We start from the raw sequence: 55,953 nt of genomic DNA, 5'->3' as shown, positions 1-55,953 counted from the left end.
CGACCGCCTGGGGACTGGCGTGGACGGCGGCCGCGGTCGCCGCATACGGGCAGATGCGCAAGAACCAGGCCTGATTTGGCGCCGGCGAAACTGTCACGTAGCCTGTGAGCTGAAACCCGAAGACCGCTGGTCATGTCTGCATGCCTCTGAAAACGAGACTGTGGACATCGAAGGTCTCGCAGCAATGCGGGCGACCCGCGCAGGGCCGGACAACAGTGTGAACGGCGCCGTCGTGCGCCGCCCTCTCGCTCCGTGCGCCCCTGCGCCGGGGCGTTTTTCATTGCCGTGAAGACCACCAGCAATGAAGCAACGAGAGAGGAGGGACATGGCGGACAAGCCGGTTCGAGACGACAAGGCCAGCTCGGTCGCGGAGCTCACCGAGCACTTCCGTGGGTCCACGGCCACCGTGCTGACCGAGTACCGCGGCCTGACCGTGGCGCAGCTCAAGACCCTGCGCCGCAACCTGGGCCGTGAGACCACGTACGCCGTCGCGAAGAACACGCTCGCGAAGCGTGCCGCGACGGATGCTGGCATCAGCGGCCTCGACGATTTGTTCTCCGGTCCTACCGCGCTCGCTTTCGTCGGCGGCGACCCGGTCGAGGCGGCCAAGAGCCTTCGTGAGTTCGCGAAGGCCCACCCGCTGCTGATCATCAAGGGCGGCGTTTTCGAGGGCCGGGCCATCAGCGCGGACGAGGTCCGCCGCCTGGCCGACCTCGAGTCCCGCGAGGTGCTGCTGGCGAAGCTGGCCGGCGCCATGAAGGCCAACCTGAGCAAGGCCGCGGCCCTGTTCCAGGCCCCGCTGTCGAAGGCCGCCCGGACCGTTCAGGCCCTGGCGGACAAGCGCGCAGAGGAATCCGGCGGCGCGGCCGAGTAATCGGGCCCGTCACCACAGTCAAACTTTCGAAAGGAACCGCCATCATGGCGAAGCTGAGCAACGACGAGCTCCTCGACGCGTTCAAGGAGATGACCCTGATCGAGCTCTCCGAGTTCGTGAAGGAGTTCGAGAAGGTCTTCGAGGTCACCGCGGCCGCCCCGGTTGCGATGATGCAGGGCGGTGGCGGCGCCGCCGCGCCGGCCGAGGAGAAGGAAGAGCAGAGCGAGTTCGACGTCATCCTCGAGGGTGACGGCGGCAAGAAGATCCAGGTCATCAAGGTCGTGCGCGAGCTGACCGGCCTGGGCCTCAAGGAGGCCAAGGACCTGGTCGAGGCCGCTCCGAAGGCCGTCCTCGAGAAGGCCAACAAGGAGAACGCCGACAAGGCCAAGGCGAAGCTCGAGGCCGAGGGCGCCAAGGTCACCCTCAAGTAAGTTCGCGCCTCGCGACGAGGACGGCCGCCGGGTTTCCGGCGGCCGTCTTTTTGTCGGCCACCTGTAAGGACCCAAGATCTAGGGGTCGCCAACACAACACTTAGTGGTCGAGGTGCGAGATATCCGTCACGCCGCCCCGACGCGCGTGGGAACCCTTGACGCGATGACCGGCGGCCAGGCACGCTAATCAGGCACTGCCTTCCGCGGACGCGGCGGCCGAGCGGCCCGACCGATGTGCCCGGTCCTTCTTGGACCTGGTCTGCGCACATCAACAGGAGATTCGCTGGCCACGACCGACGCGAGCGGCTCGGCCGGTGGACAGAAACGATCCTTGCCAAGGGTCGTTGAAAACATCGTGCACGAGGCCGCTGGACAGCGGTGAGCCCTTCGGCTACACTGCTAGTTTGCGCTGTCTTCTGACTTCACCTCTGGCGTGAGGGGCCTCTTCGTGGGCTTCTCCACATCGGGGGTCGTCAGGCTGCACGCGAAACGGCCTGTCTGCAACACCGGTCCTCGGAAGGACGCATCTTGGCAGCTTCCCGCCCTGCGAAGACCAGTTCGAGCGCTTACGCTCCCCGCCGGGTCTCCTTCGGCAGGATCACCGAACACCTTGAGGTTCCCAACCTCCTTGCCATCCAAACCGACTCGTTCGACTGGCTGGTTGGCAACGAGAATTGGCAGAGCCGCTCGGCCGGTGATCAGCACGCCCGTTCCGGGCTCGCGGAGATCCTCGATGAGATCAGTCCTATTGAGGACTTCTCCGGCACGATGTCACTGTCGTTCTCCGCTCCGCGTTTCGACGAGGTCAAGGCCCCGATCGAGGAGTGCAAGGAGAAGGACCTCACCTACTGCGCCCCGCTGTTCGTGACCGCGGAGTTCACCAACCACACCACTGGCGAGATCAAGAGCCAGACGGTGTTCATGGGTGACTTCCCCATGATGACGCCCAAGGGCACGTTCATCATCAACGGCACCGAGCGCGTCGTGGTGAGCCAGCTCGTCCGCTCCCCGGGCGTGTACTTCGACAAGCAGCCGGACAAGACCTCCGACCGCGACCTCACCAGCGTCAAGGTCATCCCGAGCCGGGGTGCCTGGCTGGAGTTCGACATCGACAAGCGCGACACCGTCGGTGTCCGCATCGACCGCAAGCGTCGGCAGGCGGTCTCCGTCCTGCTCAAGGCCATCGGCTGGTCCGCCGAGCGCATCCGTGAGAAGTTCGGCTGGTCCGAGCTCATGATGACCACGCTCGAGAAGGACCACATCGCCGGCCAGGACGAGGCGCTGCTGGACATCTACCGCAAGCTGCGGCCGGGTGAGCCGCCGACGCGGGAGAACGCCCAGAACCTGCTCGACAACCTCTTCTTCAACCCGAAGCGGTACGACGTCGCCAAGGTTGGTCGATACAAGTTCAACAAGAAGCTCGAGCTGGACGTCCCGATCAACCAGGGCGTCCTGACCGAGGAAGACATCGTCGCCACGGTCGAGTACCTCTGCCGCCTGCACACGGGCGAAGAGGGCTACGAGGCCGACGACATCGACCACTTCGGCAACCGGCGCCTGCGCACGGTCGGCGAGCTCATCCAGAACCAGGTCCGCGTGGGCCTGTCCCGGATGGAGCGCGTCGTGCGCGAGCGCATGACGACCCAGGACGTCGAGGCGATCACGCCGCAGACCCTGATCAACATCCGCCCGGTCGTGGCGGCGATCAAGGAGTTCTTCGGCACGTCGCAGCTGTCGCAGTTCATGGACCAGACCAACCCGCTGGCGGGCCTGACCCACCGGCGCCGGCTGAGCGCGCTCGGCCCCGGTGGTCTGTCGCGCGAGCGGGCCGGCTTCGAGGTCCGCGACGTGCACCCGTCCCACTACGGCCGCATGTGCCCGATCGAGACCCCCGAGGGTCCCAACATCGGCCTCATCGGCGCCCTGTCGACGTTCGCGCGGGTCAACCCGTTCGGCTTCGTCGAGACGCCGTACCGCAAGGTCAACGACGGCCGGGTCACCGACCAGATCGACTACCTGACCGCGGACGAGGAGGACCGGTTCGTCAAGGCGCAGGCCAACGCGCCGCTGCGCAGCGACGGCAACTTCGCCGAGGAGCGCGTCCTGGTCCGCCGGAAGGGCGGTGAGGTCGACAACGTCCCGCCGGACCAGGTCGACTACATGGACGTCTCGCCGCGGCAGATGACCTCCGTCGCGACGGCGATGATCCCGTTCCTCGAGCACGACGACGCCAACCGGGCACTGATGGGCGCCAACATGCAGCGCCAGGCCGTGCCGCTGGTCAAGGCGGAGTCGCCGCTGGTCGGCACCGGCATGGAGTACCGTGCCGCGGTCGACGCCGGCGACGTGGTCGTGGCCGAGGTCGGCGGTGTCGTCGAGGACATGTGCGCCGACTACATCACCATCCACCAGGACGACGGCCACCGCCGCACGTACCTGCTGCACAAGTTCCGCCGCTCCAACTCCGGCTCCTGCGTCAACCAGAAGCCGGTGATCTTCGAGGGCGACCGGGTCGAGGCGGGGCAGGTCATCGCCGACGGCCCGTGCACCGACGAGGGCGAGATGGCGCTCGGGCGCAACCTGCTCGTGGCGTTCATGCCCTGGGAGGGGCACAACTACGAAGACGCGATCATCCTGTCCCAGAAGCTGGTGCAGAACGACGTCCTCACCTCGATCCACATCGAGGAGCACGAGGTCGACGCGCGCGACACCAAGCTGGGGCCGGAGGAGATCACCCGCGACATCCCGAACGTCAGCGAGGAGATGCTCGCCGACCTCGACGAGCGGGGGATCATCCGGATCGGCGCCGAGGTCGTCACCGGCGACATCCTGGTCGGCAAGGTCACGCCCAAGGGTGAGACCGAGCTGACCCCGGAGGAGCGGCTGCTGCGCGCAATCTTCGGCGAGAAGGCCCGCGAGGTCCGCGACACCAGCCTGAAGGTGCCGCACGGCGAGACCGGCACGGTCATCGGCGTGCGCACGTTCAGCCGCGAGGACGGCGACGAGCTGTCCCCCGGCGTCAACGAGCTGGTGCGCGTCTACGTGGCCCAGAAGCGGAAGATCCAGGACGGCGACAAGCTCGCCGGCCGCCACGGCAACAAGGGTGTCATCTCCAAGATCCTTCCGGTCGAGGACATGCCGTTCCTCGAGGACGGCACGCCGGTCGACATCGTGCTCAACCCGCTCGGTGTGCCCAGCCGTATGAACATCGGCCAGGTGCTGGAGACCCACCTCGGGTGGGTCGCCAAGACGGGCTGGAAGATCGACGGCGACGACACGGAGTGGAAGCGCGCGCTGAAGTCCATCAACGCGGGGGAGTCCGAGCCGGACACCAACGTGGCGACCCCGGTCTTCGACGGCGCCAAGGAAGAGGAGATCGCCGGCCTGCTCAGCAGCACGCTGCCCAACCGGGACGGCAACCAGCTGATCGGGGCGAGCGGCAAGGCGCGGCTGTTCGACGGCCGCTCCGGCGAGCCGCTGCCGGACCCGATCGCGGTCGGCTACATCTACATCCTGAAGCTCAACCACCTGGTCGACGACAAGATCCACGCTCGCTCCACCGGGCCGTACTCGATGATCACCCAGCAGCCGCTGGGTGGTAAGGCGCAGTTCGGTGGCCAGCGCTTCGGTGAGATGGAGTGCTGGGCCATGCAGGCCTACGGCGCGGCCTACGCGCTGCAGGAGCTGCTGACGATCAAGTCCGACGACGTCCTCGGACGCGTCAAGGTGTACGAGGCGATCGTCAAGGGCGAGAACATCCCGGAGCCGGGCATTCCGGAGTCCTTCAAGGTGCTCCTCAAGGAGCTGCAGTCGCTGTGCCTGAACGTCGAGGTACTCTCCAGCGACGGCGTGGCCCTTGAGATGCGCGAGACGGACGACGAAGTGTTCCGCGCGGCCGAGGAACTGGGTATCGACCTCTCCCGGCGAGAGCCGAGCAGCGTCGAGGAAGTCTGATTCGCGGGCGGCGCCTCTCGGCGAGGGGCGCCGCCGCAGCGACCTAGCAATTACCCGAGCAACTGAATCGTGAGGACATAGACGAAGTGCTCGACGTCAACTACTTCGACGAGCTCCGCATCGGCCTGGCCACGGCCGACGACATCCGGCAGTGGTCGCACGGCGAGGTCAAGAAGCCCGAGACGATCAACTACCGCACCCTGAAGCCGGAAAAGGACGGGCTCTTCTGCGAGAAGATCTTCGGCCCGACCCGGGACTGGGAGTGCTACTGCGGTAAGTACAAGCGGGTCCGCTTCAAGGGCATCATCTGCGAGCGCTGCGGCGTCGAGGTGACCCGGGCGAAGGTCCGCCGCGAGCGCATGGGCCACATCGAGCTCGCCGCGCCGGTCACGCACATCTGGTACTTCAAGGGTGTGCCCAGCCGGCTCGGCTACCTGCTGGACCTGGCTCCGAAGGACCTCGAGAAGATCATTTACTTCGCGTCGTACGTGATCACCAGCGTCGACAAGGAGGCCCGCCACCGCGACCTCGCCACCCTCGAGAACGAGGTGTCGGCGGAGAAGCGGCAGGCGGAGAACGCCCGCGACTCGGAGATCGAGAAGCGCGCCGCGAAGCTGGAGCAGGACCTGGCCGAGCTCGAGGCCGAGGGCGCCAAGGCCGACGTGCGCCGCAAGGTCAAGGAGGCCGGCGAGCGCGAGATGCGCCAGATCCGCGACCGTGCGCAGCGCGAGATCGACCGCCTCGACGAGGTCATGGACACGTTCCGCAAGCTGGAGCGCAAGAACCTCATCACCGACGAGCTGCTCTACCGCGAGCTGCGCGACCGGTTCGGTGAGTACTTCTCCGGCGCCATGGGCGCCGAGGCCATCAAGGCCCTGCTGGAGAACCTGGACCTGGACGACGAGGCCGAGCTGCTGCGCGAGACCATTCGCAGCGGCAAGGGCCAGCGCAAGATCCGTGCGCTCAAGCGTCTCAAGGTCGTCGCGGCGTTCCTCAACACGGCCAACTCGCCGCTGGGCATGGTGCTGGACTGCGTCCCGGTCATCCCGCCGGACCTGCGCCCGATGGTGCAGCTCGACGGTGGCCGCTTCGCCACCAGCGACCTCAACGACCTGTACCGGCGCGTGATCAACCGCAACAACCGGCTCAAGCGCCTGATCGACCTGGGTGCCCCGGAGATCATCGTCAACAACGAGAAGCGGATGCTGCAGGAGGCCGTCGACGCGCTGTTCGACAACGGCCGCCGCGGTCGTCCCGTCACCGGCCCGGGCAACCGGCCGCTGAAGTCGCTGTCCGACATGCTCAAGGGCAAGCAGGGTCGCTTCCGGCAGAACCTGCTCGGCAAGCGCGTCGACTACTCCGGCCGTTCGGTCATCGTCGTCGGCCCGCAGCTCAAGCTGCACCAGTGCGGCCTGCCGAAGCAGATGGCGCTGGAGCTGTTCAAGCCGTTCGTGATGAAGCGCCTGGTGGACCTCAACCACGCGCAGAACATCAAGTCGGCCAAGCGCATGGTCGAGCGTCAGCGGCCGGTCGTGTGGGACGTGCTGGAGGAGGTCATCGCGGAGCACCCGGTGCTGCTCAACCGCGCGCCGACCCTGCACCGCCTGGGCATCCAGGCCTTCGAGCCGCAGCTGGTCGAGGGCAAGGCCATCCAGATCCACCCGCTGGTCTGCACCGCCTTCAACGCCGACTTCGACGGTGACCAGATGGCCGTGCACGTGCCGCTGTCCGCCGAGGCGCAGGCCGAGGCGCGCATCCTCATGCTGTCCAGCAACAACATCCTCAAGCCGGCCGACGGCAAGCCGGTGACCATGCCCACCCAGGACATGATCATCGGTCTGTACCACCTCACCCACATCCAGAAGAACCTGCCGGGTGAGGGTCGGACCTTCAGCTCCGACGCCGAGGCGCGGATGGCGTTCGACCAGGGCGAGCTGCACCTGCAGGCCCCGGTCCGGATCCGCCTGAAGGGCATCGTCGGCGTGGACAACGGCGCGGGGGCCGCGCCGTGGGAGGCGCCGGAGGACTGGCAGCCGGGCGAGACCGTCACGATCGACACGACCCTCGGCCGGGTGCTGTTCAACGAGACGCTGCCCGTGGGGTACCGCTTCGTGAACTACGAGATCCGTAAGGGTCAGCTTTCGGCGATCGTCAACGACCTCGCCGAGCGGTTCCCGAAGGTCTCCCTCGCGGCGACCCTGGACGCGCTCAAGCTGGCCGGCTTCCACTGGGCCACCTGGTCCGGCGTCACCATCGGCATGGAGGACGTCATCCAGCCGCCTCGTAAGCGCGAGATCCTCGAGCGCTACGAGAAGGAGGCGCAGCGGATCGACAAGCAGTACCAGCGTGGTCTCATGACCGCCGAGGAGCGTCGCGGCGAGCTCATCGAGATCTGGACCAAGGCGACCAACGAGGTCGCCAAGGAGATGGAGAGCGCGCTGCCGCGCGAAAACCCGCTGTGGAAGATGATCAACTCGGGTGCTCGCGGTAACCTCCTCCAGCTCCGCCAGATCGCCGCGATCCGTGGCCTGGTGGCCAACCCGAAGGGCGAGATCATCCCGCGGCCGATCAAGGCGTCGTACCGCGAGGGTCTGTCCGTGCTGGAGTACTTCATCTCCACGCACGGTGCCCGCAAGGGTCTGGCCGACACCGCGCTGCGGACCGCCGACTCGGGTTACCTGACCCGTCGTCTGGTCGACGTGTCGCAGGACGTCATCATCCGGGAAGAGGACTGCGGCACCGACCGCGCCATCCCGATGGCGGTCGGCGAGATGGACAACGGCGTGCTGCGCATCCACACCCACGCGGAGACGGGCGTGCACGCGCGCACCCTCGCCGACGACGTGCGGGACAAGGACGGCCGGATGGTCGCCGAGCGCGGCACGGACATCAACTCGATCGTGGTCGACCAGCTGGTCGCCGCGGGCGTGGAGAACGTCCGGGTCCGCAGCGTGCTCACCTGCGAGTCGAAGCTGGGCGTCTGTGGCGCCTGCTACGGCCGGTCGCTGCCCACGGGCAAGACCGTCGACGTCGGCGAGGCGGTCGGCATCATCGCCGCCCAGTCGATCGGCGAGCCGGGCACGCAGCTGACGATGCGTACCTTCCACACCGGTGGCGTCGCGGGTGAGGACATCACCCAGGGTCTGCCCCGTGTGCAGGAGATCTTCGAGGCCCGCGTGCCCAAGGGCAAGGCGCCCATCGCCGACACCCCGGGCCGCGTGCGCATCGAGGACGGCGAGCGGATGCGGAAGATCATCATCGTGCCGGACGACGGCAGCGACGAGATCGTCCACGACAAGCTCAGCCGCCGCGTCAAGCTGCGCATCCAGGACGGCGAGCACGTCGAGGTCGGCGAGAAGCTCACCGAGGGCACGATCGACCCGCACGAGCTGCTGCGCATCATGGGTCCCCGGGCGGTGCAGGTGCACCTGACCTCGGAGGTCCAGGAGGTGTACCGCTCGCAGGGTGTGCTCATCCACGACAAGCACATCGAGATCATCATCCGCCAGATGCTCAAGCGGGTGACGGTCATCGACTCCGGCTCGACCGAGTTCCTGCCGGGCGTGCTCGTGGACCGCGCGATGTTCGAGGCGGAGAACCGCCGGGTCGTCGCCGAGGGCGGCGAGCCCGCGGCCGGCCGTCCGGTGCTCATGGGTATCACCAAGGCGTCGCTGGCGACGGAGTCGTGGCTGTCCGCGGCCTCGTTCCAGGAGACGACCCGGGTGCTCACCGACGCCGCGATCCACGCGCGCAGCGACTCGCTGATCGGTCTCAAGGAGAACGTCATCATCGGTAAGCTCATCCCGGCCGGTACGGGCATCAGCAAGTACCGCAGCATCCGGGTCGAGCCGACCGAGGAGGCGAAGGCCAAGGTCTACTCGATGACCGGCTACCCGGAGGCCGACTACGGCTTCGGGCCGGCCAGCGGCCAGGCCGTCCCGCTGGACGACTTCGACCTGGGGTCGTTCCGCTAAGCCTGCTCATTTCGGTGAGGACGGCGTAAGGGCCTGAAGGGGCGGGGACCATGTGTCTCCGCCCCTTTGCCGTTCACCGGATAGAGTTCATTGCGTGACGTCTGCGACCCGGCACCCGCTCGACCCGGATCCGGTCCGCGCGACCAAAGCCTCGGCCGTGTTCGGGCTGGGCCTGCTCTCCGTGGTCACCGGGCCGTTCCTGGGCGGGGTGATCCCGGCGACGCTGGCCCTGCTGATGGCGCGGGAGTCGCAGCGCGAGCTGGTCGCGGCGGACGGCTTCCTGCTCGGCTCCCGCCGGCTGCGCAGCGGCGTGCGGCTGGCCTGGACCGGCATCGTGCTCGCCATCGCCGGCCTCGTCGTGGTGGCGATCATCGGCCTGCTGCACTACGCCCGGCAGCGCGGCACCGACTTCGACCCGACGGTGAACTGATGGGCTACCCCGGATACCCGCCGCAGCAGCCGCCGCACTCGCCCTACACTCCCGCGCCGCACGGTCAACCGGGCCCGCACGGCCCGGCGCCGTATGGTCAACCGGCCCCGTACGGCCCGGCGCCGTATGGCCAACCGGCCCCGTACGGCCAGCCGCCGCCCTACGGTCACTACGGCCAGCCGCCGGGCTATCCGTCGCCCTACGCCGTACCCGTGCCGCCCCGCCCGCCCATTGCGGCGCCCGCCATGCGCGTCGATGTGGTCCAGGGCACGCCGTTCGGGGTTGCGTACCCCACCTTCCAGGCCGTGCCCAGCGGGCAGGCCACCGGATCGCTGGTCGCCGGCATCGCGTCGGTCCTCGTCGCCCTGTTCGCCATCTGCCTCGGCGTGACCGGCGCCAAGGACGGCTGGGGCCTCGCCGCGAGCGGAGCGTTCACCATCCTGGGGGTCTTTCTCGGCGGCGGCGCCATCGGCCTGGGCCTCTACGGCCTGCGCCGGATCCGCCGCGCCGGCGGCCAGGGCATCACCGGACGGGGGATGGGCATCTCCGGCATCGTGCTCGGCGCCGTCGGCGCCGGCCTGGCCCTTCTTGCCCTGCTCGCGTCGGTTTCCACGGGCTGAGGGCGGCGCCGGAAGCGGCCCGGCGGCGGCGTGGGAGCGGCCTGAGGCCCGTTCTGGAGGCCCCCGGACACGTCGATCCGGGACCAGGTACTCTTGGTGTGAAGAGTGTTCCGTCAGCAGGCCGATTTTGACCAGCGTCCTTACGGTGGGTACTCTTTCCCCTCGTGCCCGGCTTTGCCGGGCAACTCGTGCGTGCGCCCACATCGGTCCCGCTCGGCGGGAGCAGAGGGTGGGTGCGGACCACAACCCCGGGCTGGGATCAAACGGGCCGGGTCGCGGAACTGGCGACACGCCCGACCGCGGGTGCCGGTCACGCCGGGAAAGACAGAAGAGAAGACGTGCGGCCGCGAGGCCGAAGGGAGAGGCAGGCCCAGTGCCTACGATCCAGCAGCTGGTCCGCAAGGGCCGCCAGGCGAAGCTGAGCAAGACGAAGACGCCGGCGCTCAAGGGAAGCCCGCAGCGGCGTGGCGTCTGCACGCGTGTGTACACCACCACGCCGAAGAAGCCCAACTCGGCGCTTCGCAAGGTGGCCCGTGTGCGACTGAGCAACGGCATCGAGGTGACGGCCTACATCCCCGGTGTCGGTCACAACCTTCAGGAGCACTCGATCGTGCTCGTCCGCGGCGGCCGTGTGAAGGACCTCCCCGGCGTGCGTTACAAGATCATCCGTGGCTCGCTGGACACCCAGGGTGTCCGCAACCGCAAGCAGGCTCGCAGCCGTTACGGCGCGAAGAAGGAGAAGAGCTGACATGCCGCGTAAAGGCCCCGCGCCGCGCCGGCCGCTCGTGGCGGACCCGGTCTACAACTCCCTGCTCGTGACCCAGCTGATCAACAAGATCCTGGTCGAGGGCAAGCGCCAGCTGGCCGAGCGCATCGTGTACAGCGCGCTCGAGGGTGCTCGCGAGAAGACCGGCACCGACCCCGTGGTGACGCTCAAGCGCGCCATGGACAACGTGAAGCCGACCCTCGAGGTCCGCAGCCGCCGCGTCGGTGGCGCGACCTACCAGGTTCCGGTCGAGGTCAAGCCGGTCCGCGCCACCACGCTGGGCCTGCGCTGGCTGTGCACCTACTCCCGCGCCCGGCGCGAGAAGACCATGGTCGAGCGGCTCATGAACGAGCTGCTCGACGCCAGCAACGGTCTCGGGGCTTCGGTGAAGCGCCGCGAGGACACCCACAAGATGGCGGAGTCCAACAAGGCCTTCGCGCACTACCGCTGGTAAGCGAACGCTTCCCCAGCTGTGACCAGCACCCGACGAGAGACGAAGTAGGGATTTGTAGTGGCTGCCGCAGACGCCGCCCTCGCCAAGGTCCGCAACATCGGCATCATGGCGCACATCGACGCCGGTAAGACGACGACGACCGAGCGCATCCTCTTCTACACCGGCATCACGTACAAGATCGGCGAGGTCCACGAGGGCGCGGCGGTCATGGACTGGATGGAGCAGGAGCAGGAGCGCGGCATCACCATCACCTCCGCCGCCACCAAGTGCGAGTGGAAGGGCCACACGATCCAGATCATCGACACGCCCGGCCACGTCGACTTCACGGTCGAGGTCGAGCGGTCGCTGCGCGTCCTCGACGGGGCGGTCGCGGTCTACGACGGCGTTGCCGGCGTTGAGCCGCAGACGGAGAACGTGTGGCGGCAGGCGGACAAGTACAACGTCCCGCGCATGTGCTTCGTCAACAAGCTCGACCGCACGGGTGCGGACTTCTTCCGCTGCGTGCAGATGATGGTCGACCGGCTCAACGCCACGCCGCTGGTGCTGCAGATCCCGATCGGGCTCGAGGGCGACCACATCGGCGTCGTGGACCTGCTGGAGATGCGCGCGCTGACCTGGCGCGGCGAGACCCAGAAGGGCGAGGACTACGCCATCGAGGCGATCCCGGACAACCTGGTCGAGCAGGCCAACGAGTACCGGGACAAGCTCCTCGAGACGCTGGCCGAGACGGACGACGACATCATGGTCCGCTACCTCGACGGCGACACGTTCGACGTCAAGGAGCTCAAGGCCGCGATCCGCAAGGCCACGATCGCCGGCAAGCTCAACCCGGTCGTGTGCGGCTCGGCGTTCAAGAACAAGGGCGTGCAGCCCATGCTCGACGCCGTCGTGGACTTCCTGCCCTCCCCGCTGGACATCCCGGCCATCGAGGGCATCGCGACGGACGGCGAGACGCCGCTGCAGCGCAAGCCCTCGGTCGACGAGCCGTTCTCCGGTCTGGCCTTCAAGATCCAGACCGACAAGCACCTCGGCAAGCTCACCTACGTGCGCATCTACTCCGGCACGCTCGACTCCGGCACCCAGGTGGTCAACTCCACCAAGGACCGCAAGGAGCGGATCGGCAAGATCTACCAGATGCACGCGAACAAGCGTGAGGAGCGCAGCAGCGCCGGCGCCGGCGACATCATCGCCGTGCAGGGTCTCAAGCAGACCACCACCGGCGACACGCTGTGCGACCCGGCCAACCCGGTCATCCTCGAGTCGATGACCTTCCCGGAGCCGGTCATCGAGGTGGCGATCGAGCCCAAGACGAAGGCCGACCAGGAGAAGCTGGGCACCGCCATCCAGCGCCTGGCCGAGGAGGACCCGACCTTCCGCGTCAAGAACGACGAGGAGACCGGTCAGACGGTCATCGCCGGCATGGGCGAGCTGCACCTCGACATCCTCGTCGACCGCATGCGGCGCGAGTTCAACGTCGAGGCCAACATCGGCAAGCCGCAGGTGGCCTACCGCGAGACGATCAAGTCGGTCGCGGAGAAGGTCGAGTACACCCACAAGAAGCAGACGGGTGGCTCCGGCCAGTACGCCCGAGTGATCATCAAGCTCGAGCCGCTGGAGACCAGCGCCGACGGCCCCACCTACGAGTTCGTCAACGCGGTCACCGGTGGCCGCATCCCGAAGGAGTTCATCCCTTCGGTCGACGCCGGTGCCCAGGACGCGATGCAGTATGGCGTGCTGGCGGGCTTCCCGCTGGTCGGCATCAAGCTCACGCTGCTGGACGGCCAGTACCACGAGGTCGACTCCTCGGAGATGGCCTTCAAGATCGCCGGCTCGATGGTGCTCAAGGACGCGGCCCGCAGGGCCAACCCCGTGCTGCTCGAGCCCCTGATGGCCGTGGAGGTGACGACGCCGGAGGAAAACATGGGTGACGTCATCGGCGACCTCAACTCCCGGCGTGGCACCATCCAGGCGATGGAGGAGCGCGGCGGTGCCCGCGTCGTCCGCGCCACCGTGCCGTTGTCGGAAATGTTCGGCTACGTCGGCGACCTCCGGTCGAAGACTCAGGGCCGGGCGAGCTACTCGATGCAGTTCGACTCCTACGCCGAGGTTCCCGCGAACGTCGCGAAGGAGATCATCGCGAAGGCGACCGGGGAGTAATCACCCGGTAGTGGCCGCAAGGCTGTGTCAGCGGGGCTGAGGCCTGACTGTTCTGCAGTGAGGTCAGCCAGACCCAAGTCGACAGGGTGCGTCGGCGCTTCCAGCGTCGGCGCACCGCGAACCAAGAAGTCCACAGGAGGACACCAGTGGCGAAGGCGAAGTTCGAGCGGACTAAGCCGCACGTCAACATCGGCACCATCGGTCACATCGACCACGGTAAGACGACGCTGACGGCGGCCATTACCAAGGTGCTGCACGACCGCATGCCGGACGTGAACCCGTACACGCCGTTCGACGAGATCGACAAGGCGCCGGAGGAGAAGGCCCGCGGCATCACGATCTCGATCGCGCACGTCGAGTACCAGACCGAGAACCGGCACTACGCCCACGTGGACTGCCCGGGTCACGCCGACTACATCAAGAACATGATCACCGGTGCCGCGCAGATGGACGGCGCGATCCTGGTGGTGGCGGCGACCGACGGCCCCATGCCGCAGACCCGCGAGCACGTGCTGCTGGCCCGCCAGGTCGGTGTGCCGTACATCGTCGTGGCGCTCAACAAGAGCGACATGGTCGACGACGAGGAGCTCCTCGAGCTGGTTGAGCTCGAGGTCCGCGAGCTGCTGTCGAGCCAGGAGTTCCCGGGCGACGACGCTCCGGTCGTTCGCGTCTCGGCGCTCAAGGCGCTCGAGGGCGACGCGAAGTGGGCCGACGCGCTCATGGAGCTCATGAACGCCGTCGACACCGCGATCCCGCAGCCCGAGCGCGAGACCGAGAAGCCGTTCCTCATGCCCGTTGAGGACGTCTTCACGATCACCGGTCGTGGCACGGTCGTGACCGGTCGCGTCGAGCGCGGCATCCTCAAGCCGAACGAGGAGGTCGAGATCGTTGGCATCAAGGCCAAGTCGATGAAGACCACCTGCACGGCGATCGAGATGTTCCGCAAGATCCTCGACGAGGCGCGCGCCGGCGAGAACGTCGGTCTGCTCCTGCGCGGTATCAAGCGCGAGGACGTCGAGCGCGGCATGGTCGTGGTGAAGCCGGGCAGCAACACCCCGCACACCGAGTTCGAGGCGACGGTCTACATCCTCTCCAAGGAGGAGGGTGGCCGGCACACCCCGTTCTTCCAGAACTACCGTCCGCAGTTCTACTTCCGGACCACGGACGTCACCGGCGTCGTCACGCTGCCCGAGGGCACCGAGATGGTCATGCCGGGCGACAACACCAGCATGTCGGTGCAGCTCATCCAGCCCATCGCGATGGAGGAGAACCTCCGCTTCGCGATTCGCGAGGGTGGCCGTACCGTCGGCGCCGGCCGCGTGACGAAGATCATCAAGTAACACCCAGAGGTACCCCGATTTCACTTTGCCGCAGTACGTGCGGCATAATGGACGGGTTGCGTCGCGGGGCGGTCGAGACTGCTCATTGAGAAGTCTCGACCGCTTCTGCGCGGCGTCGGTCATGTGGCCGGCGCGGATCCCCTCGACTGGGCGTGGCGCGCCCTGGGGTAGGTCTCCACAGCGGAAATCGTCTGCGGCGGAGCCTGGCCCTTGGCCGCGACACGCCCGACCGCGGGGGTCGGACAGACCAATAGGCGGCACCGGACCCTTCGGGGTTTGGCGGGGTTGCAGGGCCCCGCATGAGAGAGGGAACTGAAGCCACCATGGCGGGACAGAAGATCCGCATCCGGCTCAAGGCCTACGACCACGAGGTCGTCGACTCCTCGGCGCGGAAGATCGTCGAGACGGTCACGCGCACCGGGGCCCAGGTCGCGGGCCCGGTGCCGCTGCCCACTGAGATCAACCGCTACTGCGTGATCCGCTCGCCGCACAAGTACAAGGACTCGCGCGAGCACTTCGAGATGCGCACGCACAAGCGTCTGATCGACATCATCGACCCCACCCCGAAGACGGTCGACTCGCTGATGCGGCTCGACCTGCCGGCCGGCGTCGACATCGAGATCAAGCTGTAGGGACTCGGACTTATGGACAGGCAAGTCAAGGGCATCCTGGGTGAGAAGCTCGGCATGACCCAGGTCTGGGACAACGGCAAGGTTGTCCCCGTGACCGTGGTGCAGGCCGGCCCGTGCGTCGTGACCCAGGTGCGCACGCCCGACAACGACGGCTACTCGGCGGTCCAGCTGGCGTGGGGCCAGATCGACCCCCGCAAGGTCAACAAGCCGCGCGCCGGCCACTTCGCCAAGGCGGACGTCGCGCCGCGCCGGCACGTCGTCGAGCTGCGCACCAGCGACGCGGGCGAGTACTCGCTCGGCCAGGAGATCAACGCCGACACGTTCGCCGTCGGGCAGCGCATCGACGTCACCGGCCGCAGCAAGGGCAAGGGCTACGCCGGTGTCATGAAGCGGCACGGCTTCCACGGTCTGCGGGCCAGCCACGGTGTCGAGCGCAAGCACCGCTCGCCCGGCTCGATCGGCGCCTGCGCGACCCCCGGTCGCGTCTTCAAGGGCGTGCGGATGGCCGGTCGCATGGGTGGCGTGCGCTTCACCGTGCAGAACCTGACGATCCAGAAGATCGACGCCGAGGACAACCTGATCCTCGTCAAGGGCGCGATCCCGGGCCCGAAGGGCAGCCTCGTGCTGCTGCGCAGCGCGGCCAAGGTCGAGGCGAAGGCGCAGAAGGGTGGGATCACCAAATGACGACCGTTGACGTTCGCACGGTCTCCGGCGAGACCAACGGCACCGTCGACCTCCCGGACGACATCTTCGACGCGCAGGCCAGCATCCCCCTGATGCACCAGGTCGTCGTGGCCCAGCTCAACGCGGCCCGCCAGGGCACGCACAAGGCCAAGACGCGCGGCGAGGTCGCCGGCGGCGGCAAGAAGCCGTACAAGCAGAAGGGCACCGGTCGCGCCCGCCAGGGCTCGATCCGCGCGCCGCAGTTCACCGGCGGTGGCGTCGTCCACGGCCCGCAGCCGCGGGACTACAGCCAGCGGGTGAACAAGAAGATGAAGGCGGCCGCCCTGCGCGGCGCGCTGTCGGACCGCGCCCGCGAGGGCCGGATCCACGTCGTGGAGACCTTCATCGAGGGCGAGACGCCGAAGACGAAGGGCGCGCTGGCCGTGCTGCGCGGTATCACCGAGGCGCGCCGCGTGCTGGTCGTCCTCGCGCGCGAAGACGAGGCCAACTGGCTGAGCCTGCGCAACGAGCCGTCGGTGCACCTGCTGGTCGCCGACCAGCTCAACACCCACGACGTGCTCCTGTCCGACGAGGTGGTCTTCACGGCCGCGGCGTTGAACGAGTTCCTCGGGGTGCCGGCAGTGCTGTCTGAGAGCGCTGGCGACAGCGACGACGCTGACCGCAACGAGGAGGGCTGAGCAATGGCGACGATCGCCGACCCGCGCGACGTGATCATCCAGCCGGTGGTCTCTGAGAAGAGCTACAGCGAGCTCAACCGCAACTGGTACACGTTCCTGGTGCACCCGGACGCCAACAAGACCGAGATCAAGATCGCGATCCAGCAGATCTTCAACGTCCGCGTCCTGTCGGTCAACACCATCAATCGCGAAGGCAAGCGCAAGCGGACCCGCACGGGTTGGGGCAAGCGCAAGGACACGAAGCGGGCGATGGTGAAGCTCGCCGAGGGTGACCGGATCGAAGCCTTCGGCGGACCGGTCAGCTGAGGGGTATAGACGATGGCTATTCGTAAGTACAAGCCGACGACGCCCGGTCGTCGTGGTTCGAGCGTTGCCGACTTCGCGGAGATCACCCGATCGACGCCGGAGAAGTCGCTGCTCGTCCCGCTGCCGAGCAAGGGCGGCCGCAACGTCCACGGCCGCGTGACCGCGCGCCACCAGGGCGGCGGCCACAAGCGCCAGTACCGGTTGATCGACTTCCGGCGGGCCGACAAGGACGGGATTCCCGCCAAGGTCGCGCACATCGAGTACGACCCCAACCGGACCGCGCGCATCGCCCTGCTGCACTACGCCGACGGCGAGAAGCGCTACATCATCGCCCCGAAGGACCTCAAGCAGGGCGACCAGGTCGAGGCCGGCGCCGGCGCCGACATCAAGCCCGGCAACAACCTGCCGCTGCGCAACATCCCGGTCGGCACCACCGTCCACGCGGTGGAGCTGCGCCCGGGCGGCGGCGCCAAGCTGGCCCGCTCGGCCGGCGTCGGCATCCAGCTGCTGGGCCGCGAGGGTCAGTACGCCACGCTGCGCATGCCCTCGGGCGAGATCCGCCGCGTCGACGTGCACTGCCGCGCGACCGTCGGCGAGATCGGCAACGCCGACCAGTCGAACATCAACTGGGGCAAGGCCGGCCGTATGCGGTGGAAGGGCAAGCGCCCGACCGTCCGTGGTGTCGCGATGAACCCGATCGACCACCCGCACGGTGGTGGTGAGGGTAAGACCTCGGGTGGCCGCCACCCGGTCAACCCGAAGGGCAAGCCGGAGGGCCGCACGCGGCGCAAGGGCCAGCCGAGCGACCGTCTCATCGTCCGTCGGCGTTACGCCACCCGGAAGCGCGGCTAAGGAGCCTGAGCAATGCCTCGCAGCCTGAAGAAGGGCCCGTTCGTTGACGACCACCTGATCAAGAAGGTGGAAGTTCAGAACGCCAAGAACTCCAAGAACGTCATCAAGACCTGGTCGCGCCGCTCGACGATTGTGCCCGAGATGCTCGGCCACACGATCGCCGTCCACGACGGGCGCAAGCACGTTCCCGTTTTCGTGACCGAGGCGATGGTCGGGCACAAGCTCGGCGAGTTCGCGCTGACCCGCACGTTCAAGGGTCACGAGAAGGACGACCGGAAGAGCCGCCGCCGCTAAGGCAGCCGATAAGGAATCAAGAGGATTTCCCGATGCCAACGAAGAGCGAGGCGGCACTGCCCGGTGCGCGGGCGATCGCGCGGCACGTCCGCGTGTCGCCGATGAAGGCGCGCCGCGTGGTGAACCTTGTCCGCGGCCTGCCCGCGCGCGAGGCGCTCACGGTGCTGCAGTTCGCGCCGCAGTCGGCGAGCGAGCCGGTCTACAAGGTGCTCGCCAGCGCCATTGCCAACGCAGAGAACAACGAGCGTCTCGACCCCGATTCGCTCCTGGTCGCCGAGGCCTACGTCGACGAGGGCCCCACGCTCAAGCGGTTCCGGCCGCGGGCGCAGGGCCGGGCGTACCGGATCCGCAAGCGCACCAGCCACATCACGATCGTGGTCGAGAGCGTCCCGGCCGCACAGGCCCGCGCGGCGAAGGCCGGCGTGGCGGCGGCCAAGAAGGCCGCCAAGGCCGTGACGCCCGAGCCGGACGAGACCGACGAGGTCGAGGGTAAGCCCGCGAAGAAGGCCGCCCCCGCCAAGAAGGCTCCGGCAAAGAAGGCGGCAGCCCAGACGGCTGACGCCGAGGAGGAGACCGAGTAATGGGTCAGAAAGTTCACCCGCACGGGTTCCGGCTCGGCATCAGCACCGACTGGAAGTCCCGCTGGTACGCCGACAAGCTCTACAAGGACTACATCGCCGAGGACGTCAAGATCCGTCGGATGATGTCCAAGGGCCTGGAGCGCGCCGGCATCGCCAAGGTCGACATCGAGCGCACCCGCGACCGGGTCCGCGTGGACATCCACACGGCCCGCCCGGGCATCGTCATCGGCCGCAAGGGCGCCGAGGCCGATCGCATCCGCGCCGAGCTCGAGAAGCTCACCGGCAAGCAGGTCCAGCTCAACATCCTCGAGGTGAAGAGCCCCGAGTCGGACGCGCAGCTCGTCGCGCAGGGCGTGGCCGAGCAGCTGTCCAGCCGGGTCAGCTTCCGCCGGGCGATGCGCAAGGCCATGCAGTCGGCGATGAAGAACCCGCTGGTGCGCGGCATCCGGGTCCAGGTCTCGGGCCGCCTCGGCGGCGCCGAGATGAGCCGGACCGAGTTCTACCGCGAGGGTCGCGTGCCGCTGCACTCGCTGCGCGCGAACATCGAGTACGGCTTCTTCGAGGCGCGTACCACCTTCGGCCGCATCGGCGTGAAGGTCTGGATCTACAAGGGCGACGCCGTTCCGGGTCGCGAGGCGCCGGCCGAGGCCGCCGCTCCGCGTGGCCGCCGTGAGCGCGCCGACCGGCCCGAGCGGCCGCGTCGCGGGCGTTCCGGCTCCTCCGGCACGACCGCCGGTGGCACCGAGGCCGGGCGGGCCGCCGCGGCGGCGCACGCCGCCGAGGCCGCCGGCGAGAGCGCCCCGGCTCCGGCCGCCGAGCCGGCCGCCGCTCCGGCAGAGACGCAGCAGGAGGGCTGACGAATGCTGATCCCTCGTAAGCCCCCGAAGGGCTTCCGCAAGCCGCACCACCCGGACCGGCACGGCCCGGCCAAGGGTGGCACCCGCGTGGTCTTCGGCGAGTTCGGTATCCAGGCTCTCGAGCCGGCATACATCACGAACCGTCAGATCGAGGCGGCGCGTATTGCGATGACCCGGCACATCCGCCGTGGTGGCAAGGTCTGGATCACCATCTTCCCGGACCGCTCCATCACCAAGAAGCCGGCCGAGACCCGGATGGGCTCCGGCAAGGGCTCCCCCGAGTGGTGGGTGGCCAACATCAAGCCGGGCCGCATCCTGTTCGAGATGTCCTTCCCGAACGAGCAGATTGCTCGGGAAGCGATGCGCCGCGCGATCCACAAGCTTCCGCTGAAGTGCCGGATCGTCACGCGCGAAGGGGCTGATGTGTGATGGCCGCCGGTATCAAGGCGACCGAGCTGCGTGAGCTGTCCGACGAGGGCCTGGTCGAGAAGCTGCGGGAAGCCAAGGCGGAGCTGTTCAACCTCCGCGTGCAGTCGGCCACGGGCCAGCTGGACAACCACGGGCGCCTGCAGATCATCCGCAGGGACATCGCCCGGATCTACACGATCATGCGCGAGCGCGAGCTGGGTCTTTCGGCTGCGCCCGACGCTGTGGCTGAGGTGGCATGAGCATGAGCGAGCAGACGACCGAGTCGGGCACCGAGGTGCGCGGCCGCCGCAAGGTCCGCGAGGGCCTCGTGGTCAGCGACAAGATGAACAAGACCGTCGTCGTGGCGGTCGAGGACCAGGTCAAGCACCCGCTGTACGGCAAGGTCATGCGCCGCACCAGCAAGCTGAAGGCGCACGACGAGCAGAACGCGTGCGGCATCGGCGACCGCGTGCTGCTCATGGAGACCCGGCCGCTGTCGGCGACCAAGCGCTGGCGGGTCGTGGAGATCCTCGAAAAGGCCAAGTAAGGCCGTCGTTCCGCCAAGCTCGGCATCGACATGTCCGCCTGGACTGGCCGGTGCCGAGAACTGGCAGACATTAGGAGACAAGCGTGATTCAGCAGGAGTCGCGGCTGCGCGTCGCCGACAACACGGGTGCCCGGGAAATCCTGTGCATCCGTGTGCTCGGTGGCTCCGGCCGCCGCTATGCAGGCATCGGCGACATCATCGTGGCCACGGTGAAGGACGCCATTCCGGGCGCCGGCGTGAAGAAGGGCGACGTGGTCAAGGCCGTCGTCGTCCGGACCACGAAGGAGCGGCGCCGGCCGGACGGGTCGTACATCCGCTTCGACGAGAACGCCGCCGTGATCATCAAGGACGGCGGAGACCCGCGCGGTACCCGCATCTTCGGCCCCGTCGGGCGTGAGCTCCGGGACAAGCGTTTCATGAAGATCATTTCGCTCGCGCCGGAGGTGCTGTAGCCATGAAGGTGAAGAAGGGCGACACCGTCCTCGTCATCGCCGGCAAGGACAAGGGCACCCGCGGCAAGGTCCTGACCGCGCTCCCGCGCGAGAACAAGGTCGTCGTGGAGGGCGTGAACCGGGTCAAGAAGCACACCCGGATCCGCACCACCCAGCGGGGCTCGAAGACCGGCGGCATCGTGACGCAGGAAGCCCCCATCCACATCTCGAACGTGATGGTGGTCGACTCGGACGGCCAGGCCACCCGCGTCGGCTCCCGCGAGGACGAGAACGGGCTCAAGGTCCGCGTGTCCCGCCGTAGCGGTAAGGAACTGTGATGACGACCGTCGAGAAGGTGAACCCGCGCCTGAAGCAGCGCTACCGCGACGAGATCGCGGCGGCGATGCAGGAGCAGTTCAAGTACGCCAACGTCATGCAGATCCCCGGCGTGGTGAAGGTTGTCGTCAACATGGGCGTCGGCGAGGCGGCCCGCGACTCGAAGCTGATCGACGGCGCGGTCCGCGACCTGGCCACGATCACCGGCCAGAAGCCGCAGGTCCGCCGGGCGACCAAGTCGATCGCGCAGTTCAAGCTGCGCGAGGGCATGCCGATCGGCGCCAAGGTCACGCTGCGCAACGACCGGATGTGGGAGTTCCTGGACCGGCTGCTGTCCATCGCGCTGCCGCGTATCCGCGACTTCCGCGGCCTGGACGGGCGCAAGCTCGACGGCAACGGCAACTACACGTTCGGTCTCACGGAGCAGTCGGTGTTCCACGAGATCGACCAGGACCGCATCGACCGGCCGCGAGGGATGGACATCACCGTGGTCACCACCGCCCGCACGGACGAGGAAGGTCGCGCGCTGCTCAAGCTGCTCGGCTTCCCTTTCCGTGAGAACTAGGGAGAACTGACCAATGGCGAAGAAGGCTCTCGTCCTCAAGGCCGCCGCGAAGCCCAAGTTCGCGGTGCGCGCGTACACCCGCTGCCAGCGCTGCGGCCGGCCCAAGGCCGTCTACCGCAAGTTCGGTCTGTGCCGCGTGTGCATCCGCGAGATGGCGCACCGTGGCGAACTGCCCGGCGTTTCCAAGGCTTCCTGGTAATCCTCCTTCGCCGCAGGCCCACCGGCACGGTGCGGAACCGCGGCGAGAAAGGCTGACAAACCCATGACCATGACCGACCCGATCGCAGACATGCTGACCCGTCTGCGCAACGCCAACCAGGCGTACCACGACCGGGTGTCGATGCCATATTCGAAGATCAAGGCGAACATCGCCGAGGTGCTCAAGTCCGAGGGCTACGTGTCCGCGTGGCAGGTTCAGGAGCCGGACGAGGGCAAGGTCGGCAAGACCCTTGTCGTCGACCTCAAGTACGGCCAGAACCGCGAGCGCAGCCTCGCCGGCATCCGCCGCGTGTCGAAGCCCGGCCTGCGCGTCTACGCGAAGTCGGTCGACATGCCGCGCGTGCTCGGCGGTCTCGGCGTGGCCATCATCTCGACGTCCCAGGGCCTCCTGACCGACAAGCAGGCCCGCAAGCGAGGGGTGGGCGGGGAAGTCCTCGCCTACGTCTGGTAAGGGAAGGCATCACATGTCTCGAATCGGACGTAAGCCGATCACGGTGCCCGCGGGCGTCGAAGTCAAGATCGACGGCCCGGTCGTCACCGTCAAGGGCCCCAAGGGCGAGCTGTCGCACACCCTCGCCGAGCCGATCACGATCGAGCGGGCCGAGGACGGCACCTACAACGTCGTCCGCCCGAACGACGAGCGGAAGGCCAAGGAGCTGCACGGCCTGTCGCGCACGCTGATCTCCAACATGGTGGTCGGCGTCACCGAGGGCTACCGCAAGAGCCTGGAGATTGCCGGTACCGGTTACCGCGTCACGGCCAAGGGCAGCGACCTCGAGTTTGCGCTCGGGTTCTCGCACCCGGTGCTCGTGACGCCGCCGCCCGGCATCACCTTCACGGTCGAGAAGCCGACGGTGTTCCACATCGCCGGCATCGACAAGCAGCAGGTCGGCGAGGTCGCCGCCAACATCCGCAAGATTCGCCCGCCGGAGCCGTACAAGGGCAAGGGCGTGCGGTACCAGGGCGAGGTCATCCGCCGCAAGGCCGGAAAGGCTGGTAAGAAATGAGCGCCACGCTGCTCAAGCGCCGCAACTCCGGCGGCGTTGCCGCCGCGCGCCGCACGGGGCGTGCTCGCCGGCACTTCCGTATCCGCAAGCACGTCACCGGTACCGCCGAGCGTCCCCGCCTGGTGGTCACCCGTTCCCTGCGGAACATCACCGCGCAGATCGTCGACGACGCCAAGGGTCACACCCTGGCGTCGGCCTCGACGCTCGACGCGACCATCCGTGGCACCGACGGCGACAAGAAGGCGCTGGCCCGCAAGGTGGGCGCCCTCCTGGCCGACCGGGCGAAGGCCGCGGGTGTCGGCAAGGTCGTCTTCGACCGTGGTGGCAACAGGTACGCCGGCCGCATCGCGGCCCTGGCGGACGCCGCCCGCGAAGCCGGACTCGAGTTCTAAGAAGGAGAAACGTTCATGCCTGGTCCTCAGCGCAGGGGCGGCGGGTCCGGTAACACCCAAGAAGGTGGTGGCGGCCGTCGCGAGAATCGTCGCGAGGGTGGCGGCCGCGGCAACGCGCCCGCCGAGAAGACCCCCCACCTCGAGCGGGTCGTCGCGATCAACCGCGTCGCCAAGGTCGTGAAGGGTGGTCGTCGCTTCAGCTTCACCGCCCTGGTCATCGTCGGCGACGGCGACGGCACGGTCGGCGTCGGCTACGGAAAGGCCAAGGAGGTGCCCGCGGCCATCGCCAAGGGCGTCGAGGAGGCCAAGAAGCACTTCTTCAAGGTGCCGCGGCTCGCGGCCACGATCCCGCACCCGGTGATCGGCGAGGACGCGGCCGGCGTGGTGCTGCTCAAGCCGGCCTCCGCCGGTACGGGCGTCATCGCCGGCGGCCCGGTCCGCGCCGTCCTGGAGTGCGCCGGCATCCACGACGTGCTGTCCAAGAGCCTCGGCTCCTCCAACGCCATCAACATCGTCCACGCGACGGTGGCGGCGCTGAAGAAGCTCGAGGCGCCGGAGGCCGTGGCGGCTCGCCGTGGCCTGCCGGTCGAGGACGTCGCCCCGGCGGCCATGTTGGCAGCTCGGGCCGGGGTGGGTGCATAGTTATGGCGCGCCTGAAGGTCACCCAGATCCGGTCCGAGATCGGTTCTAAGCAGAACCAGCGCGAGACGCTGCGATCGCTCGGGCTCAAGCGGATCCGCGACGTGGTCGTCAAGGAGGACCGTCCGGAGATCCGCGGCATGATCCACACCGTGACGCACCTGGTCACCGTGGAAGAGGTGGAGTAATCCGATGACGATCAAGCTGCACCACCTGCGGCCCGCCCCGGGCGCCAAGACCGAGAAGACCCGTGTGGGTCGCGGTGAGGGCTCCAAGGGCAAGACCGCGGGTCGTGGTACCAAGGGCTCCAAGGCCCGCAAGAACATCTCGGCGGCGTTCGAGGGTGGGCAGATGCCCCTCCACATGCGCCTGCCGAAGCTCAAGGGCTTCCGCAACCGCAACCGGATCGAGTTCCAGGTTGTGAATCTTGCACGCCTCGCGGAGCTCTTCCCGCAGGGCGGCGAGGTCGGCGTGGCCGAGCTGGTCGAGGCCGGCGCCGTCCGCAAGGGCGAGCTGGTCAAGGTGCTCGGCGACGGCGAGCTCGGCGGCGTGAAGCTGCAGGTCAGCGCGCACAAGTTCAGCGCGACGGCCAAGGAAAAGATCGAGGCTGCCGGCGGCTCCACCCAGCTGCTCGGCGGCGAAACGGAATAGAGCGCTATCGTGGCGTCCACCGTCTCGGTGGGCGCCACGGCGTGCATCCAAAGCCGGACGTGATGTGCCCCGGACATCCTGTTAGAGTCCGTTGCGCAGTCCACGTCGGACTCATACGTTCGTTAGTGACACCAGTACCACCCGGACCCCACCTCGTCGGCCGAACGAACGGCCGCCTTGCGCAGGAGGATCAAGTTGCTCTCCGCCTTTGTTAGCGCGTTCCGAACGCCTGACCTGCGCAAGAAGATCCTGTTTACATTGCTGATGATCGGCGTGTACCGGCTCGGCGCCACACTGCCCAGCCCGGGCGTGTCGTACGGCAACGTGCAGAAGTGCCTCAACATCGTCGAGAACAGCAAGGACAACCAGGTCTTCACCCTGTTGAACCTGTTCTCTGGTGGGGCGCTGCTCCAGCTGTCGGTGTTCGCGCTGGGCATCATGCCCTACATCACCGCGAGCATCATCCTTCAGCTGCTGACGGTGGTGATCCCGCGCCTCGAGCAGCTCCGCAAGGAGGGCCAGTCCGGCCAGGCGAAGATCACGCAGTACACGCGCTACCTGACCCTCGGCCTCGGCATCCTGCAGGCCTCGGCGTTCGTCGCCCTGGCGCGGTCCGGCCAGCTCTTCGGCGGCGCGTGCGACCAGTCGCAGTACCCGATCATCCCGGACACCGGCAAGCTGCCGATGTGGCTGGTGCTCAGCACGCTGGTCATCACGATGACCGCCGGCACCGGCGTCATCATGTGGCTCGGCGAGCTCGTCACCGACCGCGGCGTCGGCAACGGCATGTCGGTCCTGATCTTCACCTCGATCGCGGCCCGCCTGCCGCTCGAGGGCATCCAGATCTGGCAGGACAACAAGACCACGTTCTTCGTGATCGTCGGCCTGGCCGTCGTGGTCATCGCCTTCGTGGTCTTCCTCGAGCAGGCTCAGCGCCGCATCCCGGTGCAGTACGCGAAGCGCATGATCGGCCGCCGGATGTACGGCGGAACCTCGACCTACATCCCGCTCAAGGTCAACCAGGCGGGCGTCATCCCGGTCATCTTCGCCTCCTCGCTGCTCTACCTGCCGCAGTTGGTCACGTCGTTCGCCGGCTCGGACACGACGAACAAGACCATCCTGTGGATCAACCGTCACATCGTGCCGCAGAACAGCGCCTGGCACATCTCGATCTACTTCGTGCTGATCATCTTCTTCACCTACTTCTACGTGTCCATCACCTTCAACCCGACCGAGGTGGCGGACAACATGCGGAAGTACGGTGGATTCGTCCCCGGCATCCGCCCGGGCAAGCCGACGGCCGAGTATCTTGACTTCATCCTCAGCCGCATCACGCTTCCCGGCGCGCTCTACCTGGGCATCATCTCGATCCTGCCCAACCTGCTCATCGGGATCGTGGGTGGCGGGCAGGCTCTGCAGAACTTCCCGTTCGGTGGCACCGCGGTACTCATTATTGTTGGTGTGGGCCTCGAGACGGTGAAGCAAATCGAGAGCCAGCTGATGCAGCGCAACTACGAAGGGTTCCTCCGGTAGTGAGGCTGGTGCTGGTAGGTCCCCCCGGGGCGGGCAAGGGGACCCAGGCCGAGTACATCGCCGCGCACCTCGCCGTGCCCAAAATCTCCACCGGCGACATCTTCCGGGCCAACGTCGGGCAGGGCACCCCGCTCGGCGTCGAGGCCAAGCGCTACATGGACGCCGGTCAGCTGGTGCCCGACGAGGTCACCATCAACATGGTGTCCGACCGGCTGGCCGAGGGCGACGCCGTCGACGGCTTCCTGCTCGACGGCTTCCCCCGCACCGTGCCGCAGGCCAACGCGCTGGACAAGCTGCTGGCCGACCTGGGCACCGGGCTCGACATCGTGCTCGAGCTGGTCGTGGAGAACGAAGAGGTCATCCGCCGGCTCTCGGGCCGGCGGACCTGCCGCGGCTGCGGGAAGATCTGGCACATCGAGTTCGACGCGCCGACCCACGACGGGGTGTGCGACCGCTGCGGCGGCGAACTGTTCCAGCGCGACGACGACAAGGCCGAGACGATCGCCGAGCGCCTGAAGGTGTACGCCAGGGACACCTCGCCGCTGGTGGACTACTTCGGCGCGCAAGGCAAGCTGGTGGGCATCGACGCCACGGGTCCGGTCGAGGACGTCACCGTGCGCGCGATCGACGCCCTGCGCTCCTACGGCGCCTGACCGCCCGAGGGTACGTTCCATGGCCTATCAGGTCGAGATCGAGCTCAAGACCCCCGAACAGATCGGCCTCATGCGCCGGGCCGGGCTCGTCGTCGCCGACGCGCTCGAGCGGATGCGGGCCGCCGTCGCGCCCGGCGTGTCGACCGCCGAGCTGGACCGCATCGCCGAGGAGACGATCCGCGCCGCCGGAGCGGTGCCGTCGTTCCTGGGCTACCAGGGGTATCCGGCCTCCATCTGCTCCTCAGTCAACGACCAGGTGGTGCACGCCATCCCCAGCCCCCGGCAGGTGCTGCGCGAGGGCGACCTGATCTCCATCGACTGCGGCGCCGAGCTCGACGGCTGGCACGGCGACGCGGCGATCACGGTCCCGGTCGGCGAGGTCCGCTCCGACCTGCGCGGGCTGATCCGGGTCGCCGAGGACGCCATGTGGGCCGGCATCGCCGCCGCAGCGCGCGGGGCCCGCTCAGGCAAGGGGCGGCTGACCGACATCTCGTTCGCCATCCAGTCCTCGATTCGCAAGGCCGGCCGGTACGGCATCGTCGAGGGCTACGGCGGCCACGGCATCGGCAGCGCGATGCACCAGGACCCGTTCGTCGAGAACACCGGACGGCCCGGCAAGGGCGTGGCCCTGCGCCCGGGCATGGCGCTCGCGATCGAGCCGATGATCACGCGCGGCAAGCCGAAGGTCGCCGAGCTCGACGACGGCTGGACCGTGGTCACCGTCGACGGCTCGTACGCCGCGCACGTCGAGCACACGATGGCCATCTGCGAAGACGGCGTGTGGGTCCTCACCGCCCGCGACGGCGGCCGCGCCCGCCTCGGCGAGCTCATCACCGCCCGTGAGCCCGTGCCGGCCGTGGAGTAAAGGGAACGGCCGGCGTTGTAGGGGAAAGACCGGGGTAGAGCCCCCCACGGCCACGGTGGGATGCTGTGTGCACAGTTCGAAGGGGGAGCGGTGGCAGACCGGCGGGAAGACCTGCGTGCGGCCGACGTGGACCGGCAGTTCGTGGCCGAGCGCCTGAAGGCGGCGCTCGACGAGGGCCGGCTGTCGCTCGTCGAATACGACGACCGCCTCAAGGACGCCTACGCGGCGCGGACCTACGGTGATCTTGACGCCATCCTGAAGGACCTCCCCGGGTTCCATCCGGTCAGCGACTCGCAGCTGGCGCCGCACGAGCCGGCATCGCCGGACCGCGGCGGCGACGACCCGGACGAGCGCCGCCGCGGCCGCGACCGCGACGGGCGCAACCCGCGGTGGCTGATCGGCATCTGGAGCGCCTGGATCGTCGCCGTCTCGGTCAACGTGGTCATCTGGGCCCTGGTCAGCATCTCCAGCGGCGAGGCCGTCTACTTCTGGCCCATGTGGGTCGCCGGCCCCTGGGGCGCCGTCCTGCTCGCATCGACCTTCTCGGTGAAGGCGCTCGGCAACAGCCCCGAGGACACCCAGAAGCGCTACCGTGACAGCTGATCGCCCCGGATTTGGTACACGGGGGACAGACGCGTAGACTTGCCGATTGGCGCAAAGCGTCCACTCCGGCATGCCTCCACGCGCTTCTAGTGGCAGGGCCGGAGCCGCGGCTGGCTCCAGGCACAGGCACCGTCCTGACCTGGTGAAACGGATGCAAGCGTCGACCACCAGACCCGATGTCAGGTAGCGGAGGACATGCCGAAGAAAGACGGGGCCATCGAGATCGAGGGCCGAGTGATCGAGCCACTCCCGAATGCGATGTTCCGGGTGGAGCTCGCCAATGGCCACAAGGTCTTGGCGCACATCAGCGGCAAGATGCGGCAGCACTACATCCGCATCCTGCCCGAGGACCGTGTCGTCGTGGAGCTCTCGCCCTACGACCTCACTCGCGGGCGCATCGTCTACCGCTACAAGTAATCGGTGTCGGTTCCCAGGTAACGGTCGGGTTCTGTCGCGCCCGCTCCCAAGAGCGCGTGCGCAGCGAGAGTTAGGCAAACCGTGAAGGTCAAGCCGAGCGTCAAGCGGATCTGCAACAACTGCCGGGTGATCCGGCGGCATGGCCGGGTCATGGTCATTTGCAGCACTGACCCGCGTCACAAGCAGCGCCAGGGCTGAGTCCCTAGCACCGCACATCTGTAATCAGCCCGTTCCAGCCTCGGGCGGCCCGCCGATCAGGCGGGTCTTCGTGGGCTGCACCCCCGGTCGGAGGCCGGGGCCCGTCTGTGGGCAGACGGGAGCGGAGCGGGCCAAGACCTCCGCACATTTGAGGAGCACGCCCACTTATGGCACGTCTCGTCGGTGTCGATCTCCCGCGCGAAAAGCGCACCGAGATCGCACTCACCTACATCTACGGCATCGGGCGTACCCGCGCCGTGGAGACCCTGGCCGCCACCGGCATTGACCCCAACAAGCGGGCCCGGGACCTGACCGATGAAGAGGTCGTGCAGCTGCGCGACTACATCGAGGCCAACTTCAAGGTTGAAGGCGACCTGCGCCGCGAGGTCGCCGCGGACATCCGCCGCAAGGTGGAGATCGGCTGCTACGAGGGCATCCGGCACCGTAAGGGCCTGCCCGTGCGCGGTCAGCGCACCCGGACTAACGCGCGCACCCGCAAGGGTCCGAAGCGCACGGTCGCCGGCAAGAAGAAGCCGGGCAAGAAGTAGTAGCCGGGTCCAGGTCAGAAAACTTTTCTAGGAGCGCATAGAGCATGCCGCCGAAGGCTCGCGCCGGCGCGACCGCTGTCAAGAAGGTCCGGCGCAAGGAACGCAAGAACGTCGCCCACGGGCAGGCGCACATCAAGAGCACGTTCAACAACACCATCGTGTCGATCACCGACCCGACCGGTGCCGTCATCTCCTGGGCGTCCGCCGGTCAGGTGGGCTTCAAGGGCTCGCGCAAGTCGACCCCGTTCGCCGCGCAGCTGGCCGCCGAGGCCGCCGCTCGCCGGGCGATGGAGCACGGCATGCGCAAGGTCGACGTCTTCGTGAAGGGTCCCGGCTCCGGCCGGGAGACCGCGATCCGCTCGCTGCAGGCCGTGGGCCTGGAGGTCGGGCAGATCAGTGACGTCACGCCGCAGCCGCACAACGGCTGCCGTCCGCCGAAGCGCAGGAGGGTCTGACGATGGCGCGTTACACCGGGGCCGACTGCCGCCGTTGCCGTCGCGAGAAGATGAAGCTGTTCCTCAAGGGCAGCAAGTGCGACGGGCCGAAGTGCCCGTTCGAGTCGCGTCCCTTCCCGCCCGGCCAGCACGGCCGCGGCCGGCCGAAGGAGACCGAGTACCTCCTGCAGCTGCGCGAGAAGCAGAAGGCCCGCCGCATCTACGGCGTGCTCGAGCGTCAGTTCGCCGGCTACTACGAGGAGGCCGTGGCCAAGCCGGGCAAGACCGGTGAGGAGCTGCTGAAGATCCTCGAGTCCCGCCTCGACAACGTCGTGTACCGCGCCGGCCTGGCGTCGTCCCGCGACATGGCCCGCCAGCTGGTCAAGCACGGCCACATCCTGGTCAACGGCAAGAAGGTCGACATCCCGTCGTACCGCCTCCGCGAGCACGACATTGTGCAGGTGCGCGAGAAGTCGCGGGAGCTCACCCCGTTCCAGATCGCGCAGGGCCTCGCCGGCAGCAAGACCGTCCCGGCGTGGCTGGAGTTCATCCCGAGCGAGTTCAAGGTCCTGGTGCACAGCCTGCCGGCGCGGCAGGTCATCGACACCCAGGTCCAGGAGCAGCTCATCGTCGAGCTCTACAGCAAGTAGCAACATTGTCGGCGGCACCTGGTCTGGGTCGATTGTCGCGAAGCGTCATCGAGCCAGACCGGGTCCCCGCCGATCCGGAGCGCGTCATATAGCGGGCGCGCAACGAACTGGAGGAAAGAACGTGCTCATCTCCCAGCGGCCCAGCCTCGCCGAAGAGACCATCAGCGAGGTCCGGTCCAAGTTCACCATCGAGCCGCTCGAGCCGGGCTTCGGCTACACGCTCGGCAACTCGCTGCGTCGCACCCTGCTCAGCTCCATCCCGGGCGCGGCCGTGACCAGCATCAAGATCGACGGCGTGCTGCACGAGTTCACCACGATCCCCGGGGTCAAGGAGGACGTGGTCGAGCTCGTCATGAACATCAAGGAGCTGTGCGTCAGCTCCGAGCACGACGAGCCGGTCTCGATGTACCTGCGCAAGCAGGGCCCGGGCGACGTCACCGCGGGCGACATCCAGCCCCCGGCCGGCGTCTCCGTGCACAACCCGGACCTGAAGCTGGCCACGCTCAACGGCAAGGGCCGCCTCGACATGGAGCTGACCGTCGAGCGCGGGCGCGGCTACGTGACCGCCAACCAGAACAAGCAGCAGGGCCAGGAGATCGGGCGCATCCCGGTCGACTCGATCTACTCGCCGGTGCTCAAGGTGACGTACCGCGTCGAGGCGACCCGTGTCGAGCAGCGCACCGACTTCGACCGCCTCATCATCGACGTCGAGACCAAGGCGTCGCTCACCCCGCGCACCGCGCTGGCCTCGGCCGGCTCGACGCTGGTGGAGCTGTTCGGCCTCGCGCGCGAGCTGGACGAGACGGCCGAGGGCATCGACATCGGCCCGTCGCCGCAGGACGCGCAGCTGGCCGCCGACCTGGCGCTGCCGATCGAGGAGCTGGACCTGACCGTCCGCTCCTACAACTGCCTCAAGCGCGAGGGCATCAACTCCGTCGGTGAGCTGATCAGCCGCACGGAGGCCGACCTCCTCGATATAAGGAATTTCGGTCAGAAGTCGATCGACGAGGTCAAGATGAAGCTCGCCGGGATGGGCCTGGGTCTGAAGGACTCCGCCCCGACGTTCGACCCGGCCCACGTCGTGGACTCCTTCGCCGAGGTGGACTACGACGCCGACGACTACCGCGAGACCGAGCAGCTCTAGTAGAGCCGCTGTATTAGAGGAGTCCCTAACAATGCCCACGCCCACCAGAGGTCCCCGCCTCGGCGGCAGCCCCGCGCACGAGCGGCTGATGCTGGCGAACCTTGCCACGTCGCTGTTCAAGCACGGTCGCATCACCACGACCGAGACGAAGGCCAAGCGGCTGCGCCCGCTCGCCGAGCAGCTCATCACCAAGGCCAAGCGCGGCGACCTGCACGCGCGCCGTCAAGCGCTCTCCGTGGTGCGGGACAAGGACGTGGTGTACACGCTGTTCGACCAGATCGCGCCGCGGTTCAGCAACCGTCACGGCGGTTACACCCGCATCGTGAAGAAGGGCCCCCGCAAGGGCGACGCGGCTCCGATGGCGATCATCGAGCTGGTCGAGGAGCTCGAGGTCGCGGCCGCGCCGAAGGCGCCGCGCAAGACCGCTCGTAAGGCCGCCAAGGCCGACTCGATCGCGGTGCTCGCCGGCGACGAGGCGGAGGAGACTCCGGCCGTCGCGGCCGCGGACACGACTCCGGACGAGGCCTCCGAGGAGGCTCCGGCCGAGGACGCCAAGAAGGACGACGAGACCAAGGCCTGATCACCTGGTTGCGGTCCGAGGGCCCGGCACCCTTTCGGGGGTGCCGGGCTTTTCTTTGGGGGTGTACACCATGAGCGTCCGCGTCCGCCTGGACGTCTCCTACGACGGCACGGACTTCTCGGGCTGGGCGGTGCAGCCCGGCCGCCGCACGGTCGCCGGCGAGCTTCTGGCGGTGCTGGAGCGGCTGTTCGGCACCGTCGAGGGCCTGACCGTGGCCGGGCGCACCGACGCCGGCGTGCACGCCACCGGCCAGGTCTGCCACATCGACGTGCCGCCCACGCGCTGGGCCGCGCTGGCCCCCGCGCTCGTGCGCAAGCTCTCCGGCCTCCTGCCGCCCGACGTGCGCGTCCTGGCCGCCACCGAGGTACCGCCCGAGTTCGACGCGCGCTTCTCGGCGCTGTCGCGGCGTTACGAGTACCGTGTGACGGATCTTGAATTCGGCGCGCCCCCGCTGCGCCGTCGCGACACGCTGGCCTGGCCCCGCCCGCTCGATCTGGACCGGCTCAACGCCGCCGCCCGGGGCCTGGTCGGCGAGCACGACTTCGCGGCGTTCTGCCGCCGCAAGGAGCACGCGAGCACGATCCGGGCCGTGGCGCGGATGGACTGGCGCCGCGACCCGGACGCCACGCTGGTCGCCACGGTGGAGGCGGACGCCTTCTGCTGGTCGATGGTCCGCAGCCTGGTCGGCGCGCAGCTCGCGGCGGGCGACGGCCGCCGGGCCTGGCAGTGGCCGTCGACGCTGCTGGAGCGCTCGGCGCGCGCCGACGAGGTGGTGGTGGCCCCCGCCCACGGCCTGACGCTGGTCGCCGTGGCGTACCCGTCGGACCCGGCGGAGCTGCGCGCGAGGGCCGACCAGACGCGTCGCCGCCGCGATCTCGTGTAGACGGGCCTTGGCGTTCCGATAAGTCGGGCGCTGACGCGCCACGACTTATCGGAAATATCATCATTTCCGTGTCGTTCGGCCACTATGGGCTTTTTGCCCGGCTCGGCGCACCCCCGGCCCGCTTCCGCGCCTCGCGCTGCCGTTTCCGTGCCTCGCGCTGTCCGCTCCGCCCCTCGCGCTTCCGCGCCTCGCGCTGCCGCTTCCGTGCCTCGCGCTTCCGTGCCTCGCGCTTCCGTGCCTCGCGCTTCCGTGCCTCGCGCTTCTGCGCCTCGCGCTATCCGCGCCTCGCGTTTCCGCGCCTCGCGTTTCCGCGCCTCGCGTTTCCGCGCCTCGCGTTTCCGCGCCTCGCGTTTCCGCGCCTCGCGTTTCCGCGCCTCGCGTTTCCGCGCCTCGCGTTTCCGCGCCTCGCGTTTCCGCGCCTCGCGTTTCCGCGCCTCGCGTTTCCGCGCCTCGCGTTTCCGCGCCTCGCGTTTCCGCGCCTCGCGCTTCCGCGCCTCGCGCTTCCGCGCCTCGCGCTAGCCTGGGCAGGCGCGACCGTGCGACACGGCCCACGACAGCATCGGCGCCGGAGCCGCCGGCGTGCCGGAGTCCGATCAGGTCAGCTCGGGGCCGCCGACGGCGGGAGCGAGGCCGCCGGGGTCGCCTCCGGCTGGATGACCGCGCGGTTCTCCACGATGCCGTTGTCCAGGTACGTCTCGACGATGTCGTACGTGATCTGGTTCGGGTACGGATCGCCCTGCGCGAAGTTGTTGCCGTCCACGCGAGCGATCACGCAGTACGTGATGAAGTGGCCCTTGTAGTTCCAGCCCAGCTGCGTCGGGGCGCGGACCAGCGCGTCCGTGCCGGTGCCGGCGCCGACGCTCATGCCGACGAAGCGGCCCTTCTGGCCGTCGACGATCGGCTTGATGCCGTCGAAGGTCTGCGCGGCCACCTTCTCGTTGGTGACGTTGAAGATGCCGGCCGTGATCAGGTACTCCTCGTTCGGCGACTTCATCGTCGCGCGCACGACCTCGGTGCAGCCGGCGCCGGCCAGCAGCGTGGCGAGCTGCTCGGTCGCGGCCGACTTGCAGTCGTTGGAGGCCTTCGTCGCCATGATCACGTACGGCGGCTCGTCCGGGACGGCCACGATGTTGTTGCTCGGGAACACCTCGGCCTCGGTGAGGGGCTTCGGGTCCACGTCGCGGCTGCTGATGTCGCGCTTCTTCGGGTCGGCCGCCGCGCTCGACTTCGCCGAGTCGGGGCCGTTCTTCTCGTCCTTGAAGATGAACCACGTGCCCATGCCGCACGCGCCGAGTACCACGAGCACGGCGACCGCGCTCAGCAGCGCCACCCAGCGGTGCGGGCGCGGGCCCGGGCGGGTCGGGTCGATGGTGGGGCGACCCGGCCGGCTGCCCCCGGAGCGGGGCCGGTCGAGCCGGTCCGGCCAGTCGTCGCGGTCGGGCCGCCCGGGCGCCTCGCGCAGCGCGCGCCGGGAGCCGCCGGAGGTGAAATCGCCGCTGTACTCCCCGGTGCCCCGCCGCCGCGCCGGCGGCGCGTCATAGCCCTCGTACGCCGGCACGGCGTCGTCCAGCGCCCGCCGCTGCTGCGGCGGCTCGTCGAGGGCGGGCCGGCGGCGCAGGGCCTCCTCGCGGCGGCGTACGCCGGTGTCGGACGGGGCCGCGGCCTCGAAGCCGGCCCGCGCGCGGCGGGGCTCGTCGTCGTACGGGGCGCGCTGGCGCCGCACGCCCGAGTCCTCGTCGTAGGGGCGGCGCGGCCCCGGGCCGTCGCCGGCGTAGGGCGCGCCGAAGCCGTTGGCGTCGTTTACCCCGTTGGTGCCGTTCGCGTCGTTTAGGCCGCCACGCCGGCGACGCGCGCCGGTGTCGTCGCCGGGCCGGAACATGGTGGTCTCGCCCATGTACACCGAGCGGCCGTTCTCCGGCTCGTCCGCCGCACCCCGCCGCCGCCCACCGCCGACATCACCGGTCCGCGGACCGAGGTCGCCGGTGCGGTGCCCGAGGTCGCCGATCCGCGAGCCAACGTCGCCGGTCCGGGGGCCAAGGTCGCCGGTCCGGGGGCCGAGGTCGCCGTCCTCGCGGCGGCGGCGACCGGGGCCGTCCTCGGGGGCGCGGCGGCGGCCGCCCGTGACGTCGCCGGTGAAGGCGGCCGGCTCGTCCGGCTCCGCGGCCCGTCGGGCGCGCCGACCGGCGCCGCTCGTCGGGGACGCGTCCGGGCGCAGGTTCGGGAAGATCGGCACGAGCGGCGGCGGCTCGTCGGAGGGCGCCGCCGGGCCGAGGTCGCTCAGCGGCTTGATGATCGGCGTGAGGCGGGGGCCGTGGTCGTACGACTCCGAGGGGCGGCGCTCCGTCGACTCGTCGCGGGCGCGGCGCCGGCCGCGGGACTCGGTCGAGGACTCGGCGGCGGCGCGGCCGAACGAGCCGCTCGGGGAGTCGTCCTCGGCGGCGCGCCGGCGGCCGCCGGCCGGGCTGGTCGGAGCGTCGGGCGTCGAGGACCAGGCCTCGATGTTGGGGCGGGCCGGCGGCGGGGCGGGCGGCAGCGCGCCCGGGCCGAAGACGCCGCTGGGCGAGTCGTCACGGGAACGCCGCCCACGGGCAGGCGCCGAGCCGGACCCGCGGAATTCGCCCGAGCCCGAGCCCGAGCCTGGAACTGAGCCGCGGAACTCGCCCGAGCCCGAGCCCGGGCCGGACCCGGAGCCTGAGTCGAAGGGGTCGCGGTCCGAGCGGGGACGCTGCGGGGACGTCGTGCGGTCGAAGGAGTCCGGGGACTCCGGAGGACCGGGGCGATCGAAGGGACGAATCGGGGGCGGCGCAGCCGCGAAGGGGTCGGGTTCGCCCCGGCCGCTGCCGCGGAGGCCCGCCAGCCAGTTGTCGGCTTCGTCCGCCTCGTCCCGGCGGAACGAGTCGGAACGCCGCTTCCGGCGCTGCTCGTCCCGAGAAGTCATGTCGCACAGGGTAGCCGACGGGGCGGACCGTTGGCTTGTCGGCGATGGCCCGCGCATCTCGAACGGGTGGCCGCCCAAACCGCCCGTCACCTGCCCGTGGACAATGCGTTGCGAGCCGGCGCGAAGGAGGACATCTTGGCGGGCGAGCACTACTTCTCGGCCGACCCGGCCGTCGCCCACGAGCGGCACGAGGTCGTGTTCGACGCCCTTGACCAGGAGTTTCGCCTCGCTTCCGCCTCGGGGGTGTTCTCGTGGAGCCGGTTGGACCCCGGGACCGCCGTACTGCTGAAGGAGGCCCCGCTGCCCGGGCCCTCCACGACGGGTGCGCTGCTCGACCTGGGCTGCGGATACGGGCCGATCGCGGCCGTGCTGGCGACGGCGGCGCCGCGGGCGACCGTGTACGCGATCGACGTCAATCAGCGCGCGCTGGAGCTCGTGCGGGAGAACGCGGCGGCCCTCGGGCTCGCGGACCGGGTCGTCGCGGCGGAGCCCGACGAGGTGCCGGACGCTGTCGGGTTTACGCAGATCTGGTCCAACCCGCCCATCCGCATCGGCAAGCCGGAGCTGCACGCGCTGCTGCTGCGCTGGCTGCCGCGGCTGGCCCCGGACGGCACGGCGTGGCTGGTCGTGGCCAAGAACCTGGGCGGGGACTCGCTGCAGCGCTGGCTCGCCGAGCAGGGTTTCACGGCCGAGCGCCACGCCAGCCACAAGGGCTTCCGGGTGCTGAGAGTCGAAAAACCGCTTTCATGACGTACACCTGCGGCCGAAGCTCTTCGGCGTGGGATATGTGGACGTCGCAGGGGTCGGGCACACGCTGCCGGACGGCCGTGAGCTCTTCTCCGAGGTGTCGTTCCGGGTCGGCGAGGGCGCGAAGGTGGCGCTCGTCGGTCCGAACGGGGCCGGCAAGACGACGCTGCTGAAGATGGTGGCCGGCGACCTGCCGGTGCACACGGGCACGGTGGCGCGCGCCGGCGGGCTCGGCGTGATGCGCCAGTTCATCGGGATGATCGGCGACGACCGCACGCTGTACGACCTGGCGCTGCAGCTCGCGCCGCCCCGGCTGGCCGAGGTGGGCGCGCGCCTGGCCGCCGCCGAGCGGGCGATGCACGAGGCGAGCGGTGCGGGGGCGGAGAAGGCCCAGCTGCGCTACGCCAACGCGCTGGCGGCGTGGGGCGAGGCCGGCGGGTACGACGCCGAGGTCCTCTTCGACACCGTGAGCGTCGCCGCGCTCGGCCGCCCGTGGGACGAGGTGCGGGACCGCCCCGTGCGCACGCTGTCCGGCGGCCAGCAGAAGCGGTTCGCGCTGGAGTTGCTGCTGCGGGGCGAGGACGAGGTGCTCCTGCTCGACGAGCCCGACAACTTCCTCGACGTGCCGGGCAAGCGCTGGCTGGAGGAGCGCCTGCGCGACTCGGCGAAGAGCGTGCTGTACGTGTCGCACGACCGCGAGCTGCTCGCGCAGTCCGCCGACCGGGTCGTGGCGGTCGAGGGCGGCTCCGCGTGGGTGCATCCGGGCGGGTTCGCGTCCTGGCACGAGGCCCGCACCGCCCGCCACGAGAAGCTGGACGAGCTGCGCCGGCGCTGGGACGAGGAGCATCAAAAGCTCAAGGACCTGGTCATCCTGTACCGCACCAAGGCCGCCTACAACGACGGTCTCGCGTCGCGCCTGCAGGCCGCCCAGACCCGCCTGCGCAAGTTCGAGGAGGCCGGCCCGCCGCCGGCGCCCCCGAAGGAGCAGGACATCCGGATGCGCCTGTCCGGCGGCCGTACGGCCAAGCGCGCGGTCATGTGCGAGGAGCTGGAGCTGGACGGGTTGACGTACCCCTTCGACCTGGAGATCTGGTATGGCGACCGCGTGGCCGTCCTCGGCGGCAACGGCACCGGCAAGTCCCACTTCCTGCGCCTGCTGGCCCGCGGCGGCACCGACCCCGACGGGCCGGTGATCGGCGCCCGGTCCGGGTCGATCGGAGCGGAGCCGTATCGAGCCGGACTGGGCGTAGCGGAGCTGGCCCCCGTGGCGCACGGCGGCAAGGTCCGTCTGGGCGCGCGGGTCCGCCCCGGCCACTTCTCGCAGACGCACGACCGCCCGGAGCTGCTCGAACGCACGCTGGCCGAGATTCTGTGGCGCGGCGACGACTGGCGCGAGGGCCTGCCGCGGCCGCAGGCGATGCCGGCGCTGGGCCGGTACGAGCTGGCGGCCCAGGCCGACCAGCGCTTCGGCACCCTGTCCGGCGGCCAGCAGGCCCGCTTCCTGGTCCTGCTCCTGGAGCACTCGGGCGCGACCCTGCTGCTGCTGGACGAGCCGACCGACAACCTCGACCTGGCCAGCGCCGAGGCGCTGGAGGAGGGCCTGCGCACCTTCGACGGCACCGTGATCGCGGTCACGCACGACCGCTGGTTCAGCCGCTCCTTCGACCGGTACGTCCTGTTCCGCGCCGACGGCGAGGTCGTCGAGGTCCCCGAGCCGGTGTGGGAGGGCCGCGGCTGACGGACTGCTTGTGCGGTCCGAGGGTCACGCTGCGTGGTGATGTGTGCGCCGTGGAGCCGACTGTTGTACTCACGATCGGGGGGTCCGACTCCTCCGGCGGTTCGGGCATCCAGGCCGACCTGCGCACCCTGGCCGCGCTGCGGATGCACGGGACGACGGTGTTGACGGCGGTGGTGTCGCGCAACACGCGCGACATCGCCGACGTGTACCCGCAGCCGACCACGGTGGTCAGCGCCCAGCTCGCCTGCGTGCTGGAGGACCTGCCGGTCGCCGCGGTGAAGACCGGCATCCTGCCGACGCCGGAGACGGCGGTGGCGATCGCCGCGCGGGCCCGCACCGGCGCGCTGCCCAACCTGGTCGTCGACCCGGACCTGTCGGCCGCGGCCCCGGGCGCGCGGCGGGGCCTGATCGCGGCGTACGAGCGTCTCCTGCCGCACGCCACGGTCGTCACCCCCAACCGCGAGGAGGCCTCGGCCCTGCTCGGCTGGGAGGTCGCCACCCCGACGGACATGGCGGCGGCCGCGGCCCAGCTGGCCGCGCGGGGCCCCCAGCACGTGGTGATCACCGGCGGCGACTTCGCCGCGGGCACGGACGCGATCGACGTGCTGTGGGCGGACGGCGCCGCGCGGATGCTGCACAGCCCGCGGATCGCCGGCCGCAACTCGGCCGGCAGCGGCGCCACGTTCGCCACGGCGATCGCCGGCCGCCTGGCGATGGGCGACGACCCCACGTCGGCGGTGTCGTGGGCGAAGGGCTTCGTCGGCCGGGCGATCGGCGACGCCTCGGATTGGCGCATCGGCGCCGGCCCCGGCCCGATCGACCACTTCGGCTGGTCGGCCATGTCTCTGCGCTGACCTTTGGTTCGCGCGGCGTTGAGTCCCGACAAGTCGGGCACTCCGTGCCACGACTTGTCGGATTTATCGCCCGACAGGGCATAAATCCGACACACAGAAGAGTGGCGCGGCGAGGGCGGCGTGGTGGGCGATCGCGGCCGGTGGAGACGGCGAGCAATGCGGAGGCATCACAAGAAGGACGTGGGGAACGGGCGGCGCCGGCGGTGTGGAGGGGACCGCGCGAGACGCGATGAGCGGACGCACGGTGAGAGTGGCGCGCAGCAGCGCGGCCGGTGGAGGCGGCGAGCGGTGCAGAGAGCGCGAGAAGGCCGCGGTCAACGGACGGTGGGGAGGCGGCGAGTGGTGCAGAGAGCGCGAGAAGGCCGCGGTCAACGGACGGTGCGGAGGCGGCCACGCGTGAAGGAGTGCGGGCCGCAGAGGGTGAGGGCCGCGGGCGAGGTCCGCGTCGATCGAGTGCGGCGCCGCGAGTTTGAGGGGGGCCGGGTGGAGCGGACCTCCCCCGGCGCCAACGCAGTGAGCTAGAAATACTCCATGGACGACAAGACGTTGCTGCAACAGATCTCGACGCTCGTCGACGACGAGCACAAGCTGCGCACGCAGCTGCAGGCGGGGAAGATCACCGAGGACGAGGAGCACGACCGGCTGCGGGGGATCGAGGCGCAGCTCGACCAGCTCTGGGATCTGCTGCGCCGGCGGCGCGCGGCCAAGCTGCAGGGAGTGTCGCCCGACGAGGTCGAGGCGCACTCCATCGAGGAAGTCGAGCACTACCTGCAGTAGGGCCGCTGTGCGCCCGGGGGCGCCTGGCGATCGAGTGGAGCGGCGTTCCCTCGGCGCGAGCGCAGCGACCTATGAGTTCAGTCCACCCGCAGGCGGTAGCCCCGCTTCACCACCGTCTGGACGAAGGCCGAGCCGCCCAGGGCGGCTCGTAGCCGTGCCACCGCCATCTCCACCGCGTGCTCGTCGGCGCCGCGCGGAAGCTCCCGCAGCAGCGCGGCGCGGGACAGCACGCGGCCCGGCGAGGCGGCCAGGGCGCGCAGGACGGCCATCGGGCCGGGGGCCAGGGGCTTGAGCGTGCCGTCGATGATCGCGGCGTGGCCGCGCAGCGTGACCGAGGCGCCGGCGACGTGCAGGGTGGGGGAGCGCTTCGGCAGCTCGTCGACCAGGATGCGCACCAGGGCGCCGAGGCGGGCCCGGGTCGGCGCGGCGACCGGCACGCCCAGGCGCTGCAACGGGGCCGAGGTCACCGGGCCGACGCAGGCCGCCAGCACGTCGGTGCGCAGCGCCTCGAGCACGTCGGGGGCCTCCGCGCCGGCCACGCGCAGCAGCGAGCTGACCGCGGGGGCCGACGTGAACGTGACCGAGTCGACCAGGCGCGAGCAGATCAGGTCGACCAGGCGGCGCAGGGGGGCCGGGTCGATCGGGGGCGCCCAGCGGTACACCGGAATCTCCACGACGATCGCCCCGGCGTCGCGCAGCGCGGACGTGAACTCGGGGTGAGGCTCCCCGTGCAGCTGCACGGCGATGCGCCGGCCCGCGATCCCGCCCGGATAGCCCGTTCCCAGCAGGTACTCGAGGACCTCGTCGCAGCTCTCCGTGTCCGGTGACCACGCCTCGAGCATGCCGGCCGCCCGGACCGCGCCCTTGGCCTTCGGGCCCCGCGCGATCAGGTACGCCTCGCCGAGCCGCGTCCGCAGCGCCTCGCCCAGGCCCCAGCCCTCGGCCGCCTCGAGCCAGCCGCGCAGGCCGATGCCGGTGGTGGCGATGACGATGTCCGGCGCCACGTCGACGCAGGATACCGTGGCCGCCTTGAGCTCGGTGTCGTCGGCGACCGGGACGATGCGCAGCGCGGGGGCGAGCACGACGCGGGCGCCCCGCCGCTCCAGCAGGGCGCTCAGCTCGTCGCGGCGCCGGTCGGCGGTGACGGCGACCGTGAACCCGGCCAGCGGCAGGTCCTCGTCCGAGTCCGGGTGCGCCTCCAAGGTGCTGCCCGCGCTCATGCGACGACCTCCGCAACGCTGCGGCCGCCGCACGAGTCAAAGCTGTGTTTCCGGTGAGCGGCCACTCCGCTTCGCTCCGTACCGCTCACGAGGGCTCCCCGACGAGCACCATGCCGTCGTGGACGCGCACGGCGTACACCGGCACCCGGATCGCGGGATCGTCCACGCACTCGCCGGTGGTCAGGTCGAACGCCTGCTTGTGCATCGGCGAGGCCACGACCGGCGTGTCCCCGCGGCTGCCCACGATGCCGCGCGAGAGCACGGCGGCGCCGCTGAACGGGTCGAGGTTGCCGATGGCGTACAGCCCGTCGTCGAACGTCCGGAACAGCGCCACCTGCACCCCGTCGACCAGGGCGGCCACGCCGCGCTCCGGTTCCAGCCGCAGGTACGGGCAGACAGCGGTCCACTTCATGGTCGCGCTCCAAGGACGACGGGCACGGGCTGTCCGCGCTCGGAAACGAAGGAGATCGTCGGGTCCGGGGTGCCGGGGGCGTTCACGAACGACACGAAGCGGGCCAGCCGCTGCGGGTCCTCGACGGTGGCCCGCCACTCGTCCATGTACGAGGAGATGTGGTGGGACATCTGCGTGTCGAGCTCCTCGGCGATGCCGAGCGAGTCGTCGACGATCACCGCGCGCAGGTACTCCAGGCCGCCCTCGAGCCCCTCGAGCCAGGCCGAGGTGCGCTGCAGCCGGTCGGCGGTGCGGATGTAGAACATCAGGAACCGGTCGACGGTGCGGATGAGCTCCTCGGTGCTCAGGTCCGAGGCCAGCAGGTCCGCGTGGCGGGGGCGGAAGCCGCCGTTGCCGGCGACGTAGAGGTTCCAGCCGTTCTCCGTGGCGATGATGCCGAAGTCCTTGCCGCGGGCCTCGGCGCACTCGCGGGCGCAGCCGGACACCGCGGACTTGAGCTTGTGGGGCGCGCGCAGGCCGCGGTACCGCAGCTCGAGCTCGATCGCCAGCCCCACCGAGTCCTGCACGCCGTAGCGGCACCAGGTCGAGCCGACGCACGACTTCACCGTGCGCAGCGCCTTGCCGTAGGCGTGCCCGGACTCGAACCCGGCCGCGACCAGCCGGCTCCAGATCGCCGGCAGCTGCTCCACCCGCGCGCCGAGCAGGTCGATGCGCTGCCCGCCGGTGATCTTGGTGTACAGGTTGAAGTCCCGCGCCACCTCGCCGATCACGATGAGCTTGTCCGGCGTGATCTCCCCGCCGGGGATGCGCGGGACCACCGAGTAGGTGCCGTTGCGCTGGATGTTGGCGAGGAAGTGGTCGTTGGTGTCCTGCAGCGAGGCCTGCTCACCGTCCAGCACGTACTCGTTGTGCAGCGACGCCAGGATCGAGGCGACCGTCGGCTTGCACACGTCGCAGCCGCGGCCCCGCCCGTGCTCGGCGATGAGCTGCGAGAACGTCCGGATGTCGCGCACCCGCACGATGTCGAAGAGCTCGGCGCGGGAGTACTCGAAGTGCTCGCACAGCGCCTTGCCGGCCGCCACGCCCTGAGAAGACAGGATCTGCTTGAGCAGCGGCACGCAGGACCCGCAGCTGGTCCCGGCCCGGGTGCACTCCTTGAGCGCGCCGACGTCGGTGCAGCCCTCGGCGATCGCGGCCACCACCTGGCCCTGCGTGACCGCGTTGCAGCTGCAGACCTGCGCGTCGGCCGGCAGCGCGACGTCGCCGGCCGAGGCGTCCCCGGCCAGCAGGGCGAGCGGATGCCCGGGCAGCGGGCCGCCGACGCTGGCCCGAAGCGTCGGGTACGCGCTCGCGTCACCGACCAGGATGCCGCCGAGCAGCGTCTGGGCGTCGTCGGAGAGGACCAGCTTGGCGTAGCGGCCGTTGACCGGGTCGAGGTACACGATGTCGAGCAGGTCGGGGCGGGGTTTTCCATCGACGGCCGCGTCGCCGAAGCTCGCCACGTCGACGCCGAGCAGCTTGAGCTTCGTCGACGTGTCCGCGCCCGGGAACTCGGCCGAGCCGCCGACCAGCCGGTCGGCCACCACCTCGGCCATGGCGTAGCCGGGCGCGACCAGCCCGTAGCAGCGGCCCTCGATCTCGGCGCACTCGCCGATCGCGTAGACCGCCGGGTCCTCGGTGCGGCAGGCGGCGTCCACCACGATCCCGCCGCGCGCCCCCGTCGCCAGGCCCATCGAGCGGGCCAGCTCGTCGCGCGGCCGGATGCCCGCCGCGACCACCACGATGTCGGCGGGGACGTGGGCGCCGTCGGAGAGCGTGAGGCCGAGCCGGCCGCTCGACGACATCTGGCGGATCGCGGTCGTGCCCGCGCCGACGTGCACCCGCACGCCGAGGTCCTCCACGTATCGGCGCAGCACGGCGCCGCCGGCCGCGTCGACCTGGACCGGCATCAGCCGCGGCGCGAACTCGATGACGTGGGTGCGCAGGCCCAGCAGGCGCAGCGCGTTGGCCGCCTCCAGGCCGAGCAGCCCGCCGCCGATGACCGCGCCGACCTCCCGGCCCTTGGCGTGATCGCGGATCGCCTCCAGATCGTCGAGGGTGCGGTACACGAACACCCCCGCCTGGTCGACCCCGCTGATCGGCGGCACGAACGCCGACGAGCCCGTGGCCAGGACCAGGACGTCGTAGGGGTACTCCCCGGCGCCGGTGCGCACCAGCCGCGCCGCGCGGTCGACCGAGACGGCCGGCTCCCCGAGGCGCAGGTCCACCCCGCCGGGCACCGCGTAGGTGAGCTCCTCGGCGGAGACGCCGTCGAAGTATGCGGACAGGCGCACGCGGTCGTACGCCGACCGGCCCTCCTCGGCGAGGACCGTGACCTGGAACCGGCCCCCGGTGTCGCGGGACTGCAGCGCCTCCAGGAAGCGATGCCCCACCATGCCGTGGCCGATGACGACGACCCTCGTCGAAGACGCTTCGGACATGCCCAAAGGCTGCCGGGGGGCGGTTTCGCTCCAGGGTCCCGAATGTTTCGCGCCTGCTAAGAGCGGCTCACACGCGGCTTGAGCAGGCCGTTACCGCGCCGTCGCCCAAACGGTATCGGGTGTGCCAGATCCTTGCACGGTAGGGTGGCGACGGTTCGCAACGGGGTAAACAACCACGGACCCCTATGAACACGCGAGGAGGAGCAGATGCGCACGACCGGCAAGGCCGCCATCGCGGCCGTTGCGGTGCTCAGCATCGGGCTGGCTGGATGCGGCAGTGACAAGTCCCCCGGATCGTCCGCCACCGCGGGGGCCTCGGGCAACGCCACAACCGGCGCCTCCGCCGGCGCGTCGGGCGGCGCCGGGGACAGCGGCGGCACCACCGGCGGCGGCCAGGGCAGCGCGGCCCAGTGCCTCGTCGGCAGCTGGAAGGCGGACGGCCTCACCGGCAAGCTCAGCGGTCCCGTCGAGGGCACCTTCAACGGTGGCGGCGGCGCCCTGATGACGATCGACTCGGGCGGCAAGACCCAGGTCAATTTCGACCCGATGCAACCGGTGACCTTCGCCTTCAAGGTCTCGGGCAACGACGTCAAGGGCAGCTTCGCCTACGGCGGCAAGGTCAACGCGAACATCAAGACCCCGTCGTCGGCGACCGGCACGCTGGAGCCGACCGGGACCGTCGACTTCAGCAGCCTCACCGTGACCGTCGACCTGACCGCGCCCGCCGCGGTCCGCGTCGCCGACAAGATGAAGATCACGGAGTTCACCGGCAGCGGCACCGCGGACACCGGCGGCGCCGTCGACGCGCAGCCCGTGCTCAAGAAGAGCCAGTACGACTGCAGCGGCTCCACGCTCAAGCTTTCGCCGCCGTCCGGCGGCCCGGACACCGGCACCTGGACCTTCCGCAAGGCCTGACCTGCACATTCGGCGGCGGCGGATCTCACAAGCGGGGATCCGCCGCCGTGTGGGAAACGTTTCGGGGCCGACAACTTCGGCGCCACGAGGTGAAACCGGGCGTCCCTAGCCTCCACGGTCATGACCCTTGCCGTGGAAAGACCGCAGTCTCCGTCAGGGCCGCGCCGCGGCCGGTGGATCGACGACTGGCGCCCCGAGGACCCCGACTTCTGGGCCCGCACCGGGTCGAAGGTGGCCCGGCGCAACCTGATCGTGTCGATTCTCTCCGAGCACATCGGCTTCTCCATCTGGAGCCTGTGGTCGGTCTTCGTGCTTTTCCTCGGGCCGCAGTACGGCCTCGACCCGGCCCAGAAGTTCCTCCTCACGAGCGCGCCCACGCTGGTCGGCGCGGTGCTGCGGCTGCCGTACACCTTCGCCGTGGCCACCTTCGGCGGGCGCAACTGGACGATCTTCAGCGCCCTGATGCTGCTCGTGCCGACGATCTTCGCCGGCATCATCCTCAAGCCCGGCGTCTCCTTCGCGACGCTGCTCATCGCGGCGGCCGTGGCCGGCGTCGGCGGCGGCAACTTCGCCTCGTCGATGGCCAACATCAACGCCTTCTACCCGCAGCGGCTCAAGGGCTGGGCGCTGGGCATCAACGCCGGCGGCGGCAACATCGGCGTGGCCGCCGTCCAGCTCGTCGGGCTGCTGGTGCTCGCCACGGCCGGCGCCGCCCACCCGCGCCTCATCGTGGTCATCTATCTGCCGCTGATCGTCGTCGCCGCCGTACTCGCCGCGGTCTATATGGACAACCTGACGCACGCCTCGAACGACAAGCGCGCCATGCGGGACGTCATCAAGGACGGCCACGCCTGGATCATGTCGCTGCTGTACATCGGGACATTCGGTTCCTTCATCGGCTTCGGCTTCGCCTTCGGGCAGGTCCTGCAGGTGCAGTTCAAGGCCGACTTCTCCACCCCGGTCAAGGCGGCCTACCTGACCTTCCTCGGCCCGCTGCTCGGCTCGCTGATCCGCCCGGTCGGCGGCATGCTGGCCGACCGCTTCGGCGGCGCCCGGATCACGTTCTGGAACTTCGTGGCCATGGCGCTCGGCGCCGGCACCGTCCTGCTGGCCTCCCGCCAGCACTCGCTGCCGCTGTTCGTGACCGGGTTCGTGTTCCTCTTCCTCTTCAGCGGGGTGGGCAACGGATCGACGTACAAGATGATCCCGGCGATCTTCCGGGCCAAGTTCCCGGACGACGAGCAGCAGGCCCGGCGGCTCGCCACCGCGCTCATCGGCGTGGCCGGCGCGATCGGGGCGGCCGGCGGCGTGCTGGTCAACCTGGCGTTCCGGGAGTCGTTCCTGGACTACAAGACGGGTGACGCGGCCTACATCGCCTTCATCGCGTACTACGCCCTCTGCTTCGGAGTAACGTGGCTGGTGTATCTGCGCAGTTCTCCGCGCAGGCTCGCCGCCGTGTGACCCGATTTGGTGTCGGCTGGGGACGCCGAGTATCGTGGAGTGCTGTTGTGCGATGACATGGCGTCCCCACGTCGATTCCGGGGGTACGCATCGCTAGCGCACCCCAAACCGACGACGTGGAAGAACAGGTAGACCTGTGGGTACGTACAGCCCGAAGCCGGGTGAGATCGAGCGCGTTTGGCACGTCATCGATGCCACCGACGTGGTGCTCGGCCGTCTGGCCACGCACGCCGCGACGCTGCTGCGCGGCAAGCACAAGCCGACGTTCGCCCCGCACGTGGACACCGGCGACTTCGTCATCGTGATCAATGCCGGCAAGGTGGCGCTGACCGGCAACAAGCGGCAGACCAAGGTGGCGTACCGCCACTCGGGCTACCCCGGCGGCCTGAAGCGGGTCGGCTACGAGGAGCTGCTGACCAAGCACCCCGAGCGGGCGATCGAGCTGGCCGTCAAGGGCATGCTCCCGCACAACCGCCTTGGCGCGCGCCAGATCCACAAGCTGAAGGTGTACGCGGGCGCCGAGCACCCGCACGCCGCGCAGATGCCCCAGCCGTTCGAGATCAAGCAGATCGCGCAGTGAGCGCGGACGAAGGACTGAGCGTGACCGAGGAGACCACCGCCGCCCCGACGCCGGCCGCTGCCGCCACCGTCGAGGCTGCCCCTTCTGCTGTTACCGGCACGACCCCCGCCACCGCGACGGCGAGCACCGCCACCGCGACGGCGAGCACCGCCACCGCGACGGCGACCACCGCGGCGCCGACCCGCCCCCGCCGCGCCGGCCAGCCGATCCAGACGGTCGGCCGCCGCAAGGAGGCCATCGTCCGGGTCCGCCTGGTCCCCGGCACCGGCAAGTTCCTGCTCAACGGCCGCGAGCTCGAGAACTACTTCCCGAGCAAGGTGCACCAGCAGTCCGTCAAGGAGCCGCTGGTCATCGCCGAGAAGGCCGAGACCTTCGACGTCTTCGCCAACCTGCGCGGCGGCGGCACCACCGGCCAGGCCGGTGCGCTGCGGCTCGCGATCGCGCGTGCCCTCGTCGAGAACGACGCGGACGACCGCGCGGCGCTCAAGAAGGCCGGCTTCCTGACCCGGGACGCCCGCGCCACCGAGCGCAAGAAGTACGGCCTGAAGAAGGCCCGCAAGGCCCCGCAGTACTCGAAGCGCTAACAAAGCCTGTCGGCCGGGTGCCACCCTGGAGGTGCGCGCCCGGCCGATTTTGCGCTGTGCGCGAGGTACAACCATGGGAGGTACGCAATGGGGCGACTCTTCGGCACCGACGGGGTGCGCGGGCGGGCCAACGCCGATCTGACTCCGGAGCTGGCCATGGCGGTCGCCATCGCGGCCGCCCAGGCGCTGTTCGAGCACGACCATTCGCACGCGCCCGTCGCGGTCGTCGGCCGTGACCCGCGGGCCAGCGGCGAGATGCTGGAGGCGGCCGTCGTGGCCGGCCTCACCAGCGCCGGCGCGAACGTGGTGCGGGTCGGCGTGCTGCCGACGCCCGCCGTGGCGTACCTCACCGGCGTGCTCGAGGCCGACATCGGCGTGATGCTCTCGGCCTCGCACAACCCGATGCCCGACAACGGGATCAAGCTCTTCGCGGCCGGCGGGCACAAGCTGCCCGACGAGGTCGAGGACGAGATCGAGCGCCTCATGGACAACGGCACCCACCGCCGTCCCACCGGCGCCGGGGTCGGCCGGGTCACCGACTACGCCGAGGGCGAGGACCGCTACGTCCGGCACCTGCTGACCTCCCTGCCGAGCCCGCTCGCGGAGCTCAAGGTCGTCGTGGACTGCGCCAACGGCGCCGCCTCCTCGGCCGCCCCGGAGGCGTACCGGCGGGCCGGGGCCTCGGTCATCGCGATCAACGCGGACCCCGACGGCCTCAACATCAACGAGGACTGCGGCTCCAACCACATCGCCCAGCTGCGCGCGGCCGTCGTCGAGCACGGCGCCGACCTGGGCATCGCCCACGACGGCGACGCCGACCGCTGCATCGCGGTGGCGGCCGACGGCACCGAGGTCGACGGCGACCAGATCATGGCGATCCTGGCGCTGTCGATGCGCGAGGCCGGCACGCTCACCGAGGACACGCTCGTCGCGACCGTCATGAGCAACCTGGGCCTCAAGCTCGCCATGGCCGAGGCCGGCATCCGACTGCTGGAGACGAAGGTCGGCGACCGGTACGTGCTGGAGGAGCTGCGGGCCAAGGGCCTCGCGCTCGGCGGCGAGCAGAGCGGCCACATCGTCATGCCGGCCTACGCGACGACGGGCGACGGCGTGCTCACCGCGCTGCACCTGATGGGGCGCATGGAGCGCACGGGCCGGAGCCTGAAGGAGCTGGCCGCCGTGGTACAGCGGCTGCCCCAGGTGATGATCAACGTTCCCGTGCTGGACCGCGCCGCGGCGGCGCGCTCCCCGCAGGTGCTGGACGCGGCCAAGCAGGTCGAGGCCGAGCTGGGCGGCGCGGGCCGGGTGCTGCTGCGCCCGTCGGGCACCGAGCAGCTCGTGCGGGTGATGGTCGAGGCCGGCACCCAGGAGACCGCGAAGGAAGCGGCCGAGCGGATCGCTCACATCGTGCGGAGCGCCTCTCCTACTGGGTAGTAACGTGCGGGCATGACAGATGCCCGCACCGTCATCATCACCGGCGCCTCCCGCGGCATCGGCAAGGCGAGCGCCCTGGCCTTCGCCGCCGAGGGCTGCAACGTCGTGCTGACCTCGCGCAAGATCGAGTCGCTGACCGAGGTCGCCGAGGAGATCACCGCCAAGTTCCCCGAGGCCGGCGTGCTCGCCCACGCCGCGCACGCCGCCGAGCCCGAGCAGGCGGCCGCCGTCGTCGACGCCGCCGTGCAGCGCTTCGGCGCGGTCGACGTGCTGGTCAACAATGCCGGCACCAACCCCTACTTCGGCCCGCTCGTGGACATCGACCCGGTCCGCGCGGAGAAGACGGTCCGGCTCAACCAGTTCGGCCCGGTGCTGTGGAGCCAGCTGGTGTGGAGGGCGTCGATGGCGGCGCGCGGCGGGGCGATCGTCAACGTCGCGTCGGTCGGCGGCATTCTCACCGAGCCCGGGATCGGGTACTACAACGCCACCAAGGCCGCCGTGATCCACCTGACCCGGCAACTGGCCGCCGAGCTCGCCCCCGCGGTGCGGGTCAACGGCGTCGCGCCCGGGATCGTGCGCACGCACCTCGCGCGGGGGCTGTGGGAGAACAACGAGGAGTACCTCCGCGAAAAGCTGCCGCTCGGGCGCATCGGGGAGCCGGAGGACATTGCGGACATCATCACCTTCCTGGCCGGACCTGCGTCACGCTGGATGACGGGGCAGACACTGGTCGTGGACGGCGGCGCGCAGATCCGATCCTCGCTGATTTAGCAATCGCCCGACTGTGCGCAATACCCGTGCGCGTACGCGACAGTTTCGCGCACGGGTCCTGCGCGAATTTCTGCTACGGTACGGGCATGTGCGGAATCGTGGGGTACGCCGGCACCCGGCCGGCCTTGAACATCGTGCTGGACGGGCTGCGGCGGCTGGAGTACCGCGGCTACGACTCCGCCGGCGTCGCCATCGTCGGCGGTGACCTGCTCACCGCCAAACGCGCCGGCAAGCTCGCCAACCTCGAGAAGGCGCTCGCCGACGAGGGCAACGCCGTCGGGGCCAACACCGGTATGGCATCCGGCACGACCGGCATCGGCCACACCCGCTGGGCCACCCACGGCGGCCCCACCGACCGCAACGCGCACCCGCACCGCTCGTTCGACGGCCGGGTCGCCGTCATCCACAACGGGATCATCGAGAACTTCGCGAAGCTGCGCGCCGAGCTCGAGTCCGCCGGCGTCGAGTTCGCCAGCGACACCGACACCGAGTGCGCCGCCCACCTGCTCGCCCAGGCCCTGGCGGATGCCGCCGGCGACACCCCGGGCGAGCGCCTCGCCGAGGCGATGCGGGCCGTGTGCCGCCGGCTGGAGGGCGCGTTCACGCTGCTCGCCGTCGACGTGCAGGCCCCGGGCGTCGTGGTCGGCGCCCGGCGCAACTCCCCGCTCGTCGTCGGCCGCGGCCAGGGCGAGAACTACCTGGCCAGCGACGTGTCGGCGTTCATCGAGCACACCCGCGAGGCGGTCGAGCTGGGCCAGGACCAGGTCGTGCTGATCTCCGGCGACGCGATCGTCATCACCGACTTCCAGGGCAACGTCGCCGAGGGCAAGACGTTCCACATCGACTGGGACGCCTCCGCCGCCGAGAAGGGCGGCTACGACTACTTCATGCTCAAGGAGATCGCCGAGCAGCCGCACGCGGTCGCCGAGACCCTGCTGGGCCGGCTCAACGAGCACGGCGACCTGATGCTCGACGAGGTCCGCCTGTCCGACCAGGACCTGCGCGACGTCGACAAGGTGTTCATCGTCGCCTGCGGCACGGCCTACCACGCAGGGATGGTGGCGAAGTACGCCATCGAGCACTGGACCCGCATCCCGTGCGAGGTCGAGCTGGCCAGCGAGTTCCGGTACCGCGACCCGGTGCTCGACCGCTCGACGCTGGTCGTGGCGATCTCGCAGTCCGGCGAGACGATGGACACCCTGATGGCGCTGCGCCACGCGAAGGAGCAGAAGGCCCGGGTCCTCGCGATCTGCAACACCAACGGCTCGACGATCCCGCGGGAGTCGGACGCGGTGCTGTACACCCACGCCGGCCCGGAGATCGCGGTCGCCTCCACGAAGGCGTTCCTCACCCAGCTCGTGGCCTGCTACCTCGTCGGGCTGCACCTGGCGCAGGTGCGCGGGGTGAAGTACGCCGACGAGGTCGGCGCCGTCGTCGCCCAGCTGCAGGAGATGCCGGCCAAGGTCGAGCAGGTCCTGTCCATGATGGCCCCGATCCGCGAGCTGGCCCGCGACCTCGCCGAGGCCAAGAGCGTGCTGTTCATCGGCCGCCACGTGAGCTACCCGGTGGCGCTGGAGGGCGCGCTGAAGCTCAAGGAGCTCGCGTACATGCACGCCGAGGGCTTCGCGGCCGGCGAGCTCAAGCACGGCCCGATCGCCCTCATCGACCACGGCACCCCGGTCGTGTGCGTGGTGCCCTCGCCCCGCGGCCGCGGCGTGCTGCACGACAAGGTCGTCTCCAACATCCAGGAGGTCCGGGCCCGCGGCGCCCGCACGATCGTGATCGCCGAGGAGGGCGACGAGGCCGTGCGCCCGTACGCCGACCACCTCTTCCACGTCCCGGTCACCCCGACCCTGCTCGCCCCGCTGGTCACCACCGTCCCGCTGCAGGTCCTGGCCTGCGAGATCGCCGCGGCCCGGGGCCACGACGTCGACCAGCCGCGCAACCTGGCCAAGTCGGTCACCGTCGAGTAGGGACGGTGCGCCCGGGCCAATGTGACAAAGTGGTCCGTGTGATCGTGTCTGTCGGCATCGACGTCGTCCTGGTCGAACGCTTCGGCAAGGCATTGGAACGCACGCCGCTGCTCATCGACCGCCTTTTCACCTCCGCCGAGCGGGTCACCTCATCCGGGAACCCCCGCTCGGCGGAGTCGCTGGCGGCCCGGTTCGCCGCCAAGGAGTCGGTCGCCAAGGCCCTCGGCGCGCCCGGCGGGCTGCACTGGCACGACTGCGAGATCGTCAGCGATCCCGACGGCCGGCCGTGGCTGACCGTCTCCGGCACCGTTGCCCGGGCCGCCGCCGAGCGCGGGATCTCCCGCTGGCACCTGTCGCTGTCGCACGACGGCGGCATCGCCTCGGCGATGGTGGTGGCCGAGGGCACGCCGGTCGACCTGGGGAGGCCCCAATGAGAACCGCGTGGCGGGTCGCGCAGGTGCGCGCGGCCGAAGAGTCCCTGATGAAGACGCTGCCCGAGGGCGCGCTGATGCAGCGGGCCGCCGCGGGCCTCGCGCGCCGCTGCGCCGACAGCCTTCCCCGGGTGTACGGCAGCCGCGTCCTGCTGCTCGTCGGCCCCGGCAACAACGGCGGCGACGCGCTCTACGCCGGCGCCCAGCTCGCCCGCCGCGGCGCGCGGGTCGAGGCGCTGCTGTTCGACCCGGAGCGGGCCCACCGCGGCGGGGCCGCCGCGCTGCACGACGCCGGCGGCCGGCTGCTCGACCCGAGGACCAACGGGATGCCGGCGGCCGACCTGGTCGTCGACGGCATCCTCGGCATCGGCGGGCGCGGCGGGCTGCGCGAGCCGCACGCCTCCCGGGTCGCCGGCCTCGCCGACCGGCTGCGCGACGCGCTCGTCATCGCCGTCGACGTGCCCTCGGGCGTCGACACCGACACCGGCGCGGTCACCGGCATGGCGATCCACGCCGACATCACGGTGACCTTCGGCGCCCTCAAGCCGGGGCTGCTGGTCGGCGCCGGTGCCGTACACAGTGGGATCGTGGAGCTTGTCGACATCGGCCTCGGCCCGCACCTCGAGGGCGATCCGGCGCTCTACGTGCCCGACGCGGCGGACATCGGCGCATGGTGGCCGCGGCCGGTGGCGAACGACAACAAGTACTCCCGCGGCGTCGTCGGCGTCGCCACCGGCTCCGACAAGTACCCCGGGGCCGCCGTGCTGTCCACCGCCGGCGCCCTGGCCGGCCCGGCCGGTCTGGTCCGTTACGCCGGCGGCGCGGCCGGTGCCGTGCGCTTCCACCACCCGCCGGTCATCGCGACCGAGCGGGTCGTCGACGCCGGCCGGGTCCAGGCGTGGGTGTGCGGCAGCGGCCTCGGCACCGACGAGCGCGCCTTCGTCGAGCTGCGCGCGGTCCTCGGCGCACCGGTGCCCGCCATCCTCGACGCCGACGCGCTGACCCTGCTCGCCAACGCCCGGATGGCCGACTGGCTGCGCGAGCGCGACGCTCCGACGGTCGTCACCCCGCACGACGGGGAGTTCCAGCGCCTCTCCGGCGGCGCGCCCGGCGACGACCGGATCGCCGCCGCGACCGGCCTCGCCGAGCGCATGGACGCGGTCGTGCTCCTCAAGGGCGACCGCACGATCGTCGCCACCCCCGACGGCCGGGTCTTCGTCAACCCGACCGGCACCCCGGCCCTGGCCACCGGCGGCACCGGCGACGTGCTCGCCGGCCTCCTCGGCGCGCTGCTGGCCGGGGGCCTGCCGGCCGAGCAGGCGGCCGTCGCCGCCGCCTACGCGCACGGCCTCGCCGGCCGGCTCGCGGCCGAGGGCGGCCCGGTCACCGCGGCGGACGTCGCCGTCCAACTGCGTGCGGCGGTCGCGATCTTAACTCGCGGGTAACGACCGTTTAGGCTTTGTGCATGGGTACCGAGGTGGTCAAGAGCGGCAACCGGAAGCGGACGGCCGGCATCATCGGCGCGGTCGTCGGCCTCGCGGCGGCGGGCGTGGCAGCCGGGGTGGCCACCGAGCGGTATCTCGTGCGGCGCTCCAAGAACGCCGACGACCCCCACGCCGACGAGGAGTTCGGCGTCTGGCACAGCGACGAGCAGCTCACCGTCACCACCGACGACGGCCTCGACCTGTACGTCGAGGTCGTCGACGGCCCCGGTCCCACCCTCGTCTTCGTGCACGGCTTCTGCCTGGACATGGGCACGTTTCACTTCCAGCGCAAGTTCTTCGAGGGCAAGTACCGCATGGTCTTCTACGACCAGCCCGGCCACGGCCGCTCGGGCCGCCTGAAGAAGGGCGAGTACAACATCGACGCCCTCGGCGCCGGCCTGCGCGCGGTCCTGCAGGCCACCGCCCCGACCGGCCCGATCGTCCTGGTCGGCCACTCCATGGGCGGCATGACGATCATGGCGCTCGCCGAGCAGGTCCCCGAGCTGTTCGAGAACCGCGTCGGCGCCGCCGTGCTGATCTCCACTTCGGCCGGCAAGCTCGATCAGGTCAACTTCGGCCTGCCCGAGGTCGTCGCCCGCTTCCGCCGCCCGCTGCTGCCGATCGTCGGCCTGGCCGGCCCGATCAGCTCGGCGGTGATCGACCGCGCCCGCCACGCCGCGACCGACCTGGCCTGGCTGCTGACCCGCCGCTACGGCTTCGGCACGGCCCGCCCCAGCCCGGCCCTGGTGTCGTACGTCGAGAAGATGAACTCCACGACGTCGACCGAGGTCATCGCCAGGTACCTCCGCACGCTCTACACCCACTCCCGGCTGCTGGTCCTGGGCCCCCTGCGCGACCTGCCCGTCCTGCTCGTATGTGGCGACAAGGACCAGCTGACGCCGCTGACCCACACGTACGAGATAACGTCTGTGCTGCCCGAGGCGGAGCTCGTCGTGGTCCCCGACGGCGGCCACGTCGTGCTGCTCGAGCACGCCGACGAGGTCAACGATGCGATGGATGAGTTCCTGACGAAGGTGCTTACGTGACGATGGTTCTCGCGACGGTCGAGCAGACCCGCGACTTCGGCCGCTCGCTGGCCGCGCTGCTGCGCGCCGGCGACCTTGTTGTCCTCACCGGCCCGCTCGGCGCCGGCAAGACCGCCCTGGCCCAGGGCGTCGGCGCGGGCCTGCGCGTCCGCGGCGACGTGACGTCCCCCACGTTCGTGATCGCGCGGGTGCACCGCCCCGACCCGGTCCGCGGCGGCACGCTGCCGATGGTCCACGTCGACGCGTACCGCCTGGGCAACGTGACCGACCCGATCGGCGAGGTCGACGCCTTGGACCTGGACGCGACGCTCGAGGACTCGGTGACGCTCGTCGAGTGGGGGGAGGGGCTTGTCGAGCAGCTCAGCGACGAGCACCTGGAGGTCCGCCTGGACCGCCGCGACGACGATTCGCGCGTGGTGGCCCTGATCCCCCGCGGCGGCGACTGGCCCGCCCGCGCAGCGTCCCTGTCCTCGTAGCTCGGCCGCACGTCCGGGGCCGATTTCGTCGAACTTTGACGTAGAG

62 protein-coding genes and 1 pseudogene (1 of these 63 only partly in view) are annotated in these 55,953 nt (G+C 70.0%); 59 read left to right on the top strand and 4 right to left on the bottom strand.

Going from position 1 to position 55,953, the window contains the following annotated elements:
- From ACQEVU_RS47255 to truA, 44 genes and pseudogenes are all read left to right on the top strand, one after another.
- Positions 1-74, top strand: partial view of a hypothetical protein gene (locus ACQEVU_RS47255; RefSeq protein WP_433336408.1) — the final stretch only. Its footprint begins 613 nt before the window's first position; 74 of the gene's 687 nt are visible here — the last part of the coding sequence; the start codon falls outside the window, past its left edge; the stop codon is at positions 72-74.
- A gap of 251 nt (positions 75-325) precedes the next feature.
- The gene (gene rplJ / locus ACQEVU_RS47250; protein ID WP_433336406.1) at positions 326-874 is read left to right on the top strand and encodes a 50S ribosomal protein L10; all 549 of its coding nucleotides are present in this window, start codon (positions 326-328) and stop codon (positions 872-874) included.
- A 44-nt stretch (positions 875-918) separates the two neighbouring features.
- Entirely contained in the window at positions 919-1,305 is a 387-nt protein-coding gene (gene rplL / locus ACQEVU_RS47245; protein WP_433336404.1) for a 50S ribosomal protein L7/L12, read from the top strand.
- A gap of 528 nt (positions 1,306-1,833) precedes the next feature.
- A complete protein-coding gene (locus ACQEVU_RS47240; RefSeq protein WP_433336402.1) occupies positions 1,834-5,259 on the top strand; it encodes a DNA-directed RNA polymerase subunit beta in 3,426 nt (1,141 codons plus the stop codon).
- A gap of 86 nt (positions 5,260-5,345) precedes the next feature.
- Positions 5,346-9,233: a DNA-directed RNA polymerase subunit beta' gene (locus ACQEVU_RS47235; protein ID WP_433336400.1), complete on the top strand. Its 3,888-nt coding sequence runs from the start codon at positions 5,346-5,348 to the stop codon at positions 9,231-9,233.
- Between the two features lie 94 nt (positions 9,234-9,327).
- Positions 9,328-9,663, top strand: coding sequence for a hypothetical protein (locus ACQEVU_RS47230; RefSeq protein WP_433336398.1), 336 nt, complete (start codon positions 9,328-9,330; stop codon positions 9,661-9,663).
- Positions 9,664-9,908: 245 nt separating this feature from the next.
- Complete coding sequence (locus ACQEVU_RS47225; protein WP_433336396.1) at positions 9,909-10,283, top strand: hypothetical protein; 375 nt, start codon at positions 9,909-9,911, stop codon at positions 10,281-10,283.
- Between the two features lie 373 nt (positions 10,284-10,656).
- A complete protein-coding gene (gene rpsL / locus ACQEVU_RS47220) occupies positions 10,657-11,031 on the top strand; it encodes a 30S ribosomal protein S12 (RefSeq protein ID WP_033357671.1) in 375 nt (124 codons plus the stop codon).
- A gap of 1 nt (position 11,032) precedes the next feature.
- Positions 11,033-11,503, top strand: a complete 471-nt coding sequence (rpsG, locus tag ACQEVU_RS47215) for a 30S ribosomal protein S7 (RefSeq protein ID WP_344615983.1) — start codon at positions 11,033-11,035, stop codon at positions 11,501-11,503.
- A 57-nt stretch (positions 11,504-11,560) separates the two neighbouring features.
- Positions 11,561-13,660, top strand: coding sequence for an elongation factor G (fusA, locus tag ACQEVU_RS47210; RefSeq protein ID WP_433336393.1), 2,100 nt, complete (start codon positions 11,561-11,563; stop codon positions 13,658-13,660).
- A gap of 146 nt (positions 13,661-13,806) precedes the next feature.
- Positions 13,807-15,000 carry an elongation factor Tu gene (tuf, locus tag ACQEVU_RS47205; protein ID WP_433336391.1) on the top strand — a complete coding sequence of 398 codons (1,194 nt, stop codon included), beginning with the start codon at positions 13,807-13,809 and terminating at the stop codon, positions 14,998-15,000.
- Positions 15,001-15,323: 323 nt separating this feature from the next.
- The gene (gene rpsJ / locus ACQEVU_RS47200) at positions 15,324-15,632 is read left to right on the top strand and encodes a 30S ribosomal protein S10 (RefSeq protein WP_018347762.1); all 309 of its coding nucleotides are present in this window, start codon (positions 15,324-15,326) and stop codon (positions 15,630-15,632) included.
- A gap of 12 nt (positions 15,633-15,644) precedes the next feature.
- On the top strand, positions 15,645-16,316 hold the full coding sequence (gene rplC, locus ACQEVU_RS47195; protein ID WP_433336389.1) for a 50S ribosomal protein L3: 672 nt from the start codon (positions 15,645-15,647) through the stop codon (positions 16,314-16,316).
- Positions 16,313-16,993 (top strand): 50S ribosomal protein L4, encoded by a 681-nt coding sequence (gene rplD, locus ACQEVU_RS47190; RefSeq protein ID WP_433336387.1) that lies wholly within the window; start codon positions 16,313-16,315, stop codon positions 16,991-16,993. Before rplC ends, rplD begins: the two co-directional genes overlap by 4 nt.
- A 3-nt stretch (positions 16,994-16,996) precedes the next feature.
- Positions 16,997-17,299 carry a 50S ribosomal protein L23 gene (gene rplW / locus ACQEVU_RS47185; RefSeq protein WP_033357665.1) on the top strand — a complete coding sequence of 101 codons (303 nt, stop codon included), beginning with the start codon at positions 16,997-16,999 and terminating at the stop codon, positions 17,297-17,299.
- Between the two features lie 12 nt (positions 17,300-17,311).
- Entirely contained in the window at positions 17,312-18,151 is an 840-nt protein-coding gene (gene rplB, locus ACQEVU_RS47180) for a 50S ribosomal protein L2 (protein WP_433336385.1), read from the top strand.
- A 12-nt stretch (positions 18,152-18,163) separates the two neighbouring features.
- Positions 18,164-18,445 (top strand): 30S ribosomal protein S19, encoded by a 282-nt coding sequence (gene rpsS / locus ACQEVU_RS47175; protein ID WP_190249384.1) that lies wholly within the window; start codon positions 18,164-18,166, stop codon positions 18,443-18,445.
- 32 nt (positions 18,446-18,477) lie between these two features.
- A pseudogene (rplV, locus tag ACQEVU_RS47170) lies at positions 18,478-18,927 on the top strand (50S ribosomal protein L22); the annotation flags it as partial.
- Between the two features lie 98 nt (positions 18,928-19,025).
- Entirely contained in the window at positions 19,026-19,883 is an 858-nt protein-coding gene (gene rpsC, locus ACQEVU_RS47165; RefSeq protein ID WP_433336383.1) for a 30S ribosomal protein S3, read from the top strand.
- Positions 19,884-19,886: 3 nt separating this feature from the next.
- The gene (rplP, locus tag ACQEVU_RS47160; RefSeq protein ID WP_190249381.1) at positions 19,887-20,312 is read left to right on the top strand and encodes a 50S ribosomal protein L16; all 426 of its coding nucleotides are present in this window, start codon (positions 19,887-19,889) and stop codon (positions 20,310-20,312) included.
- Positions 20,312-20,551, top strand: coding sequence for a 50S ribosomal protein L29 (gene rpmC, locus ACQEVU_RS47155; protein ID WP_259859806.1), 240 nt, complete (start codon positions 20,312-20,314; stop codon positions 20,549-20,551). Before rplP ends, rpmC begins: the two co-directional genes overlap by 1 nt.
- 2 nt (positions 20,552-20,553) lie before the next feature.
- Positions 20,554-20,838, top strand: a complete 285-nt coding sequence (rpsQ, locus tag ACQEVU_RS47150; protein WP_238007611.1) for a 30S ribosomal protein S17 — start codon at positions 20,554-20,556, stop codon at positions 20,836-20,838.
- A gap of 83 nt (positions 20,839-20,921) precedes the next feature.
- Entirely contained in the window at positions 20,922-21,290 is a 369-nt protein-coding gene (gene rplN / locus ACQEVU_RS47145; RefSeq protein WP_033357657.1) for a 50S ribosomal protein L14, read from the top strand.
- A gap of 2 nt (positions 21,291-21,292) precedes the next feature.
- Positions 21,293-21,607 carry a 50S ribosomal protein L24 gene (gene rplX / locus ACQEVU_RS47140; protein WP_433336379.1) on the top strand — a complete coding sequence of 105 codons (315 nt, stop codon included), beginning with the start codon at positions 21,293-21,295 and terminating at the stop codon, positions 21,605-21,607.
- On the top strand, positions 21,607-22,170 hold the full coding sequence (gene rplE, locus ACQEVU_RS47135; protein WP_433336377.1) for a 50S ribosomal protein L5: 564 nt from the start codon (positions 21,607-21,609) through the stop codon (positions 22,168-22,170). The genes rplX and rplE overlap by 1 nt, the downstream gene beginning before the upstream one ends.
- A gap of 13 nt (positions 22,171-22,183) precedes the next feature.
- Positions 22,184-22,369, top strand: coding sequence for a type Z 30S ribosomal protein S14 (locus ACQEVU_RS47130; RefSeq protein WP_190249376.1), 186 nt, complete (start codon positions 22,184-22,186; stop codon positions 22,367-22,369).
- 63 nt (positions 22,370-22,432) lie between these two features.
- A complete protein-coding gene (rpsH, locus tag ACQEVU_RS47125) occupies positions 22,433-22,840 on the top strand; it encodes a 30S ribosomal protein S8 (RefSeq protein WP_433336375.1) in 408 nt (135 codons plus the stop codon).
- Between the two features lie 13 nt (positions 22,841-22,853).
- Complete coding sequence (gene rplF, locus ACQEVU_RS47120; RefSeq protein ID WP_433336373.1) at positions 22,854-23,396, top strand: 50S ribosomal protein L6; 543 nt, start codon at positions 22,854-22,856, stop codon at positions 23,394-23,396.
- Entirely contained in the window at positions 23,393-23,788 is a 396-nt protein-coding gene (gene rplR, locus ACQEVU_RS47115; protein ID WP_433336371.1) for a 50S ribosomal protein L18, read from the top strand. The genes rplF and rplR overlap by 4 nt, the downstream gene beginning before the upstream one ends.
- 15 nt (positions 23,789-23,803) lie before the next feature.
- Positions 23,804-24,430 carry a 30S ribosomal protein S5 gene (gene rpsE, locus ACQEVU_RS47110; RefSeq protein WP_433336369.1) on the top strand — a complete coding sequence of 209 codons (627 nt, stop codon included), beginning with the start codon at positions 23,804-23,806 and terminating at the stop codon, positions 24,428-24,430.
- A gap of 2 nt (positions 24,431-24,432) precedes the next feature.
- Positions 24,433-24,615, top strand: coding sequence for a 50S ribosomal protein L30 (gene rpmD / locus ACQEVU_RS47105; RefSeq protein WP_432831912.1), 183 nt, complete (start codon positions 24,433-24,435; stop codon positions 24,613-24,615).
- Positions 24,616-24,619: 4 nt separating this feature from the next.
- Positions 24,620-25,078: a 50S ribosomal protein L15 gene (gene rplO / locus ACQEVU_RS47100; protein WP_433336366.1), complete on the top strand. Its 459-nt coding sequence runs from the start codon at positions 24,620-24,622 to the stop codon at positions 25,076-25,078.
- A gap of 195 nt (positions 25,079-25,273) precedes the next feature.
- Positions 25,274-26,611 carry a preprotein translocase subunit SecY gene (gene secY / locus ACQEVU_RS47095; protein ID WP_433336364.1) on the top strand — a complete coding sequence of 446 codons (1,338 nt, stop codon included), beginning with the start codon at positions 25,274-25,276 and terminating at the stop codon, positions 26,609-26,611.
- A complete protein-coding gene (locus ACQEVU_RS47090; protein ID WP_433336362.1) occupies positions 26,611-27,264 on the top strand; it encodes an adenylate kinase in 654 nt (217 codons plus the stop codon). Before secY ends, ACQEVU_RS47090 begins: the two co-directional genes overlap by 1 nt.
- Positions 27,265-27,283: 19 nt before the next feature.
- Complete coding sequence (map, locus tag ACQEVU_RS47085) at positions 27,284-28,129, top strand: type I methionyl aminopeptidase (RefSeq protein ID WP_433336360.1); 846 nt, start codon at positions 27,284-27,286, stop codon at positions 28,127-28,129.
- 90 nt (positions 28,130-28,219) lie between these two features.
- Positions 28,220-28,732 (top strand): DUF1707 SHOCT-like domain-containing protein, encoded by a 513-nt coding sequence (locus ACQEVU_RS47080; RefSeq protein WP_433336358.1) that lies wholly within the window; start codon positions 28,220-28,222, stop codon positions 28,730-28,732.
- A gap of 195 nt (positions 28,733-28,927) precedes the next feature.
- Positions 28,928-29,149 carry a translation initiation factor IF-1 gene (gene infA, locus ACQEVU_RS47075; protein ID WP_007073013.1) on the top strand — a complete coding sequence of 74 codons (222 nt, stop codon included), beginning with the start codon at positions 28,928-28,930 and terminating at the stop codon, positions 29,147-29,149.
- Between the two features lie 81 nt (positions 29,150-29,230).
- Entirely contained in the window at positions 29,231-29,347 is a 117-nt protein-coding gene (rpmJ, locus tag ACQEVU_RS47070; protein WP_014440745.1) for a 50S ribosomal protein L36, read from the top strand.
- Positions 29,348-29,514: 167 nt separating this feature from the next.
- Positions 29,515-29,895, top strand: a complete 381-nt coding sequence (gene rpsM, locus ACQEVU_RS47065) for a 30S ribosomal protein S13 (RefSeq protein WP_433336355.1) — start codon at positions 29,515-29,517, stop codon at positions 29,893-29,895.
- Between the two features lie 44 nt (positions 29,896-29,939).
- Complete coding sequence (gene rpsK / locus ACQEVU_RS47060; RefSeq protein WP_033357646.1) at positions 29,940-30,350, top strand: 30S ribosomal protein S11; 411 nt, start codon at positions 29,940-29,942, stop codon at positions 30,348-30,350.
- Between the two features lie 2 nt (positions 30,351-30,352).
- A complete protein-coding gene (gene rpsD, locus ACQEVU_RS47055; protein WP_433336352.1) occupies positions 30,353-30,979 on the top strand; it encodes a 30S ribosomal protein S4 in 627 nt (208 codons plus the stop codon).
- Between the two features lie 121 nt (positions 30,980-31,100).
- A complete protein-coding gene (locus ACQEVU_RS47050; protein ID WP_433336350.1) occupies positions 31,101-32,123 on the top strand; it encodes a DNA-directed RNA polymerase subunit alpha in 1,023 nt (340 codons plus the stop codon).
- A 31-nt stretch (positions 32,124-32,154) separates the two neighbouring features.
- Positions 32,155-32,703, top strand: coding sequence for a 50S ribosomal protein L17 (rplQ, locus tag ACQEVU_RS47045; RefSeq protein WP_433336348.1), 549 nt, complete (start codon positions 32,155-32,157; stop codon positions 32,701-32,703).
- Positions 32,704-32,773: 70 nt separating this feature from the next.
- Positions 32,774-33,586 carry a tRNA pseudouridine(38-40) synthase TruA gene (gene truA, locus ACQEVU_RS47040; RefSeq protein WP_433336346.1) on the top strand — a complete coding sequence of 271 codons (813 nt, stop codon included), beginning with the start codon at positions 32,774-32,776 and terminating at the stop codon, positions 33,584-33,586.
- A gap of 598 nt (positions 33,587-34,184) precedes the next feature.
- Here truA and ACQEVU_RS47035 read toward each other — a convergent pair.
- Positions 34,185-36,524, bottom strand: a complete 2,340-nt coding sequence (locus tag ACQEVU_RS47035; protein ID WP_433336344.1) for a hypothetical protein — start codon at positions 36,522-36,524, stop codon at positions 34,185-34,187.
- Between the two features lie 135 nt (positions 36,525-36,659).
- On the opposite strand from ACQEVU_RS47035, the gene ACQEVU_RS47030 reads away from it, so the two are divergent.
- The 4 genes from ACQEVU_RS47030 (at position 36,660) to ACQEVU_RS47015 (ending at position 40,640) form a co-directional block, all read left to right on the top strand.
- Positions 36,660-37,274 carry a class I SAM-dependent methyltransferase gene (locus ACQEVU_RS47030; RefSeq protein WP_433336342.1) on the top strand — a complete coding sequence of 205 codons (615 nt, stop codon included), beginning with the start codon at positions 36,660-36,662 and terminating at the stop codon, positions 37,272-37,274.
- A gap of 28 nt (positions 37,275-37,302) precedes the next feature.
- A complete protein-coding gene (locus ACQEVU_RS47025) occupies positions 37,303-39,009 on the top strand; it encodes an ABC-F family ATP-binding cassette domain-containing protein (protein WP_433336340.1) in 1,707 nt (568 codons plus the stop codon).
- Positions 39,010-39,059: 50 nt separating this feature from the next.
- Positions 39,060-39,863: a bifunctional hydroxymethylpyrimidine kinase/phosphomethylpyrimidine kinase gene (gene thiD, locus ACQEVU_RS47020; protein ID WP_433336338.1), complete on the top strand. Its 804-nt coding sequence runs from the start codon at positions 39,060-39,062 to the stop codon at positions 39,861-39,863.
- Positions 39,864-40,394: 531 nt separating this feature from the next.
- Positions 40,395-40,640: a DUF2630 family protein gene (locus tag ACQEVU_RS47015; protein WP_433336336.1), complete on the top strand. Its 246-nt coding sequence runs from the start codon at positions 40,395-40,397 to the stop codon at positions 40,638-40,640.
- A 77-nt stretch (positions 40,641-40,717) separates the two neighbouring features.
- Here ACQEVU_RS47015 and ACQEVU_RS47010 read toward each other — a convergent pair whose 3' ends face one another.
- From ACQEVU_RS47010 to nirB, 3 genes are all read right to left on the bottom strand, one after another.
- Positions 40,718-41,860: a uroporphyrinogen-III synthase gene (locus ACQEVU_RS47010; RefSeq protein WP_433336334.1), complete on the bottom strand. Its 1,143-nt coding sequence runs from the start codon at positions 41,858-41,860 to the stop codon at positions 40,718-40,720.
- A gap of 85 nt (positions 41,861-41,945) precedes the next feature.
- The gene (gene nirD, locus ACQEVU_RS47005; RefSeq protein ID WP_433336332.1) at positions 41,946-42,272 is read right to left on the bottom strand and encodes a nitrite reductase small subunit NirD; all 327 of its coding nucleotides are present in this window, start codon (positions 42,270-42,272) and stop codon (positions 41,946-41,948) included.
- On the bottom strand, positions 42,269-44,752 hold the full coding sequence (gene nirB, locus ACQEVU_RS47000; RefSeq protein ID WP_433336330.1) for a nitrite reductase large subunit NirB: 2,484 nt from the start codon (positions 44,750-44,752) through the stop codon (positions 42,269-42,271). The genes nirD and nirB overlap by 4 nt, the downstream gene beginning before the upstream one ends.
- A gap of 207 nt (positions 44,753-44,959) precedes the next feature.
- On the opposite strand from nirB, the gene ACQEVU_RS46995 reads away from it, so the two are divergent.
- From ACQEVU_RS46995 to tsaE, 11 genes are all read left to right on the top strand, one after another.
- Positions 44,960-45,667: a hypothetical protein gene (locus tag ACQEVU_RS46995; protein WP_433336328.1), complete on the top strand. Its 708-nt coding sequence runs from the start codon at positions 44,960-44,962 to the stop codon at positions 45,665-45,667.
- Between the two features lie 120 nt (positions 45,668-45,787).
- Positions 45,788-47,128, top strand: coding sequence for an MFS transporter (locus ACQEVU_RS46990; protein WP_433336326.1), 1,341 nt, complete (start codon positions 45,788-45,790; stop codon positions 47,126-47,128).
- Between the two features lie 136 nt (positions 47,129-47,264).
- Complete coding sequence (gene rplM, locus ACQEVU_RS46985; protein ID WP_433336324.1) at positions 47,265-47,708, top strand: 50S ribosomal protein L13; 444 nt, start codon at positions 47,265-47,267, stop codon at positions 47,706-47,708.
- A gap of 20 nt (positions 47,709-47,728) precedes the next feature.
- Positions 47,729-48,292, top strand: a complete 564-nt coding sequence (gene rpsI / locus ACQEVU_RS46980; RefSeq protein WP_433336322.1) for a 30S ribosomal protein S9 — start codon at positions 47,729-47,731, stop codon at positions 48,290-48,292.
- Positions 48,293-48,379: 87 nt separating this feature from the next.
- The gene (gene glmM, locus ACQEVU_RS46975) at positions 48,380-49,726 is read left to right on the top strand and encodes a phosphoglucosamine mutase (protein ID WP_433336320.1); all 1,347 of its coding nucleotides are present in this window, start codon (positions 48,380-48,382) and stop codon (positions 49,724-49,726) included.
- A 12-nt stretch (positions 49,727-49,738) separates the two neighbouring features.
- Positions 49,739-50,497 (top strand): SDR family oxidoreductase, encoded by a 759-nt coding sequence (locus ACQEVU_RS46970; protein WP_433336318.1) that lies wholly within the window; start codon positions 49,739-49,741, stop codon positions 50,495-50,497.
- A gap of 86 nt (positions 50,498-50,583) precedes the next feature.
- On the top strand, positions 50,584-52,470 hold the full coding sequence (glmS, locus tag ACQEVU_RS46965) for a glutamine--fructose-6-phosphate transaminase (isomerizing) (protein WP_433336316.1): 1,887 nt from the start codon (positions 50,584-50,586) through the stop codon (positions 52,468-52,470).
- 38 nt (positions 52,471-52,508) lie between these two features.
- Positions 52,509-52,904 (top strand): holo-ACP synthase, encoded by a 396-nt coding sequence (locus tag ACQEVU_RS46960; protein ID WP_433336314.1) that lies wholly within the window; start codon positions 52,509-52,511, stop codon positions 52,902-52,904.
- A complete protein-coding gene (locus ACQEVU_RS46955) occupies positions 52,901-54,346 on the top strand; it encodes an NAD(P)H-hydrate dehydratase (RefSeq protein ID WP_433336312.1) in 1,446 nt (481 codons plus the stop codon). The genes ACQEVU_RS46960 and ACQEVU_RS46955 overlap by 4 nt, the downstream gene beginning before the upstream one ends.
- A gap of 20 nt (positions 54,347-54,366) precedes the next feature.
- Positions 54,367-55,431, top strand: coding sequence for an alpha/beta fold hydrolase (locus tag ACQEVU_RS46950; protein WP_433336311.1), 1,065 nt, complete (start codon positions 54,367-54,369; stop codon positions 55,429-55,431).
- 2 nt (positions 55,432-55,433) lie between these two features.
- Complete coding sequence (gene tsaE, locus ACQEVU_RS46945) at positions 55,434-55,907, top strand: tRNA (adenosine(37)-N6)-threonylcarbamoyltransferase complex ATPase subunit type 1 TsaE (protein WP_433339697.1); 474 nt, start codon at positions 55,434-55,436, stop codon at positions 55,905-55,907.
- The last annotated feature ends 46 nt before the right edge of the window (positions 55,908-55,953 follow it).

The organism is Dactylosporangium sp. CA-139066 (assembly GCF_050936175.1).
GTDB lineage: Bacteria > Actinomycetota > Actinomycetes > Mycobacteriales > Micromonosporaceae > Dactylosporangium.
The sequence above is the reverse complement of the archived record's forward strand: the minus strand, read 5'-3'. Positions and strand labels throughout refer to the sequence as shown.

Bases quoted from the DNA above. Each gene is read 5' to 3' on its own strand.
- ACQEVU_RS46995 (WP_433336328.1), top strand. From the start codon at position 44,960: ATGCGCACGACCGGCAAGGCCGCCATCGCGGCCGTTGCGGTGCTCAGC.
- rpmD (WP_432831912.1), top strand. From the start codon at position 24,433: ATGGCGCGCCTGAAGGTCACCCAGATCCGGTCCGAGATCGGTTCTAAG.
- rpsH (WP_433336375.1), top strand. From the start codon at position 22,433: ATGACCATGACCGACCCGATCGCAGACATGCTGACCCGTCTGCGCAAC.
- rplC (WP_433336389.1), top strand. From the start codon at position 15,645: ATGGACAGGCAAGTCAAGGGCATCCTGGGTGAGAAGCTCGGCATGACC.
- rpsS (WP_190249384.1), top strand. From the start codon at position 18,164: ATGCCTCGCAGCCTGAAGAAGGGCCCGTTCGTTGACGACCACCTGATC.
- ACQEVU_RS47225 (WP_433336396.1), top strand. From the start codon at position 9,909: ATGCGCGTCGATGTGGTCCAGGGCACGCCGTTCGGGGTTGCGTACCCC.
- ACQEVU_RS47035 (WP_433336344.1), bottom strand. From the start codon at position 36,524: ATGACTTCTCGGGACGAGCAGCGCCGGAAGCGGCGTTCCGACTCGTTC.
- ACQEVU_RS47130 (WP_190249376.1), top strand. From the start codon at position 22,184: ATGGCGAAGAAGGCTCTCGTCCTCAAGGCCGCCGCGAAGCCCAAGTTC.
- rpsG (WP_344615983.1), top strand. From the start codon at position 11,033: ATGCCGCGTAAAGGCCCCGCGCCGCGCCGGCCGCTCGTGGCGGACCCG.
- rpsJ (WP_018347762.1), top strand. From the start codon at position 15,324: ATGGCGGGACAGAAGATCCGCATCCGGCTCAAGGCCTACGACCACGAG.
- nirD (WP_433336332.1), bottom strand. From the start codon at position 42,272: ATGAAGTGGACCGCTGTCTGCCCGTACCTGCGGCTGGAACCGGAGCGC.
- rpsM (WP_433336355.1), top strand. From the start codon at position 29,515: ATGGCACGTCTCGTCGGTGTCGATCTCCCGCGCGAAAAGCGCACCGAG.
- ACQEVU_RS46950 (WP_433336311.1), top strand. From the start codon at position 54,367: ATGGGTACCGAGGTGGTCAAGAGCGGCAACCGGAAGCGGACGGCCGGC.
- rpsK (WP_033357646.1), top strand. From the start codon at position 29,940: ATGCCGCCGAAGGCTCGCGCCGGCGCGACCGCTGTCAAGAAGGTCCGG.
- tsaE (WP_433339697.1), top strand. From the start codon at position 55,434: ATGGTTCTCGCGACGGTCGAGCAGACCCGCGACTTCGGCCGCTCGCTG.
- rplW (WP_033357665.1), top strand. From the start codon at position 16,997: ATGGCGACGATCGCCGACCCGCGCGACGTGATCATCCAGCCGGTGGTC.
- rplJ (WP_433336406.1), top strand. From the start codon at position 326: ATGGCGGACAAGCCGGTTCGAGACGACAAGGCCAGCTCGGTCGCGGAG.
- rplD (WP_433336387.1), top strand. From the start codon at position 16,313: ATGACGACCGTTGACGTTCGCACGGTCTCCGGCGAGACCAACGGCACC.
- rplP (WP_190249381.1), top strand. From the start codon at position 19,887: ATGCTGATCCCTCGTAAGCCCCCGAAGGGCTTCCGCAAGCCGCACCAC.
- rpmC (WP_259859806.1), top strand. From the start codon at position 20,312: ATGGCCGCCGGTATCAAGGCGACCGAGCTGCGTGAGCTGTCCGACGAG.
- ACQEVU_RS46970 (WP_433336318.1), top strand. From the start codon at position 49,739: ATGACAGATGCCCGCACCGTCATCATCACCGGCGCCTCCCGCGGCATC.
- ACQEVU_RS46990 (WP_433336326.1), top strand. From the start codon at position 45,788: ATGACCCTTGCCGTGGAAAGACCGCAGTCTCCGTCAGGGCCGCGCCGC.
- rplX (WP_433336379.1), top strand. From the start codon at position 21,293: ATGAAGGTGAAGAAGGGCGACACCGTCCTCGTCATCGCCGGCAAGGAC.
- glmS (WP_433336316.1), top strand. From the start codon at position 50,584: ATGTGCGGAATCGTGGGGTACGCCGGCACCCGGCCGGCCTTGAACATC.
- ACQEVU_RS47015 (WP_433336336.1), top strand. From the start codon at position 40,395: ATGGACGACAAGACGTTGCTGCAACAGATCTCGACGCTCGTCGACGAC.
- nirB (WP_433336330.1), bottom strand. From the start codon at position 44,752: ATGTCCGAAGCGTCTTCGACGAGGGTCGTCGTCATCGGCCACGGCATG.
- rpsD (WP_433336352.1), top strand. From the start codon at position 30,353: ATGGCGCGTTACACCGGGGCCGACTGCCGCCGTTGCCGTCGCGAGAAG.
- rpsC (WP_433336383.1), top strand. From the start codon at position 19,026: ATGGGTCAGAAAGTTCACCCGCACGGGTTCCGGCTCGGCATCAGCACC.
- rpsE (WP_433336369.1), top strand. From the start codon at position 23,804: ATGCCTGGTCCTCAGCGCAGGGGCGGCGGGTCCGGTAACACCCAAGAA.
- map (WP_433336360.1), top strand. From the start codon at position 27,284: ATGGCCTATCAGGTCGAGATCGAGCTCAAGACCCCCGAACAGATCGGC.
- truA (WP_433336346.1), top strand. From the start codon at position 32,774: ATGAGCGTCCGCGTCCGCCTGGACGTCTCCTACGACGGCACGGACTTC.
- rplO (WP_433336366.1), top strand. From the start codon at position 24,620: ATGACGATCAAGCTGCACCACCTGCGGCCCGCCCCGGGCGCCAAGACC.
- ACQEVU_RS46955 (WP_433336312.1), top strand. From the start codon at position 52,901: ATGAGAACCGCGTGGCGGGTCGCGCAGGTGCGCGCGGCCGAAGAGTCC.
- rplL (WP_433336404.1), top strand. From the start codon at position 919: ATGGCGAAGCTGAGCAACGACGAGCTCCTCGACGCGTTCAAGGAGATG.
- rplR (WP_433336371.1), top strand. From the start codon at position 23,393: ATGAGCGCCACGCTGCTCAAGCGCCGCAACTCCGGCGGCGTTGCCGCC.
- infA (WP_007073013.1), top strand. From the start codon at position 28,928: ATGCCGAAGAAAGACGGGGCCATCGAGATCGAGGGCCGAGTGATCGAG.
- rplB (WP_433336385.1), top strand. From the start codon at position 17,312: ATGGCTATTCGTAAGTACAAGCCGACGACGCCCGGTCGTCGTGGTTCG.
- rplQ (WP_433336348.1), top strand. From the start codon at position 32,155: ATGCCCACGCCCACCAGAGGTCCCCGCCTCGGCGGCAGCCCCGCGCAC.
- rplE (WP_433336377.1), top strand. From the start codon at position 21,607: ATGACGACCGTCGAGAAGGTGAACCCGCGCCTGAAGCAGCGCTACCGC.
- rpsQ (WP_238007611.1), top strand. From the start codon at position 20,554: ATGAGCGAGCAGACGACCGAGTCGGGCACCGAGGTGCGCGGCCGCCGC.
- rplF (WP_433336373.1), top strand. From the start codon at position 22,854: ATGTCTCGAATCGGACGTAAGCCGATCACGGTGCCCGCGGGCGTCGAA.
- ACQEVU_RS47010 (WP_433336334.1), bottom strand. From the start codon at position 41,860: ATGAGCGCGGGCAGCACCTTGGAGGCGCACCCGGACTCGGACGAGGAC.
- glmM (WP_433336320.1), top strand. From the start codon at position 48,380: ATGGGGCGACTCTTCGGCACCGACGGGGTGCGCGGGCGGGCCAACGCC.